Raw genomic sequence first — 57,671 nt, forward strand, 5'->3', positions numbered from 1 at the left:
ATCACGGAGCACGGCGATGGGTCGGGATTCGTCACGGCGTCGGTGGTCGACCCGTTCGGCAACGTCCTCGGGGTGATGCACAACCCGCACTACCTCGAGATCGTCGGGAAGCGCTCGTGACCACCCCGGACGTGGTCGAGCCTGCCACGTGCGAGCAGTGGCGGGAGTGGCTCGAAGCTCACGCGGAGTCGGCGGCGGAGGTCTGGCTCGTCATCCCGCACGCCGGCAGTGGCCGTCCGGGCATCAGTCACCGGGAGGCGATCGAGGAAGCGCTCTGCTTCGGCTGGATCGACAGCCTCGCCCGCCGCCACGACGACTCCTCGTGGCGGCAGCGGTTCAGCCCGCGGCGGCCGACCGCCGCCTGGAGCAAGATCAACCGAGAGCTGGTCGAACAGCTCGCCGCACAGGATCGGATGACGCCGGCCGGGCAGGCCGCGGTCGACCTGGCGAAGCGGACCGGCACCTGGTCCGTGCTCGCCGATGCCCAGAACGGCGTCGTGCCCGACGACCTGCGGGCCGCGCTCGACGCCGAACCCGCGGCGGCGGCCGGCTTCGCGGCGCTGTCGCCGTCGGCGCGCCGGGCGGCCCTGGAGTCGATCGCCAGGGCGGTGCGCCCGCCGACCCGGCACCGGCGGATCGCCGCCACCGTCGCCAGGGCGAAAGCCGTCTGACAACAAGGCTCTGGGTCGCGGCGCCGGAGCATATCGTCGGCATATCGAAAACCGCATACGTGCTGGCAACGCCACGCCGCCTTGACTGGAGGCATGACGTACAGCGAACCAGCACGAACTACGGGCCGCCGATGACGCGGATGGACACGGCGGAGAGCTGGCAGGGCGTCGCCGGCCGCCGGCCGATCCGCATCGGTTCCCGGCCGGGGCCCTGGAAGCGCGGCCTCGTGCTCGCGGCGCTGGCGCTGCTGCTGGGCCTGTTCATGCTGCTGCACGCGAAGATCCCGAACCGGATCGGGAACCTCGGCAGCCTGGTGGAGACCGTCCTGCCGTGGTTCGGCCTGTTCATCCCGGTGCTGCTGGCCGGGGCGCTGTTGCGCCGGTCCGCTTCCGCGGTGGCCGCGCTGCTGCTGCCGGTCATGGTGTGGCTCGGCCTCTTCGGCGGGCTGCTCAGCGACAAGTCCCACCCGGGCGCCGACTTCACCGTGGCCAGTCACAACGTCGGCGCCGACAACCCCGACCCGGCCGGCACCGCTCGCGACCTGGCCGCCGCCGGGGCGGACGTGCTGGCGCTGGTGGAGCTGACCCCGCAGGCCAGGGACACGTACGAGAAGGAGCTGGCGAGGACATACCGGTACCACGCGGTGCGGGGCACGGTCGGGCTGTGGAGCAAGCTGCCGCTGTCGGACACCCAGCCGGTCGACATCACGATGGACTCCACTCGGGCGCTGCGCGCCACGGTGGCCACGGACAAGGGGCCGCTGGCGGTGTACGTGGCCCACCTGGGGTCGGTACGGGTGTTCCCCAGGACGGGCTTCTGGACGAGCCAGCGGGACGGCGGCGCGCACGTGCTCGGCAACGCCATCGCCGCCGAGGGGAACGAGCGGGTGGTGCTGCTCGGCGACCTGAACGGCACCGTGAACGACCGCGCGTTCGACGACATCACCTCCCAGCTGCGCTCAGCGCAGGAGGTGGCCGGGGCCGGCTTCGGCTTCAGCTGGCCTGCGACGTTCCCTCTGGCGCGGATCGATCAGATCCTGGTCAGGGGCGTGGAGCCGGAGAGTTCGTGGGTGCTGCCCGCCACCGGCAGCGACCACCTGCCGGTGGCGGCCGGAATCAGCTGGTGATCGCAGCGGCGCATCTTTCCTCCACGGTCGAGTTCGTTCTGACGGGCCATGGCAGGCGGGATCCGTTGGGGTGATCGGTAGCCCGGAGTTCTGGCTGATCAGCCGAGTGGTGGAGCGGAGGGGATTCGATTCCGACGCGGATGCGGCACAGGTCGTTCCCTCCATCGACCTACCTGTCGTCGCCAACACGACATACCCGCACATGAGCGATCCCAAGGCACCGCTGATCTCGAACCGCGCCGGGCGGGCACGAGTACTGGTGCGCGTTTCCTGCTCAGGCACCTGGGTACGCCGCTGTGAGGCGGGAGGTCAGCTCATGCCAACGACGCTGCGGATCTCGGATCGGGACATCGCGCTGTCGAGGCTGGGCAAGGAGCTGTTCCCAGCCGACCACCTCACCAAGCACGATGTGATCGACTACTACCGGGACGTCGCCGACGTGATGGTCCCGCACCTCGCTGGTCGGCCGCTCGTGTTGCGCAGGTACCCGGATGGGATCGACGCGGATGGATTCGTCCAGCAGGCGGCGTCTCGACACTTCCCGGACTGGCTGACCATCGCCGAGGCACCCAGACGCGACGGGCCCGGTTCCGTCGACCACGTGGTCTGCGACGACGCGGCGACGCTGGTTTACCTGGCCAACCAGGCGGCGATCGAGTACCACACGTGGCTGTCCACCACGCGCGACCTGAGCCGCCCGGACCGGCTCGTCATCGACATCGACCCACATCGGGGTACCGGCGTGGCCGCGGTGCGCAGGGTGGCCCGCCGCCTGCGTGACCTGTTCGGTTCGGTGGGTCTGACGCCGTTCGTGCAGGCCACCGGCGGTCGCGGCTTCCACGTCGTCGCCCCGCTCGATGCTTCCCAGGACTTCGACTACGTCAGGGAACTCGCACAGCATCTGGCTGATCGCCTGGTCGCGGCGGATCCGGACCAGCTGACCACGGCGGCGCGCAAGGAGCGCCGAGGCGATCGCATCTATCTCGACGTCAACCGCAACGCCTACGGCCAGACCTTCATCGCGCCGTACTCGCTGCGTTCTCGGCCCGGGGCCCCGGTTGCCACCCCGCTGGACTGGTCCGAACTCGGCCGCGCCACCCCCGATCGCTACCGCCCGCCCGCGATCCGCCGCCGCCTCGGTCGGAAAGCCGACCCGTGGGCGACCATGGGCGAGCACACCGCTTCGCCCGCCGCCGCCCGACGCCGGCTCGACGGCGTGGGGTAGCGAGGAAGCGACACGGTCGGTGAGATGCCGGTCCCGGGGTTGACGCCGGCCACCGGGGTCGTGATCGTCGGAAGTGGTGGCAGAACGTCAGATCCGTCGCTCTGCCACCACTTCTGGTGATCACAACGCCAGCGGCGTACCCGTCACGACCGGTTCCGCCAGTTTCGCCGAGCCTTGATCATCTGCGTCGGACCGGAGGCCCCACCCAAGACCACCTCCGGAGGCCGGACCGCCACGCGAAAGGCACCAGCCACCTGGGGTGGGCCGGAGACGATGATGATCGCTCCGATCCCCGGCCGCCGCCTCAGTGGCACCGAGCCGTGAGCCCGGCCCGACGGGCGTGTGCGGAGCGTGGTGCTCCGGGTTGGGTCAGCCGGGGGTGAGCAGGTGCCCGAACAGGCGGACGCCGAGATCTTCGGCCTCGGCCTGGGTGAGGATCTGCCCGGGAACCTGCAGGTGCGCGGCGGTCCAGGCCTGCGCGGCCGCGGCGTCGGTGAAGAAGTTGAGGTAGTCACAGCAGCAATCGGCCGACGGCCCGCCCGCGGCATCGGCGGCGACGAACACCACCGCCTCCGCCGGATCCCACCGGGTGATGCCCCCGATCGCGCCGCCGGTCGTGCTGGTGGTCATGGTGACAGTCACCGGGCGACCGGTGGTCACGTCGACAGAGTCGATCCGGGTGTCCTCGCCTAGCATCGCGGACATGCCGAGCGCGTCGATCGCGCACATCGCGTAGACCTCCACGCGGTCACCGATCCGCACCCGGTGCCGGGTCGGGATGGCCGAGAACGGGTAGGCGACCGCAACGCCGCCATCGGGGCCGAGCCGGACCGCGTCCAGCTCGTGCAACGCGGCCAGCACGTCCGCGGCGGCGCGCCCCGATCCCGCCGTCACCGTGTCCATCGCGCTGACGATGGTTGGGCGGCCGGTCGCGGCGAACGCGCGCAGCACCGCCTGATGAACCGCCTTCTCCACCGGGTCCAGCGGCAGGGCCCGCGCCCGCCACGAGCTCAGCACGTCACCGGGCCGGAGCGGATCACAGCACGAGTCGTCAACCGATCCGGCGAGCGGCAGCCCCGGTGACGCGGCTGGTCCGGTGGCCACCACTGACGTTGCCGACGGGGCATACGCGGCGGCGAGGGCGGCGCGTAGCTGCACCACCGACGGTGCCGGCACCACCCGGCCGTGCTCGTCGCGGTAGATCCGGCACGCCACCCCGCAGTCGCAGTCCTGCAGGTTCGGGTTCGGGAACGGATCCCGGCCGTTGATCAGCAGCGTCGGTGAGCCGTTCATGCCCGCGGCCGTCGCCGCGACCTCGGTGCTGATCTCCCTCGTGGTGACCGGGCGATCGGTGGCCCCCAGCAGCCGTTCCAGCAGCGGGGCCAGGTTCGGGCAGTCGGCCACGTGCAGGACTTCCAGGGTGATGCTCATCGATGCCTCCGAGGGGCGCTGCGGGGCGGCTCGTCCTGCGCATGGCGCCATCGTGAACCCCGTACCGAACTACGGAGTCAAGCCCGGTTTCACCGTTCCTTCTTGCCCTCCTCGAGCAGACGGACCATCTCGGCGATCCGCACCGGGCGCTGCTCGGGGCGTCGTCTGGTGGCGTCGATCCACCGCAGGAAGGCTTTGCGGTAGAACTGGGCAAGCGAGTCGAAGAACACCCCCGCGGCCGGCGACGCGTCCAGCGCCGCCGCCACGTCCGGCGCCAAGTCGCCGCGCTGCGGGCCTTCCGGGGTGAGCACGACGTCGACCCTCGTGCCATCAGCAGGGTCGCACCCGCGGCTCCACGCCGGCCCGAGAATCAGGACCACGCCGCCGTCCCCCGCATCGAGCGCACCGCGCACACCGCGACCGCCGACCGTGCCCGTCACGTGATGGCGAGGCTTGGCGCCCCACACCGCGTCAGGTTCGAACGGGACCGGCACATGCGTGCGGCCCTGCCGATCGACGGCCACGGTCGCCGCGAACCGCTGCGACCGATCCGAGACCGGGCCCCGCTGATCACGTGTCATGGCAGTCCTCTCAGTCGCCCGCGCCTGCCGCCTGGCCGAGAGTCTCGCCCGCTTCCGGCCTTGCGGTACCCCTCTCCGACCTCGCGCTCGACGCGTTGAGGCGCCGTGCCCATGCTGGCGGCGATCATGAAGCGGGCGGCCGCGGATCTGGAGGCGTGATGATGCCGATCTCGACATCGACGACGACCCCGAAGTGATCGCTCGGCCAGACACCGTCCATGGGCTTGTCGAATGCGAGCTCGGCGGATCTGACTCGGCAGTGGGCTGTGGGGTGCGCGTGCCACGACCCGATGAGGACGTAGTCGATCCGGCGCCGGTGGTTTGGCTGGCGCACGATCTGATCGATGACCTCCCCCGCGGCAGGGTTGTCTACGGACCAGGTCCAGCCCGGGCCGTCGCCGGCCACGGCCCAAGCGTCGTGGTAGTAGGCGCTGCGTCCACCGAGTGCTTGACGTCCGGTGAGGTAGCGGATGCTCGACGCGTCGGGCTCCGCATTCAGGTCGCCGCCGACGATCGTCGGCAGGGTCCGACGGTGGCGGGCGTCGAGATCGGTCAATGCGAGAGCCTGGCGCTCCCGGGCGGCCTCGGCTTCGAGCCGCCACGAGCTCGAGGCGACGATGAACAGCAGCTCCCCCTCGTCCGGTACTGGTACGACTGCGGCGAGTGTGCACCATGGCACGTCGGTCGCGTCGGAGCCGCGCAGGTCGAGGCACTCGACCACCTGGTGCGGCCGGCGCGTCGCGACTGCACCGCCGCCGTAGCGTTCCACCCACGGCGGTGCATACGACATGGCGGCCGACTGGTGGGTGCCGTGGAGACCGGTGCCGTCAAGCAACTCGTCGAGCTGATGCCGCTGCGGGTTGTCCAGGACCTCCTGGAGTGCGACGAGGTCCGGTTCGAGCCGGCGCAGCTCGCGGTTGATCAGCTCGGTGCGGCGCGGGTCGCCCTCGGTGTTCTGGACGTTGATCGTTACGACACGCAGCATTCCCATCGGTCACCTCTCATGCTCGGTCCTCGGGCGTGCCATCGGCCGGGCCACTGACCTCGAAGGCGATCTCCAGGTCCGGGGTGAGAACCGTCTGGGTCATACGTGCGGCGTTCCCGGCGGCGCCACCCCGACACATCCGCCGAGTCAACGGCAACCGAAGCGTGGCGCCGACGTTGTTGCGCTGCTCGCGTCCCATGACGCCCGATCGATCACCGGAGACGTCGTCGACGCGTCCTGCGGCCTCTACCTCCGGCCGGCCGGTCAGCGTCGCAGCAGCCGGGCGACCTCCGTCCTGAGCCGGACGAACTCGGGTGCCGCGCGGGTGCCGATCTGGTCGCGGTCGGGGGGCAGGCCCACCTCCAGCACCGCGGCCACCGTCGCCGGTGCGGGGGAGAGCACGACGACGCGCTCGGCCAGGTAGACGGCCTCGTCGATGTCGTGGGTGACGAGTAGCGCCGTCATCCCGTGCTCGGCCCGGACGCGCAGCAGCAGGTCCTCCAGATCGGCCCGGGTCTGCGCGTCGACGGAGGCGAACGGCTCGTCGAGCAGCATCAGGGCGGGCCGGTGGGCCAGTGCCCGCGCGATCGCCACCCGCTGTTGCATGCCGCCGGACAGCTGACGGGGGTAGCGCCCGCCCTGCCCGTCGAGCCCGACCTGCTTCAGCGCCTCCTCCGCCCGCTCCCTCCGCTCGGACCGGTCGATCCGCCCGCGCAGCGGAAGCTCGACGTTGCCGCGCACCGACAGCCATGGGTAGAGCGAGCGGCTGTAGTCCTGGAACACCATCGCGAGCCCTGCGACGACGCCGCGCACCGGCTCGCCGTCGAGGCGCACCTCGCCGGACGTGGGGGTGAGCAGGCCGGCCACGGCACGCAGCAGCGTCGACTTCCCGCAACCCGACGGCCCGACGATGCACACCAGCTCGCCGGGCCGGGCGTCCATCGAGACGTCGAGCAGCGCGGCACCCGGCCCGTAGCGGTGGCCGAGGCCGGACACCTGCAGCGTGACGGCCACCCTCACACCCCTGCCTTCTGCCAGCGCAGCACCCGCGACTCCACGGCCACGAGTCCCGCGTTGAACGCGTAGCCGAGTACGCCCAGCAGCACCACGACGGTCCACATCGTCAGGAAGTCGAACCGCCGCTGGGCGAGCGCCAGCTGGAAGCCAAGCCCGTTGGTCGCCCCGACCAGCTCGGAGATCACCATGAGGATCAGCGCGAGCGACAGGCTCACCCGCAGTCCGGCCATCACCTTGGGTGCCGCCGCCGGCAGCACGACCCGCAGCCACCACTCGGTGCGGCGCAGCCGGAGCACGCGTGCGGTCTCCACCTGGACGGGGTGCACCGACGCGGCGCCGTCGATGCTGCTGAGCAGCACCGGCCAGACCACGCCGACGACGATCGTGGCGAGCTGCATGGGGGTGCCGAGGTCGAACAGCACGAGGAAGAGCGGCACGAGCAACGGCGGTGGCACCGCTCGCACGAACGCGAAGAGCGGGCTCAGGTACTGCAGGACCACCCCGGAGCGCCCCAGTGCGAGGCCGGCGACCACGCCGCACACCGCGGCGATCCCCCAGCCCGCGAGCATCCGCCCGACGCCGGGGATGAGGTGGGCGACGGCGAGGTCGGAGAACCACAGCCGGTCCCACAGCGCCACGGCGATCGCGGACGGAGGCGGGAAGAACGGGCTGTCACCGAGCCGAGCCGCCGGCTCCCACAGGGCGACCGCCGCCACGAGGACCGCCCAGCGGTGGACGACGGCGTTCACCCGCCGGGCTCCCCGGCGTCCCAGCCGAAGAAGCGTCGGTGCGCCGTTTCGAGGCCCGCGTTGACGACGCAGCCGATCAGTCCGACGGTGAGCGTGCCGGCCAGCACGAGGTCCATCCGGCCGCCGCCGCTGCCGGCCGCGAAGACGAACTGCCCGATCCCCGCGGTTCCGGCGCCGAGCAGCTCGCTGCTGACGACGAGGATGAGCGCGATGGCCGCCGAGACCCGCAGCGCGGTCATGACGAACGGCGCGGCGTGCGGCAGCGCCACCGTGAACAGCCGCCGGGTGGTCGAGAGCCCGAAGGCGCGGGCGGTGTCGGTCTGCACCGGGTCGATCTCGCCCATTGCGTAGCTCGTGGTGAGCAGCAGCGGCCACACCGCCGCGTACACGGCGAGGGCGATGGTGGTGTCGGGGCCGCGGCCGAGCACGACGACCACGAGCGGGATGAGCGCCACCGACGGGACCGGCCGGAGGAACTCGACCAGCGAGCGGGTGGCCGTGCGAACCGGCGCGACGCTCCCGAGCACGAGCCCGGACGGCACCGCGAGCAGCACGGCCAGTGCCACCGCCGCCGCCCACGAGCCGAGCGTGACCAGCACATCGGTGAGGAAGGCGGGGTCGACGAGCAGGCCCGCGAGCGTCGTGAGCACGGTCGACGCCGGTGGGAGCAGCTCGGGACGCACGGCGCCGGAGCGTCCGAACGCCTCCCACACCAGAAGGAACCCGAGCACGCCGACGAGGCCGCGCACCGCGATCGGTCTCACGCCGCGCGGACCAGCTCGTTCACGTCCATCGGCCGGGTGAGCGCGCCGAACTGGAGCATCAGGTCGGCCACGCGCTGGATCTGCGCCGCCTCGGTGGTGGTCGGGTAGGCGCTGGCGCTGATCCGTGCGGCCGTCTCCGGGCTGATCCCGGCCGACGACACGAGCAGCGGTTCGAGCACGGTCCGGTCGGCGCAACGGCGCTGGGCCTCCACCAGCGCGTCCCGGAACGCCCGAACGGTGTCGGGGTTCTCCTCGGCGAACCTGCTCGTGACCACGTAGCCGTCGATGGGCAGGTCGGCGGTCGGACCCGAGCACGGGTCCATGACCGTCCGCACGGCTAGTGTGCGCCGCGCCTCCGACAGGAAGGGCTCGGGGAGGAAGGCGGCTTCCACGCGGCCGTTGGCGAGGGCGTTCGCCATGTCGGGGAACGGGATCTCGACGAAGGTCAGCTGGTCGGGTGGGATGCCTTCGGCGCCTGCCACCGCGCTGACGGTCAATCCGCCGATGTTGTTGAGCGCGTTGATGCCGATCGTCCGACCGGCCAGGTCGGTGGGCCGCTGTATGGCCGAGCCGGGCAGCGTGACCACCGAGAAGTTGTCCGGCCGCGCCCGGCTGGCCTCGGCGATGATCACGACGTCGAGGTTCTGCGATCGGGCGGCGATCGTCGAGACGTGGTTGCCGAACAGCAGGTCGAGGTCACCGGCCACCAGGGCGGGGAGCGCGACCGCGCCGCTCTGGACCCGTTCCGGCCTGACCGCCAGCCCGCCGGCCGCGAACAGGCCCTCCTGTGCGGCAAGCGTCAGCGGCGCCGCCCCGACGATCGGGAGCACCCCGACCCGGACCTCGATCGGCCCGGCCGCGCCGCCCCCGCCGTCATCGGCGCCGCAGGCCGCGAGGACGGGCACCGAGGAGAGCACCCCCATCGCCGTGAGGAACCGTCTTCTGCCGAGTGTCGTGGTGCCATCCATGCCGTCCCCCGGATCTTGCGTGCGTGCCGAGGTGAACCTCGGCCAGCGACCGGTCGTCGGCAAGGCCATGGACCGGCCACCCACCGGTCACCCGCCGGGGCGGGCGGCGAGGTAGACGGCCCGCACCGCGAGCGTGCGTTCGATCTCGTCGATGATCGGGGCGAAGAACTGCTGGCGGTGGTCGGCGTCGCTCATGGACGTCACGGCGAAGTACATGCTGCCGAACGCGGCGAAGAGCGTGGCGTTGCGCAGCATCGCGACCGGCATCGCGGGCACCAGCGCCGAGTAGACCGGTGGGCCACCGATCCATTGCTCGGCCGTCTCCGGTTCCACGACGAGCAGGCCGAGGACGATGAAGAAGGCGAACAGCGCGAGGCCCACCACCCCCGCCTGCACGAGCTGCCGGGTGGCGAGCACGAGCAGCAGGTTGCGTTCCTCCCGCCCGGTGAGCGGCGTGGCCCGGAGCGGGCCGTCGGGCGTGAGCTGGTCGAACGGCAGCCGGGCGAGCGGCGTGCCCTTGCTGGCCGCCGCGAGCCGGGGCGGGCTGAGGTCCTGCTCGACCCTGCCGACCTCGTCGCGCAGCCGTGCGGCCGCGGCGAGCACGGTGACCAGGCCGAACAGGGCGACGACGAGCGCGACCCGCTCCCAGCCGAGCCGGTTCATGGCCTGCCACAGCTCCCCGGTGAAGAACAGGAAGAGCGTCACGAACAGCATCCCGGGCAGCGCCCTGCCGAGCAGCCGGACGCTGTTGCGCAGGTCGTCGATCGCGTGCCGGAGCGCCCTGCGCAGCAGCGTGCCGACACCGTAGGTGGTGGCGAGCAGCGTGATGCCGAAGGCGGCGGCGAAGAACAGCACGAACCCCAGCAGGCCTACGCCACTGCCTCCCGGTGGGGTGACGGTGCCGTCGATGCCGAGCTGCAGCAACGGCACCGCGACCGGCATCGCCACGTACGCGGCGAGGATCGCGATGGTGGTCGCGCGCGAGAAGCGGGGCCGCCGCCTGAGGTAGGCCGATATCGAGACCCACACGATCAGCGCGACGACGATCACCCCGGCGAGCACGACCCAGCGCCACGAGCCCGCGCTGCGCAGCGGCACGAGCCACGCGAGGCTCGCGGCCGCCACGAGGGCGAGCACGGGCAGCATCCGGGGGAGTACGTGCCCGGTGAAGTCGTACCCGGCGATCATGGTGGGCGTTCCCTGCCGGACGAACCAGCGCTCGGCCTGGTGCAGCTGCGCAGGCGATGCGGTGAACGGCACGGGGCGATCATTCCTCACGCGGCCGGGCGCGCCGCTCCGATCCCCTCGGCGGCGCGCAGCGCCACCTCGCCCAGCTCGGCGAACCGCTCGGGCGGGACCCGGTCCCGCGGACCCCAGATCGAGAGCACGGCGAGTGGGCGGCGGTTGCGGTCGAGCACCGGAGCCGAGACGCCGTACAGCGACGACTCCAGCTCGCCCGCGCAGACGCCGTACCCGCGCTGCCGGGTGGCCGTGAGCTCGGCGGCCAGCGCGTCGGGATCGGTGATCGTGGTGTCGGTGAACCGGGTCAGCGCGCCGGACAGCACGCGGCGCACCTGCGGGGCGGGCAGGAAGGCGAGCAGCGCCTTGCCGGTGGAGGTGGCGTGCAGCGGCACCGAGCGGCCGAGCCAGCTCGCGGTGAGCACGGCCGTCGGTGTCACCTCGTCGAGGTAGGTCAGCCCGCCCATACCGGGCACGGCGAGCGACGCGGTCTCCCCGGTCCGCTCGCACATCCGCTCGAGGACGGGGTGCGCGGCGGCGATCAGCGCGTCCGGCCCGGCCGCGTTGCCGAGCTCCATCGTGGTGAGCCCGATCGAGTACCGGCCGGTCGACTCGTCGACGGACACCAGGCCTCGGATCTGCAAAGTCTTGAGCAGGCGCCATGCGGTGGCCCGGTTGAGCCCGCACGCACGCGCGAGCGCCGGAGCGGTGGTTGCTTCGGGCTGCGCGGAGGCCACCGCCAGTAGAAGATCGACCGCACGGTCGACCGACTGGATCCGGACGGACGCCGCAGGCTCACGTGTTGCCACGACGAAACATCCTCATCACCTGCATTGACGGTTCCACCCGGGCGTGACTACGTTCACATTACTCCGAGGGGGTTCGCATCATGCGACAACCACCACACTCCCGCCGGGATGTGTTGAAGTACGGCCTGCTCACCGGCGCAGCGCTGGCCGGTCTGTCCGGTTGTAGCGCTGTGCCCCGAAGACCGGATCCGGGCACACCGCCCGTCCGCGGAGGGGTGTACAGCCACGGCGCCACCGGCGGCGGGCTGAAGGACACGCTCGAGCCGTACTTCCCGGTCACCAACCCGGACATCAGCCGGGTCATGCAGCTCTACGAGCCGCTCCTGCGGTGGGACGCGACCTACGAGATCGAGCCGTCGGTCGCCGAGTCGGTCACCCCGAACACCGACAACACGCAGTGGACGGTTCGCATCCGCGAAGGCGTGGAGTTCCACCACGGCAAGACCGTCACGGCCGAGGACATCATGTTCAGCCTGGCGACGGTCACGGACCCGAACAACACCGGCTCGGGAGGCACGGAGCTCGCCACCGTCCTCGAGCTGAACAACTCCAAGATCGTCGATCCCCGGACGATCGTGCTGCAGCTCAACTCCCCGTACGCGGTGCTCGACCAGCTCCTCGCGGAGTACACCGTCGGGATCATCCCCACCGACTTCGACATCTCCCACCCGGTCGGCACCGGCCCGTTCGCCTACCGGCACTTCGTCCCGGGCCAGCTCTCCCAGTTCGTCCGGCACGAGAACTACTGGGACGGCCCCGCGTGGGTCGACGAGCTGTTCATCTACGACTTCGCCGACGACGCGGCCAAGGTCAACGCCCTGCTCGCGGGCCAGGTCCAGAGCATCGACAACCTGCCCAACTACCTCGCGGGCACGATCGAGCAGCAGGGCGCGTCGCCGCTGGTCTCCGAGACCGGCGCGTGGGTGCCGTTCACGATGCGCGTCGACGTCGCGCCGTTCTCCGACGTGCGGGTGCGGCAGGCGTTGCGGCTCATCGTCGACCGGCAGCAGATGATCGACCAGGCGCTCAACGGCTTCGGCGTCCTCGGCAACGACCTGTACGCGCCGTTCGACCCGGCGTACGCGAGCGACCTGCCGCAGCGCATGCAGGACATCGACCAGGCCAGGTCGCTGCTGCGCCAGGCAGGGCAGGAGAACCTCGACGTCGAGCTGGTCACCTCCAGCGCGGTCGGCGCGGGTGCCGTCGAGTCGGCCAACCTGTTCGTCGAGCAGGCCCGCAAGGCGGGCGTCACGGTGCGGCTGAACAAGGCCGACGCCAACGTCTTCTACGGCGACCGCTACCTGTCCTGGAACTTCGCCCAGGACTTCTGGAACACCCGCAACTACATCCCGCAGGTGGCCACGTCCTCGGTGAAGGGCGCCACCTACAACGAGACCCACTTCGAGGACCCGACCTTCACCGCGCTGATCGACCAGGCCAAGCGGGAGCCGGACCCGGCACGGCGCAACCAGTTGCTGCACGACGCGCAGGTGATCGAGTACGAGACCGGAGGCTTCATCATCTGGGGCTTCAAGCGCCAGCTCGACGCCTACTCCAACCTGGTGCAGGGCCTCGAACCGCACCGGTACCTGCCGTGCTCGAACTTCCGCTTCTCCCGAGCGTCCTTCGTGAGGCAGCCGTGACCGATCTCGTGACGCCGAGCGCCGCAACCGACACCACGGCGAGCGCGCCGGCTCCCCCGGCCAAGGCCGGTTGGCCCTGGCTGAAGTGGTTCGCCCGCCGCATCGGCCTGGCCGCGCTGACGCTGTGGTTGTGCTCGGTGCTGGTCTTCTTCGCCACCGCCGCGCTGGGCGACCCGGTGCGCGCGATCCTCGGCAAGGACTACGGCAGCAGCCCGGAGCGGGCGGCGGCGCTCGCCGCCGAGCTCCACCTCGACCGGCCGGTGATCGCCCGGTACTTCGAGTGGCTCGGCGGGCTGCTCACCGGCGACCTCGGCAACTCGGTCGCCAACGGCCTGCCGGTCGGCGAGCTGGTCGGCGACCGGATCGTCAACTCCGCCGTGCTGGTGATCGTGGCGGCGATCGTGATGATCCCGGTCGCGTTCGGCATCGCGATGGTCTCCGCGAACAACCGCGGGAAGCGCGCCGACGGCGTGATCCAGATCGTCATGATCACCCTGGCCGGGCTGCCCGAGTTCGTGGTCGGCATCCTGCTGGTGGCGCTCTTCTCCACCACGGTGCTGCACGTGCTGCCCGCCGTCACCATCGCGGGCGGCGGTGCCCCGCCCTGGTTCGTCCCGGCCTCGATGGTCCTGCCGGTGCTCACGCTGGTGATCGCGGTGGCGCCGTACGTGGCCCGGATCGTGCGCTCGAGCCTGCTCGAGGTGCTCGACTCCGACTACGTGGAGCTCGCCCGGCTCAAGGGAGTGCCCGAACGCATCGTGATGCGCAAGCACGCCCTGCTCAACGCGATCGTCCCGGGCATCCAGGTGATCGCACTGCAGCTGGCGTGGCTCGCGGGCGGCATCGTGATCGTCGAGTACCTGTTCTCCTACCCGGGGATCGGGGCGAGCCTCGTCGACTCGGTGCGCAACTCCGACTTCCCGATGGTGCAGGTGCTGGCCATGGTGATCGCCGCGGTGTACGTGGGGGTCAACCTGCTCGCCGACGTCCTGTCCATCCTGTTCACCCCGCGAGCGAGGACGGCGATCTCATCATGATCCTCACGACCGGAGCTCGTCGGATCGGGCGGCAGCGCAGGCTGGTCACCGGCCTGGTGATCACCCTCGTGATCGCGTTGATCGCGATCGTCGGCCCGTGGCTCGCCCCGTACAGCGAGAACGAGATCGTCGGCAAGCCCTTCACGATGGAGGGCTCCTGGCTGGGCACCGACTACCTCGGCCAGGACGTGTGGAGCCGCGTGCTCGCCGGTGGCGGCTCGATCCTGATGATCTCGGTGCTGGCCACCGCGCTCGGCATGGTGCTCGGGATCGTCATCGGGGTCGTCGCCGCCTACGCGGGCGGCTGGCTCGACGAGACGATCATGCGGCTGAACGACGTCGCGCTCGCCTTCCCGCAGATCCTGCTCGCGCTGCTCGTGCTCACGGCCGTCGACCAGCCGGCCTGGTGGATGATCGTGCTGCTGGTCGGCTTCTCGCACGCCCCCCGTGTGGCACGGGTGGCCCGCGGGGTGGCGCTGGGAATCGTCTCCCGCGACTTCGTCCACTCCGCGGAGGCGCTCGGGGAGTCCCGCCTGCGGGTGATCGTGGCCGAGGTGCTGCCGAACATGAACGCCCCGCTGCTCGCCGAGGCCGGGCTGCGGCTGACGTACTCGATCGGCATGGTCGCGGGCATCGGCTTCCTGGGCTTCGCCGCCAACCCCGGCGCGGCCGACTGGGGCCAGATGATCAACGAGAACCGCCTGGCGCTGCTCGTGCAGCCGTGGGGCGTGCTGGCGCCGGTGATCGTGATCGGCATCTTCACCGTCGGCACCAACCTGATGGCCGACGGGATCGCGCAGCTGGCGGGACGGGGTGAGTAGATGACGGTTCTCGATTCCAGCGCTGTCGATCCGGCTGAGGGCTGCGTCCTCTCCGACCTGCGGGTCGCGCTCACCGGGCGCCCAGGTGACGACACTGTCGACGTCGTCGACGAGATCAACCTCGAGCTGCGGCCCGGCGAGGTCGTCGGGCTGGTCGGCGAGTCCGGGTCCGGCAAGACCACGGCCGGCACGGCGATCCTCGGCTACGCGCGGCACGGCGCGACGATCGAGCGGGGAAGCCTCCTGTTCGAGGGCCAGGACATCCTGGCGTTGCCGTGGGACCAGGTCCGCCCGATCCGCGGTATGAAGATCGCCTACGTACCGCAGGACCCCGGCGCGGCGCTCAACCCGGCGATCCGGATCGGCCGCCAGATCGTCGAGCTGCTCGAGCTGCACGGCATCGGCACCGCCGAGGAGCGCATCGAACGGGCACGGGCAGGCCTCCGCGAGGTGGGCCTGCCCGACGACGACGAGTTCCTGGCCCGCTACCCGCACCAGCTCTCCGGGGGCCAGGTCCAACGGGTCGCGCTGGCGATGGCCTTCCTGCCCCGGCCCAAGGTGTTGGTCCTCGACGAGCCGACCACCGGCCTGGACGTCACCACCCAGGGCATGGTGCTGCGCACGATGGCCGAGCTGTGCCGCAGCTACCGCGTCGCGGCGCTGTACGTCACCCACGACCTGGCCGTCGTGGCCAACATCGCCGACCGGGTCGCGGTCATGTACGCCGGGCGGATCGTCGAGCTCGGTCCGCGCGAGGTGATGTTCTCCCAGCCTGCGCACCCGTACACGCGCGCGCTGCTGGACGCCATCCCGCACCTGGCCCAGGCCCGCGCGCTCACCGGCATCCCGGGCAGCACACCCGGGCCGGGGCGCCGCCCGTCCGGCTGCCCGTTCCACGACCGCTGCGAGTACGTCGAGGACCGCTGCACGGAGATCGAACCGCCGGACGTCCAGGTCGGCCCGGACCACAGCGCGAAGTGCCTGCGCGTCGGCGAGATCGGTTCGTGGGACATCAACCGGGGCAACACGCACGACACCGACCCGAACAAGAAGCGGGACATCATCCTCACGGTCGATGACCTGCGTGTGTTCTACGGCCGCAAGGAGGTCGTGCACGGCGTCGGCTTCGACCTGGCCAAGGCCGAGGTCGTGGCGCTGGTGGGGGAGTCGGGCAGCGGCAAGACCACGATCTCGCGGTGCATCGGCGGCCTGCACAGGGAATGGACCGGCGAGGTGACGTTCGAGGGGCGCCCGCTCGGCAAGGGCTCGCGGGCGCGCAGCATCGAGGACCGCAAGCGGATCCAGTACATCTTCCAGAACCCGTACCTGTCGCTGAACCCGCGCCTGACGATCGCCCAGATCGTGGCCCGGCCGATGGAGCTGTTCGGCATCGCCAAGGGCAAGGCGGCCCGGGATCGGGTGGTGGAGCTGCTGGATGCGGTCGCGCTCGGCTCCACCGTGCTCGACCTGCGCACCGACCGGCTCTCCGGCGGTGAACGGCAACGGGTGGCGATCGCCAGGGCCCTCGCGGCCGAACCCGACCTGCTGGTCTGCGACGAGATCACCTCGGCGCTGGACGTGTCGGTGCAGGGCTCGATCGTGGCGCTGCTCGACGACCTCCGGAAGACCCGGGGGATCAGCATGCTGTTCGTCACGCACAACCTGGCCCTCGTCCGTTCGATCGCGGCGCGGGTGCAGGTGCTCAACTCCGGCGAGCTGGTCGAGTCGGGGTTCGTGGTCGAGGTCCTCGACACGCCGAAACAGGAGTACACGAAGCGGCTGCTGAGCAACTCGCCCGCGGTCGGCTGAAGGGGGTCGGGGGTTTGAATCGCAAGGTCATCATCACGTGCGCGCTCACCGGTGCGGGGGACACCGTCGGAAGGTCCGAGCACGTGCCGGTCACGCCCGAGCAGATCGCCGTGTCGGGCATCGCGGCCGCCCGGGCCGGGGCGGCGATCGTGCACGTCCACGTGCGCGACCCGGACACCGGCGCCGGATCGCGGGACGTGGCGCTGTACCGGGAGGTGGTGCGGCGGCTGCGGGAGAGCGACGTGGACGTCGTGATCAACACGACCGCGGGTATGGGCGGCGACCTCTTCCTCGACCCCGAGGACCCGTCCGGGTTCGCCGATGGCACCGATCTGGTCAACGGGATCGAGCGGCTGGCGCACGTCGAGGAGCTGTTGCCCGACGTCTGCACGCTCGACTGCGGCAGCCTGAACTTCGGCGAGGGCAGCCTGGTCTACGTCAGCACGCCGGACATGCTGCGGGCCGGGGCCAAGCGGATCCAGGAGCTCGGGGTGCGCCCTGAGCTGGAGATCTTCGACACCGGACACCTCTGGTTCGCCAACAAGCTCGTGGACGAGGGCCTGATCGACCCGCCCGGGATGTACCAGCTATGCATGGGCATCCCGTACGGTGCCCCACCCGAGCCTGCCCTGCTCGCGGCCATGGTGGCGCAGATCCCGCCCGGCGTCGTGTGGGCCTCCTTCGCCCTCGGCCGGATGCAGATGCCGTGGGTGGCGCAGTCCGTGCTCCTCGGCGGGCACGTGCGGGTGGGGCTGGAGGACAACCTCTACCTCGGCCGCGGCAACAAGGTCAGCAACGCGGCGCTGGTCGCCAACGCGGTCACGATCATCGAGGCGATGGGCGCCGAGGTGGCCACGCCGGACGAGGCGCGGGAGATCCTCTCCCTGCGGTCTCGCGCATGACCGAGCGCGTCGGTCCTGAACAGGTGCGCACGATCGCTTGTGTCGGAGCAGGGGTGATCGGCGGCGGCTGGGTGGCCTACTTCCTGGCCCACGGGTTCCGGGTGCGTGCATGGGATCCCGCGTCCGACGCCGAGGCTCGGTTGCGCACGCTCGTCGAGGCCGCATGGCCCGCGTTGACGGAGCTGGGCCTCTCGCCCGGCGCGAGCGTGGACCACCTGACCGTCACCGGCGAGCTGGCCGAGGCCGTCGCCGGCGCCGACTACGTCCAGGAGAGCGCCCCGGAGCAGCTCGACCTCAAGCGCAGGCTCCTCGCCGATATCGACGCGGCCACGCCCGACCACGTCGTCATCGGGTCGTCCACCTCCGGCTACGGCATGACCGAGATGGCGGTCGACGCCGTGGGCGGGCACCGACTCGTCGTCGCACACCCGTTCAACCCGCCGTACCTGATCCCGCTGGTCGAGGTGGTCGGCGGCAAGCGCACCGCGGCCGACGTCGTCATGTGGACCGCCGAGTTCCTCCGGCACGTCGGCAAGTCGGTGATCGTCATGGACCAGGAGGTCCCGGGCTTCATCGCGAACCGGCTGCAGGAGGCGCTGTGGCGGGAGGCGCTGCACATGGTGGCCAACGGCGAGGCCACCCCCGCCCAGATCGACGCGTCGATCACCGACGGGCCGGGCCTGCGCTGGGCCTTCCACGGCCCGATGCTCACGTTCCACCTCGCCGGTGGGCCGGGCGGGATGGCGCACATGCTCGACCACTTCGGGCCGTCGCTGCTCTCGCCGTGGACCCGCCTCGACGCGCCGGAGCTCACCACGGAGCTGCGCGACAGCGTGGTGGCAGGCACCGAGCAGGAGGCCGCCGGGCGGACGATCGCCGACCTGGTGCGCGAGCGCGACCGCAGGCTCGTCGACGTGTTGCGGGTGCTCGGGCGGGTGCCCGGTGGTACCTGAGCCGGCGATCTGGACGGAGGACGTCCGGCCGGACTGGATCGACTACAACGGCCACCTCTCCGAGGCCTACTACGTGCTGGTGTTCGGCCACGCCACCGACGCCGTGATCTTCGGGCTCGGCATCGAGCCGTCCGTCACCGACACCTCGCTGTACACGGTCGAGGCGCATGTCCGCTACCTCGACCAGGTGCCGCCGGGGGCGCGGCTGGAGGTGCGGACCTCGGTGATCGGCGTGACCGCCAAGCTGCTGTGGCTCTGGCACGAGATGTGGTCCGACAGCCGCCTGCGCGCCACGGAGGAGGTACTCGCCGTGCACGTCGACGCGCACGCCGGACGGTCCAGCCCGTTCCCCGACGAGCTGCGACGGCGCATCGAGGCACGACGCGTGCCACCACCCGAGCACGCCTCCCGGCGGATCGCGGTGGGGTGAGGGCCGGTGCACCTGGAGTGGTCCGACGAGCAGCGGGCCGTGATGGAGACGACCAGGGCGTTCGTGCACCGCGAGCTGGTGCCGCACGAGGACGAGGTGGAGCGCACCGGGCGGCTCGACCCCGGCCTCGTGAAGGAGCTGCGGCGCCGGGCGATCAAGGCCGGCCTGTACGCGGCGAACATGCCCGACGACGTCGGCGGCGCCGGCCTCGACACGCTGACCTGGATGCTCATGGAGCGCGAGCTCGGGCACACCGGCTACGCGCTGCAGATGCTCGCCGTGGCCCGGCCGTCCCGGATCCTGCTGGCTTGCGAGGGATCCCAGCGGGCGGACTACCTGCTGCCGACGGTGGCGGGCGAGCGCGTCGAGTGCCTCGCGATGACGGAGCCGGAGGCCGGCTCCGACCTGCGCGGCATGCGCACCCGGGCCGTCCGCGACGGTACCGACTGGGTGATCACCGGCACCAAGCACTTCATCAGCCACGCCGAGGAGGCCGACTACGTCATCCTGTTCGCCGCCACCGGCGAGGAACGAACCGGGCGGGCGGAGATCACCGCCTTCCTCGTCGACACCGACGCCGCCGGGCTGACCGTGCGGCCCGGCTACCGCAGCGTCTCGCACCGCGGCTACCCCAACTCGGTGCTCGCCTTCGATGGCTGCCGCGTGCCGGGATCGGCCGTGCTCGGCGAGGTGGGACGAGGGTTCGACGTGGCCAACACATGGCTCGGCACGACACGGCTGCAGGTGGCGGCGACCTGCCTCGGCCGGTCGCGGCGGGCCCTCGATCTGGCGGTGCGGTACGCGGCAGGCCGCCGCCAGTTCGGCCGGACGATCGGGCGCAACCAGGGCGTGTCGTTCAAGCTCGCCGACATGACCGTCGCGCTGGAGTCGGCGTCATGGCTGACGTGGCGCGCGGCGTGGCTCGCGGACCGGAGGGAGGCCGACGCCGAGATCGCGATGGCCAAGCTGCACGCCAGCGAGGCGCTCGCGATGATCGCGGACGAGGCCATCCAGATCCACGGCGGCATGGGCCTGATGGACGAGCTCGTGCTGGAACGGATCTGGCGCGACGCCCGCGTCGAACGGATCTGGGACGGCACCTCGGAGATCCAGCGGCACATCGTCTCGCGCGCCTTGCTGCGAGCACACGGTGGATAAACTGCTGCGGCCCCGCAGCATCGCCGTGATCGGCGACTCCCGGGCCTCCGCGCGCGTGATCGAGCAGAACCGCAGAATCGGGTTCGGCGGGCCGATCCGCCCGGTGCACGAGAGCAGGCTCGTGGTCGGCGGCGAGCGCGCGGTCGCCCGGGTCTCGGACCTCGACGAGGCTCCGGACGCGGCGTTCGTGGCGGTCCCGGCCCCGGCCTGTGCGGGGGTGGTGGCCGAGCTGGCCACCACCGGCTGCGGTGCCGCGGTCGTGTACAGCTCCGGCTTCGCCGAGACCGGCCCCGACGGCACCGCCCGCCAGCGGGAGCTGGTCGACGCCGCCGGCCCGATGACGCTGCTCGGCCCCAACTGCTACGGCATGATCAATTACGTCGACGGCGCGCTGATCTGGCCCGACCAGCACGGCGGCGTCCCGCTCCGGCCGGGTGACCGCGGGGTCGCGGTCATTTCCCAGTCGTCGTCGATCGCGATCAGCGTGACCATGACCGACATCGGGCTCCCGCTCGGCTACGTGGTCACCGTCGGCAACGGGGCCCAGACCTCGGTCGCCCGCGCGGCCGCGGCCGTGCTGGCCGATTCGCGGGTGTCGGCCGTCGGCCTGATCGTGGAGACGCTCGCCGACGTCAGAGGCCTCGAACGGCTCGCGGCGACGGCTCGGGACCGCGGCATCGGGGTGGTCGCGCTGGTGCTGGGCAGGGGCGAGCAGGCCCGCCGGGCGGTGCAGACGCACACCGCGTCGCTGGCCGCGGACGCGGCGGTCGCGTCGGCGTTCCTGCGCCGCACCGGGATCGGCGAGGTCACCTCCGTCGACGCGCTGCTCGGCGCGCTCGGCCTGCTGCACTGCGGCGGGCCGCTGCCGGACGCCCGGCTGAGTTCGCTCAGCTCCTCCGGTGGTGAGGCCGCCTTGATCGCCGATGCCGCGGTAGGGCACGACGTGCGGTTCCCGGAGCTGACCGACCGGCAGCGGGCCGGGCTGCGCGCCGTGCTGGGGGAGCGGGTGACGCTCGCCAACCCGCTCGACTTCCACACCTACGTCTGGGGTGATCCGGACGCGATGACCGCGGCGTTCGACGCCATGGTGCGCGGTCCGGCCGACCTCACCCTGCTCTTCGCCGACCTGCCCCGTACCGACCGCTGCGCCGACGACGACTGGGTGCGTGCCGTCGAGGCGTTCGCGCGGGCATGCGCGGGTGCCGGGGCGCGGGGTGCCCTCGTGGCGGCGATGGCCGCCAACCTGCGCGGGGCGCGGGCGGCGAGCTGGGTGCGGCGAGGACTGCCGGTGCTCGCCCCGCCGTCGGTGGCGATGGAGGCGGTGCAGGCAGCGGCGACGATCGGCCGCGCATGGGCCGGTCCACTCCCGGAGCCGGTGGCGGGTCCGCAAAGCCACCTTCATGACCCGAGACGAGATGAAAGTGGCATTTCTGACATCGCGACCGGGCCTGTGCTCGATGAGGCCGAAGGCAAGGTGTTCCTGCGCCGGCGCGGAATCCCGGTGCCGGACGGCGATGTCTGCGCGAGCGCGACCGCCGCCATGCGGGCCGCATCCCGCATCGGGGCGCCGGTGGCGGTGAAGGCACTCGGCGTGGCCCACAAGACCGACGCGCGGGCCGTCCGGCTCGGTCTGCACGGTCCGCGGCAGGTCCGCGCCGCGGCCGCGGAACTGCTGGTCCGGTTCCCCGCGGTGCTGGTCGAGCGGATGGTGCCCGGCGGGATCGCGGAGCTGCTGGTCGGAGTCGAGCCGGACCCGGTGCTCGGTCCAGTGCTCACCGTCGGCGCGGGCGGTGTCCTGACCGAGCTGCTGCGCGACGTCGCCCACGTCGTGCTCCCGGCCGGCCCGGCGGAGATCCGTGCCGCGCTGCTGGGCCTGCGCTGCGCCCCGCTGCTGACCGGGCATCGCGGCAGGCCGGGTGTGGACCTCGACGCGCTCGTCGCCGCCGTCGCCCGGATCGCCGAAGTCGCGCTGGACACGGTGTCGTTGGAGATCAATCCGTTGATCGTCACGGCGGAGGGCGTGTGGGCTTGCGATGCGTTGATCAGGGGGGACGCGTGACCGATCCACTGCGGACCAGACGGCTCGGCGCCGTCCTCGAGGTCACCCTCGACCGTCCGCCCGCGAACGCGATCGACCTGGCCACCTCGCGCGCGATGGGCCGCGTTTTCGCCGGCTTCCGCGACGACCCCGACCTGCGGGTGGCGGTGTTGCGCACCGGCGGTGACCGGTTCTTCAGCGCGGGCTGGGACCTCAAGGCGGCCGCGGCAGGCGACCCGGTGGACGGCGACTACGGCGAGGGCGGCTTCGGCGGGATCCAGCTGCTGCCGGGGCTGAACAAGCCGGTACTCGCGGCCGTCGACGGGATGGCGGTGGGCGGCGGCTTCGAGCTGGCCCTGTCGGCCGACCTGATCTACGCAGCCGACACGGCGACGTTCGCCCTGCCCGAGATCGACGCCGGCACCCTCGCCGACGCCGCGACCCTGCGTCTGCCCGGCCGGATCCCGCACCACATCGCGATGGAGCTGCTGCTCACCGGGCGGTGGATGGACGCGGCCGAGGCGCACCGCTGGGGGCTGGTCAACGAGGTGCACCCGGCCGACCGGCTGGCCGACCGCGTCCTCGAGGTCGCCGCGCAGTTGGCGGAGGGGCCGCCGTTGGTCTTCGCGGCGATCAAGGAAGTGCAGCGGGAGAGCCAGCAGCTGACCTTCGCCGAAGCGATGCGCCGGATCGGGGCCCGCGAGTTCCCCACGGTCGCAACGCTCTACGGCTCGCAGGACCAGATCGAGGGGGCGAAGGCGTTCGCCGAGCGGCGCCCGCCCGTGTGGAAGGGATGCTGAGAATGGGCCACGGGCACGGGCACGGCTGCACCGCGGATCACCACCGCGGCGAGTACACCGACCGCCAGCGCGCGGATCTCGACCTGGTGCTGGCGTTCAACCACCGCCTCGCGCACGCGGTGGACGACTGCGTCGACATCACCGACACGATCGCCGCGCTCGACCCGGACCCGCTGCGCTACATGTGGGTGGACGAGGGCGCCGGCCGGATCCCGGCCCAGCTGGAGCGGGCCGCGGCCGTGCTGGACGTCGCGCCCCGGCTGACCGGCCATACCCGCGGGACGACCCGGACGCTCCCGCACAGCCGCAACGCCGCGCGCCCGACCGTCGCGACGGGCGGCGGCCGGACCCTGGTCGCCTGGCTGGAGTGGGTGCCCGACCGGGGCGACCGGCTCGTCGCGGAGCTGGACGGCGAGACCGCGGTGGTGGTCGACGGGCCGGAGGATCTGTTCCGCCCGACGGCGGCGGTCACCGCCGATGGCACCCCGTGGCTGCTGTTCGGCCGCTCGGTCGACGGCGAGGTCGCCGTCTGGGCCTGCCGTTTCGACGGCGCCGGGTGGACCGACCCGGAGCTGGTGAGCACCACCGATGGGCCGTCGTTCAACCAGGAGGTGCTGGCGCACCCCGACGGCAGCCTGCACGTGTGCTGGCAGGGCCGGGCAGGCGGTGGCTTCGGCATCTTCGCCCGCCGGTTCGCGGGTGGCGGCTGGGAGGAACCCCGCTGGGTGAGTGAGGGCGCCACGGGCAATGCGTGGGACCCGACGCTTGCGGCCGTGCCGGACGGGATGGCCTATGCATGGTCGGAGTACGACGGCGGGAGCTATGCGATCGTGCTGCGCGCGGGCGAGGTGGTGCGCCGGCTCACCGGCGGCACGGACTACGCCTTGCACCCGAGCCTGGCCGCCACCACCGACGGCAGGCTGTGGTGCGCCTTCGATGTGATCACGGTGCAGGGGCACGGCGGCAGCGGGCCGACGCGGTTGCGCCCCCGGGAGCGCCCGGACCGGTTCGGCGGCATGCGGGAGGCGGGCGACAGCGTGCCCCCGGAGCTCCTGCCGGAGGTGAGCGCCGCGATCCGGGTCGTGTGCGTGGAGGGCGATCAGCTCGTCACGCCACCCGGCGAGCTCGCGCCCGGGCTGAACGTCGTCCCGTCGGCGCTGCCCCGGCTGCAGGCCACCGCCGATGGCGGCCTCGTGGTCGGCTACCGCGTACATCGCCAGCTACCGCTCATGACCTACTACTGGGAGGCGGCCGCGCAGGTGCTCGGCCCGGACGGCTGGCTGCCGCCGACCACGATCACCGGCACCGACGCCACCCTGGAAGAGGTGTCGCTCGCGGAGGGGGTGCTCGTCACCCAGTCCGACGGGAGGCTGGACCGCGCCCTCGGCTGGACCGAGGGTTTCGGCGGGCGGGAGTGCCCGTATCTCGCCGACCACCACGGCGCGGTGATCTGGCACGGCGTGCACGGTGCCGGCCAGGTCGTGCTGGCGCGGATCGAGTCGGCGGGCCCGGCCGCGACGGGTGGCGAGCGGGCCGCCGTGATCAGCTCCGACGGGCGCACCGAGGACCGCCGCTGGGTCACCGGCGAGCAGGCGGATCGCTACGAGGTGCCTGGCTACACCCTGTACTGGGGCGACCTGCACCGGCACTCGCTGATCAGCCGCTGCACATCGGGGGACGAGCCCTCACTGGAGGACTTCTACCGCTACGCGTGGGACGTCAACTCCTACGACTTCTGGGCCGTCACCGACCACGCCGAGAACTCCACCGCCTACCAGTGGTGGAGCCTGCAGAAGATCGCGGACCTGCTGCACGTGCCCGGCCGGTTCGTGCCGCTGTACGGCTTCGAGTGGACATCGGCCGACACCGGCCACCAGAACGTGATCTACGGCGACGTCGCGCGTGGCGCCCCGATCTTCTCCGCGTTCGCCGCGGGCACCACCACTCCGGACGGGCTGTGGGAGGCGCTGGCCGAGCACCCCGAGCACCCGGCGATCACGATCCCGCACCACCCCGGCTCGGCGATGGTGCACAACGACTGGGACTACCACGACCCCCGCTACAGCCGCCTCGTCGAGGTGTTCCAGGCATGCCGCGGCAACTACGAGTCGGACAGCTGCTTCCGCCAGTACTCCGACGGCACCGCTGGCGGCACGTTCATGCTCGACGGGCTGCGCCGCGGGCACCGGTTCGGGCTGATCGCCTCCTCCGACCACGGTCACGGCGCGAGCTACGTCGGCGTGCTCGCCCGCTCGCTGTCGCGCGCCGACGTCTTCGACGGGCTGTGGTCACGGCGGACCTGTGCCGCCACCACCCGCGGGGTGATCGCCGACCTCCGGCTGGGCCCGCACCTGATGGGCTCGGAGGTCGGCTGGACGGGGCCGCGCCCGCTCACCGTGCACGCCCGCGGCTACACCGAGCTCGCCCGGGTCGACATCCTGCGCGACGGCGAGGTCGTGCACACCGTCAGGGGAGAACCGGACCTCCCGCTCGGCCACATGCGCGTCGACCTGCGCGTGGAGTGGGGCAAGGCCGACGTCACCACGTGCTGGGACGGCCGGCTGCGGGTGACGGCGGGTGGCCGCCTGCTGCTCCCTGGGTTCGTCGGTCCCGAGGTGGTGGCGATGGACGAGGAATCGATCGCATGGGAGCACGTGACGCGCAGCTTCGGCGAGCCGTACGGCGCGCAGCGCGGCGGGGTGGAGGTGAGCATCTGCGGGCCGCCCGACGCGGTCGTGCACGTCGAGTGCGCCGGTCGCGCCGTCTCCGTCGAGCTCGCGAAGCTCGCGGCGGGCGGCGTGGTGTTCGACGACGAGCTGCCGGGGGAGCTCGCGCTGCACCCGGCGGTCGGTGCGCTACTGGGCCTCGGCGTGCGGGAGCTCGACGTGCCCCTCGTGGACGACTCCACCGCGCCGGCGTTCTACTACGCGCGCGTGTTCCAGGTGGACGGCGAGATGGCATGGTCATCGCCGATCTGGGTCTCGTAGTGGCTTATGGCCCGCGAGGTGCGGGAATCCCGGTGGCATGTGCCGCTGGCTCGGCTACTTCGGAAGTCCGGTCCTGCCCAAGGAGCTCGTGTTCGACCCGGAGCGCTCACTGATCGAGCAGAGCAGGCGCGCCGGGCCGCACATGTCCGCCATGAACGGGGACGGGTTCGGCCTCGGCTGGTACGGCCCGCGTGACGGACCGGCCCTGTTCCGCAGCGCGACCCCCGCGTGGGGTGACGAGAACCTGCGCGAGCTGACCGCTGCGATCGAGTCGCCGCTGTTCCTCGCGCACGTCAGGGCCGCAACCGGCACGCCGGTGCAGCAGACCAACTGCCACCCGTTCCGCTACGGGCGCTGGATCTTCGTGCACAACGGGTACGTCGCCGACCACCAGCGGCTCCGCCGGGAACTCTTGTTCGCGGTCCGCCCCGACCTCTTCACCAACATCAGGGGCTCGACCGACTCGGAGCTGATGTTCCACCTGGCCCTGACCTTCGGTCTCGAGGACGATCCGATCGGTGGGCTGGAGCGGATGGCGGGCCACATCGAGGCACTCGCGGCGGCCCATGGAGTGGCGCAGCCGTTGCAGATGACGATCGGCCTGTCCGACGGCGAGCGCCTCTACGCCGTGCGTTACGCGAGCGGTCCCGTGGTCAACACCCTCCACGTGAGCGAGGACATCGAGGGAGTGCGCAGGCTCTACCCCGCGGACGAGCGGTTCTCCCACTTCGGCGACGAGGCGCGGGTGGTCGTCTCCGAGCCGCTGATCGTCCTGCCGGAGCTGTGGCACGAGGTGCCGCCGTCCACCGCCTTGATCATCCGGAAGGGCCCCGACGAGGAGCGTCCGTTCCGTCCCGCCGCGCCCTGACGGGAGACGATCACGAGCCCGCCCAGCAGGAGAACCGCCCCAGCGGCGACCGGCGCCGACGGGCGCTCGCCGAGCACCAGCAGGGCGAGCGCGGTGGCGACCAGCGGCTCGACGAGGGAGAGCGTCCCCGCGGTGGTGGCGCTGACCCGGCGCAACCCGGTGACGAAGAACCAGTAGGCCGCGGCCGCCGTGATGGGGCCGAGCCAGAGCACCAGGACCAGGATGTGCGGGGTGACGAGGGCGGGCAGGGCGGCAATGGTCCACGGCGCGAGGACCGCCCCGCCGATCAGCAGCGTCACGGCGACCGCCGCCGGCATGGCCGCCCCGTGCCCGATGAGGTGCTTGGCGGCCACGGTGTAGACGCCGAAGCACCCGCCGGCGACGACCCCGAACGCGGCGCCGAGCACGTCGACCTGCGCGCCTCCTGCCGGGATGACGAGCACGGCGCAGCCGAGGACGGCGCAGAGCGTGCCCGCTGTCCAGCGCCGGGACAGGCGGGTGCCGAACACGATCCGTTCGGCCAGCCCGGTGGTGACGGGCGTGATGCCGAAGGTCACCGCGGTGGCCACGGCCGCCCCCGTGGCCGCCACCGACATCAGGAACGCGGTCTGGAAGGTCGCCGTCGCGGCCGACGCGGCGAGCAGCGCGGGCCACCGGCGCGCGGTCAGGGCGCGCACGGACGCCGGGTCGGTGGCGAGGACGGCGGCGGCGAGCACCAGCCCGCCGAGGAGGATCCGGGCCCCGCCGAGTGCCGCCGGTTCCACGGCGGACCCCGCCAGCACCTGCGCAGGCCCGACGGTCCCCCAGAGAACCCCGGCCGACAGGACGAGCAGCACGCCGGATCGCTGTTCTCGTTGCTTCACGCACCACAGCGTGCGCGCAACGGCGGCAATCCCGACCGCTGACCGAATCTCGTTCGACTACAGAGGGCGACGCGGTCGCTCATTCGATGCTCCGGCCCTCCGGCGCCGATCAGCCGGACGGTGTTCGGCGATTCCGCCCACTCGGGTCCGGAAGTTCGGACTGCTCCCGCGGCTGGACGTAGTCGAAGACCACGGTCGTGCGGACGTCCACGAACTCCTTGCGCCGCGCCAGCCGGTCGAGGACGAAGTCCCTGAGGTACTGCGTGCTGGGCACCGCGACGTGCACGAGGACGTCCTCGTTGCCGGTTACGACGAACACGCCGAGTGTCTCGGGGAGCGCGGCCATGCTGTCGCGGGTGTTCTCGATGGCCTCCCGGGACTGCGGCCGGATCCGGATCGAGATCAGGGCCTGGACGTCGCGTCCCAGCGCCGCCGGGTCGACGGCGGCGTGGAAGCCCGTGATCACGCCGCGGGCCCGCAACGCCCGGGTGCGCTCCAGCGCGGTGGACGGGGCCACGCCCACCGCCGCCGCCAGTTCCCGGTTCGTCTGGCGCCCGTCGCGCTGCAAGCGCCGCAGGATCGCCTCGTCGAGCGCATCCATGGCACCGCCCATGACACTTCCTTCCCACATGCCGAACGTCGTTCGCCCGGCAGTCGGCCGACCGACTGGTTCGCCGACGTTCGTTCGGTGAGCATTCCGGCCGCCGACAGGGTGGCAGATCTGCCGGGCTCGTGCGCCATCGAGGTGAATTCGCCGCCGGAACGTCTCGCCGCCGCCACCGTCGCGCTCTTCGGTCCACGGCTGCACGGGAGGGGGTCCGATGAGGGGCTGGGTGGAGGAGGAGTGGCTCGAGCTGCTTGCGGATCTCATGGCATCGCCGGTCACGGAACTGCCGGTCGAGGCCCTCTCCCGGCAGTTGATCCGGACGTTCGACGGGGTCGCGTGCGCGTTCAGCGCGCCGTGCGAACGGGCCGACTCCGCCGCGGTCGAAGTGGTGGAGTGGATCGCGCTCGCTCCCGGAGATCTGTTGATCAAGCGGGTGCACACGGCCACGACGCCTGCGGGAACCGTCGTGGCGTGGAACTGCCCGCACCAGCTCGGGGTGCCGCTGTCACCGGAGGGATGCCGGTCGTTCGTGCTGGGGCGCCACGTCGAGTTCGGCGATCGCGAGATCGAGCTCGGGAAGCGGATCCGCCGGCTGATCGTCGGTCTCGATCAGCAGGCCCGCAGGTTCGCGGCCGACCGGGCCGCGGAAATGGCGAACGCGCGGATCACACCCCGTGAGCAGGCGGTGCTCGGCGAGCTCGCCAGGGGCGTGACCGCCGCGGTGATCTCGCGGAGACTGGGCATCAGCGAACGGACCGTGCACAAGCACCTCGAGCACATTTACGGCAAGCTCGACGTCACCGACCGGCTCTCGGCGGTGCTCAGGGCGCGGGAAGCGGGCCTGATCGCGGCGCGGTAGGCCCCGCTCAGCCGCCGAAGTCCTGCACCCAGTAATGGCCGTTCGGTGCGTAACCGACGCCGATGTGGGTGAACGCGCAGTCCTCGATGTTCCTGCGATGTCCCGACGAGCGCATCCACACAGCCATGACCTCGGCGGCACCCGCGTAACCGTGCGCGAGATTCTCGCCGGAGACGTTGTCGTAGCCCGCGGATCCGATCCGCTCGGCTGACGACGTCCCGGCCCGGTCCTCGTGCTCGAGATAGCCGTGGCGGGCCATGTCGGATGCATGTTGCTGTGCGGTTGAGCGCAGGCGCTCATCGGCTTTCACCGGAGCGCAGCCCGCGTCCTTGCGGATGGCGTTGGTGCGTGCGATCACGTCCGCGGCGAGATTCCGTGCGGGGCCGGCATGCGCGGCTGGTGCCGCGGCGACTCCGCAGAACAGCAGTGGGACGAGTGCGATGCCGATAATGCGTGCGGGATGGCGCCCGAGGCTGACCATGCCGCGAAGTTAGCAGCGGGTTCCGGACACGAAAGAGAACGCCGAGGTCGCCCGGCCGGTCATCGGACGTGACGATCGGCAACCGCCGTGAGCCGGCCCGCGAAGTCGGTGAGCGCGTCCCGGTCGGCGTTGCTGAGGCTGACCCGGAACGTGCCGCGGTCGTCCGGGAGGAAGGCGGTTCCCGGGATGACGAGCGTGTCGTAGTCGACGACGAGCTCGCGTACGACATCCTCGGTGGGACGCTCGGCGAACGGGTGGCGGACCCATGCGAACATGCCGCCCGCCGAGAGCAGCTCGAAGCCACCGGGCCGATCGGCCATCACGGTCCGGAACCAGTTCCGCCTGCCGGCGATCTCGCGGGCCCGCTCCCGCCGCCACCCCTGCGCCGCCGTGAGGCCGGCCCACGCGGCCTCCTGACCGATCCGCGGCGCACAGATCGCGACGCAGTCGAGCAACTTGGTGACCTCCCGGCCCAGCTCGGGGGAGGCGACCAGCGCGCCCACCCGGTAGCCGGGGATGGCGAAGTCCTTGGAGAAGCTGTGCAGGCTGACGACGGTGCGTGTCCACTCCGGATCGGCGAAGAGGGCGTGCGCCGGTTCCTTCGTGTCGCGGAACGACCGGTACGTCTCGTCGAGGATCAGCGCGACGTCGTGCCGCGCCGCCACCTCGGCGAGCGCGGCGATCCGCTCCGGCGAAGCGGTGGCGCCGCTCGGGTTGCCGGGCGTCACCAGCACGATCGCCCGGGTCCGCTGGGTGATCAGTGCCTCCGCCGCCTCCGGCGTGGGCACCAGGTCGGGCCCGGGTTCGAGGTAGACCGGCACGATCCCGGACATCCGCAGCCACATGTCGTGGTTGAAGTAGTACGGCAGGGTCAGCACCACCTCGTCGCCCGGCGCGGCGAGCGCCGACGCCACGAGGCAGAACGCCTGGTTGCAGCCCGCGGTGACGACCACGTGCTCGGCCTGCACACGCCCGCGGTACGCGGCGCAGAGGTCGGCGGCGAACGCCTCGCGCAGGTGGGGGAGCCCGGCGATCTCCACGTAGTCCGCCCCGCGCGGGTGCCGGGCGGTCGCGACGACGTGTTCGAGCACCTCCGACGCGGCGGGGTACTGGGGCGCGGCCTGGGCGAGGTCCAGCAGCTCCCGCTCCTTCACGCGGCGGTCGAGCAGGGCGTAGGCCATGCCGATCGGCGAGTCCGTCGTCTGCACGGTCCAGTGGTTCAATCGCACGCGGTCATTCCTACCGGCCCGGTGGATCCCCGTACGTGCAAGTGTGGGGTGGTCGACTCGTGGCGGGCGGTCGTCCGGCCCCCGATCCGTTCGATCAGCATGCCGACGGCGCGTTCGCCGAGCTCGTCGCCCGCGTGGTCGACGGTGGTGAGCGAGATCAGCGGGTGCGCGGCCAGCCGGATGTTGTCGTAGCCGACCACCGAGACGTCCGGCGTGGACAGGCCGAGCTCGCCGAGCGCGTGCATGGCGCCGAGCGCGTGGTCGTCGTTGATCGCGAAGATGGCCGTCGGAGGCTCGGGTTCCCGCAGCCGCGCGAGCGTCGCGTGGCGGCCGTCGACGTCTCCGCGGGCCGACCGGATGACGTCGATCCGGCCGGCGTGACCGGTCCGGTTCATCAGGTCGCGGTAGGCGGCGAGACGCACGGCGGGTGGCGTGCCGAGGCCGGGTGCCGTCGACTCCTCGTCGCGGGTGAGGTGCGCGATGCGCTCGTGCCCGAGCGAGAACAGGTGCTCCATCGCCAGTGCCGTCCCGGCGACGTCGTCGCCGGTCATCGTGTCGTAACCGACCGAGTCGTCGTGACGGGAGAGCATGACGATCGGGATCCGCGCGGAGAGCTCCTCGAGCCAGTCGGCCGAGACCGCGGAGGCCACCGCGACGATGCCGTCGACGTGCAGGTCGACCAGCGCCTCGATCGCCCGGTAGCCCTCGCGCTCACCCAGCGTGGCCGCCGGGGCCACGACGAGCTGGTACCCGGTGCCGTCGGTGGCACGCGCGGCGCCGTGCAGGATGCGGGCGAGCGCGGGGTTCTCGAGCTCGTGCAGCTGGAACCCGAGCGTGAAGCTCGATCCCCGGATCGCGCGCGCGGCCACGCTGGGGCGGTAGTCGAGGCGCGCGATCGCGGCCTCAACGCGTTCCCGCATCTCAGGGCTCACGCCGTAGGCGTTGCGGATGACCTTGGAGACGGCGGCCCTTGACACCCCGGCCTCGCGCGCGACGTCGAGCATGGTCGCCACTTTGCGTCCGGTCATCGTTTCCTTTTCACGCCGTCCTTCCTGGTGCCGAAGGGTAGTTGACGGCGGTGGCACCCTCATGTGACCCTGCGGTGTAGCACGATCTACACGTCGAATGTAGATCGATCTACATGACGACGCAAAGGAGCGTTCATTGGCAGCGACAGCGGTACGGCCCTTGCGAACGGCCCTCCTGGCCGGGATGGCCTCCTACCTCGACGCGGCCGCGCTGGTGAGTTCGGGTGTGGCGATCAGCGTGCTCTACGCGCCCGCGCTGCACCTCACCCCGGTGATGATCGGGCTGGTACTGGCCTGCCAGCAGTTGTCGTTCGCGGTCGGCGCCCTGTTCGGAGGGCGGCTCGGCGACCGTTTCGGCCGCCGCAGGGTCCTGACCCTCGCGCTCGTCGTGTACGCGGTGGGAACCGCGATCCTCGCGGGCACGACGTCGGTGTGGATGCTCTTCCCTGGCGTCGTCCTCTCCGGCCTCGGCATCGGAGCGGACCTCCCGGTGGCGCTCGCGATGGCGAACGAGGTGGCGCCGCGGGCGAAGAAGGGCCGGATGGTGGTGCTCTCGCAGCTCCAATGGACCCTCGGCATCGCGACGGTGCAGCTGGCGGTGAGCCAGGTCGGGCACCTCGGCGTCACCGGCGGGCGCATCCTGTTCTCCGGGCTGGCCGTGTTGGCGGTCGTCGTGCTCGCGCTGCGGTTCGCACTCCCCGAGTCCGAGGAGTGGCTTGCGGCCCGGCGAGAGGCGGACGAGGCGCGGCAGCGCGGTGAGAGCGCGGGGACCGTGCGGTTCGAGCACCTCACGCAGGTGTTCCGGCGCCCGGTGCTCTGGGCCGTGCTCGCGACGGCCGTCTACTACGCCACCTGGAACGTCGGCGCGAGCATCAACGGGAAGTACGGGAGCTACATCTGGACCCAGCTGGCCGGGGGAGACGTCGAGGCCTATGCGCGGCTCGCGCTCGTCGCGCTGCCGCTGACGTTCCTTGCGAGCCTGCTGTTCATGGGCGTGGTCGACACCCGCTGGCGGTGGCCCTTCACGGCCATCGGATCCGTCCTGATCATCCTCGGCTGGGCGCCACTCGCGCTATGGGGCCCTTCGCAACAGGCGATGGTGGCGCTCGTGTTCCTGTTCGGCATCGGGAGCTGCTTCGCAGGTGAGCCGCTCTACAAGGTCTGGTCGCAGGAACTGATCCCGACCTTGCTTCGCGGCACCAGTCAGGGGGTCACGATGGCCGTCACGCGCGTGATCGCCGCGGTGCTGGCCTTCGTCGTGCCGCCGCTGCTCGCCACGGACCCCGCCGTCGTGTTCGTCGGCATCTTCGCCTTCGCGCTGGTGTCGTCGGCCGTCTGGCTGTTCTGGGTCCCGCGGCTGCCGAAGGCGGTCGACATCGAGCGGCCGGCGGTGGTGGCGTGAACGGGCGCAAGCCGAACGTCCTGATCGTCCTCACCGACGAGTGGCGAGCCCAGGCGACGGGCTACGCGGGCGACGCGAACGCGCGCACCCCCCGCCTGGACGCGCTCGCCGCGGAGTCTATCGACTTCGAGAACGCGGTTGCCGGGGCGCCGGTGTGCTGCCCGGCGCGCGCGAGCCTGCTCACCGGGCAGTACCCGTTGCAGCACGGCGTCTACATCAACGACGTCGAGCTGCGGCCCACCGGACCCACGCTGGGCGAGATCCTCCGCGACACCGGCTACCGCACCGGCTACATCGGCAAGTGGCACCTGTACGGCAGCCCCGACGGGCATTACGGGCGTCGGGGTCGACCGGTGCCGCCCGACCGGCACTTCGGCTTCGAGTACTGGAAGGCCGCGGAGTGCTGCCACGACTACAACGAGTCCTTCTACTACGAGGGCGCCGACCCGCGGCGGAGGTACTGGGCGGGGTACGACGCCGACGACCAGACCGCCGACGCGTGCCGGTTCATCGCCGAGCAGGGAGACGATCCGTACGCGCTCGTGGTGGCCTACGGGCCGCCGCACTTCCCGCTCCACACCGCACCGCCGCGGTACCGGGCGCTCTACGAGGACGCTCCCATCGCGCTGCGCCCCAACGTGACCGACGATGTCGCCGATACGGCGGTGGCGGGCCTGCGCGGCTACTACGCCCACATCGCCGCTCTCGACGACTGCGTCGGCCGGCTGCTCGACGCCGTCGAGCGGAGCGGCTCCGCCGACGACACGATCGTGGTCTTCACCTCCGACCACGGCGACATGATGGGCTCGCAGGGCGTCGAGCCGAACGTCAAGGTGTTCCCCTGGGAGGAGTCGGTGCGGATACCGCTCCTGGTGCGCCACCCGGCGCGGTTCGGCAGGGCGGGCCGGAAGGAACGGGCCGTGTTCGACTGGCCGGACTTCCTGCCCACGCTGCTCGGCCTGTGCGACATCCCGGTGCCCGACTCCGTGACCGGCACCGACGCGCTGCACAGCCCGCGCTCGTCGGCGTTCCTGTCCATGCCGGTGCCCATCTTCCTGGCCCGGACCTACGGCATCGGCGAGTACCGGGGCGTGCGGACCGCGCGCTACACCTACGTCCGCAGCCTCGCAGGGCCGTGGCTGCTCTATGACAACCGCGACGACCCGTACCAGCTGCGCAACGAGATCGACAACCCCGCGTTCGCCGCGATCCGGCAGGAGCTCGACGCGGAACTCGACCGGTGGCTGGACCGGCTGGGGGACGAGTTCCTCCCCGCGCACGCTTACCTGCGTCGCGACGGACTGCTGCACTACTCAGAGGTGAACAACCCGGTCGGGCGCAGCAGTGGCCCGCGCGGCCAGTGGTCCTCGACGATGGACGTCGTCGAGAGCCGGTGACGGGAATGCGCCCGGAGCGGTCCTGGTTGCCTCCGACGTGTTTCGGGGACGTGTCGGGGTCGGTCTTGCGCTGGCGGTGTTGTCGGCTGTCACCTTCGGCCTCTCGGGGCCCTTCGCGAAGGCGCTGACCGACGCGGGCTGGTCGGCCAACGGGGCCGTGCTCGTCCGGATGGGCGGGGCCGCGGCGATCCTGCTGGTGGTACTGGCGCTCACCCGCCCCGGCGTGCTGGCGGCGATCCGCGCCGACGGCCCCGCGCTGGTGCTCTACGGCGTCCTCGCCGTGGCAGGCGTGCAGGTGGCGTTCTTCAACGCGCTGCTGTACGTGCCGGTGGCGGTGGCCCTCCTGCTGGAGTTCCTCGGCCCGATCCTCGTGCTCGCATGGGTGTGGCTGGTGCGCAGGCAGCCGCTCGGTCCCCGCACGCTGTTCGGCGCCATGATCGCGCTATTCGGACTGTCCCTGGTGGTGCAGATCTGGACCGGTGTGGAGCTGCGCTGGGAGGGCATCGCGTGGGGCCTGGCCGCCGCGGTGTGCCAGGCGTCGTACTTCCTGGTGGCCGACCGCGCCGGCAGCAGCACCCCACCGATCGTCCTCGCCGGCGTCGGGATGACGCTGGGCACGGTCGTCGTCGTGCTGCTCGGGGTCGTCGGCGTGCTGCCGATCGTGATCGACACCGCCGCCACGGGCGTGCTCCTCGCCGGTGTCGACGTGGGCTGGCCCATGGCGGCCACGCTGCTGGTGGTCGTCTCGTCGGTGATCGCCTACCTCGCGGGTGTTGCCGCGATCCGGCGCATCGGTGCACCGCGTGGGTCGCTGGTCGCGCTGCTCGAGGTCGTCGCCTCCGCGGTGGCCTCGTGGCTGCTGCTGGGCCAGGTACCGACTCCCGTGCAGGCGGTGGGCGGGGCGCTGATCCTCGGCGGCGTGGCCTTGACCATCACGTCCCGGCGCCCGGCCGCCGTCGAACCCGAGGTGCTGCCCGCGGCGTGAGCCGCCCAGCCGTCGCCGGCGTTGACGTTCCATGATCACCGCCTGCGGTCGTAGGACCGCAGTGGTGCGGTTCTGTGACCGCGTGCGCTGATCATGGTCGTGGTTTCTTCGAAACGGGCCCGGCGCGCCGCGGCGCACGGAATTCTGCTGGCGTGGCCTTGGAGCGTGTCCTGGTCCGGCAGGCCGGCGTCGTCACCCTCGCCCAGGCGCTTGACTGCGGGATCTCGGCCGACACGGTCCGGCGCAGGGTGCGCGGCGGGGCCTGGCGGGAGTTGCGTCGATCATGGCCGGCGTTCACAACGCACCTATGGCTCCATAACACCCAGGAGGTCCTCCAGGGGCGCTGATGCGTTGTCGGGGCGCCAGATCGCTGCCAGGTCCAGTTGTCGGGTCACATTCGTCAACCGGCGGAGGGTGACGCCCTGCCTGCCGAGTGCCGCGGCGGAGGAGGGGACCACCGCCAGCCCGATCCCCGCGGCCACCAGGCCCAGCACGGTCTGGATGAGCCACACCCCGCGCTGCGCGATGCGAGGCGTGATCCCGGCGCCGTCGAACAGTGCGGTGATGGCGGCGTGCAGGCCGGGAACGTCGTGGCGTTCGGGGAGGACGAAAGGTTCCCCTGCGACGTCGGTGAGGGCGACGGTGGGCGCCGTGGCGGCCGGGTGGGCCTCGGGGACGGCGAGCAGGAGGTCCTCGGACGCGAGGCGGCGATGCGCGAGGTCGGGTCCGCTGATCGGCAGGTAGAGCACGGCGACGTCGAGGCGGCGCTCGTGCACGGCGCGCAGCAGCGCGTCGGGGGCCAACTCCCGCAAGGTCAGCTCGACGGCCGGGTGCGTGGCACCGAACTCGCGCAACAGGTCGGGGAGGACGCCGTTGATGGCCGACGGGACGAACCCGACCGTGAGCCTGCCGACGGTGCCGTCTCCGACGCCGCGCACCATCCGGACGGTCTCGTCGAGGTCGGTGAGGAGCCGGCGCGCCTCCGGCAGGAGTGCCGCGCCCGCGGCGGTGAGCCGGATGGCGCGGCGGGAGCGGTCGAACAGCGGCGTGCCGATCTCCTTCTCGAGGAGGGCGATCTGCTGGCTGAGCGGGGGCTGGGCCATGTGCAGGCGCTGGGCGGCGCGGGTGAAGCTGAGCTCCTCCGCCACCGCCACGAAGTAGCCGAGCCGCCGGTACCGCACCAGAGGATCCTATATGCGGATCGTTCTGTTTCAGACAAAGTAGATGTTGGACGTATGGGTGACGCCCGTGGTCAGCTCGCCACATGTCCACACTCGTCGAGCGAGTCACCGTCGATGTCGTCGAGGCGGTCTCCCGGGTCCGGGACGGCGCCACCGTGATGGTCGGCGGGTTCGGCCTGGTCGGCGCGCCGCTCACGCTGATCGAGGGCCTGCTCGCGCACACGAGCGTCGGCAACCTGACGATCGTCAGCAACAACCTCGGCGAGCCGGGCCGCGGCCTCGGCCGGCTGCTCCTGGAGGGCAGGGTCCGCAAGGCGGTCGGGTCCTACTTCACCAGCAACCCCGACGTCGTCGCGGCGTACCAGGCCGGGCGCCTCGAGATCGACCTGATGCCGCAGGGCACGCTCGCCGAGGCGATCCGCGCGGGCGGTGCGGGGATCGGCGGCTTCTACACGCGCACCGGGTGGGGTACGGCGCTCGGCGAGGGCCGCGAGGAGCGGACGATCCGCGGCGAGCCGCACGTCTACCAGGAGAGCCTGCGGGCCGACGTGGCGCTCGTGCGGGCACGGGCTGCCGACGAGCTGGGCAACCTCGTCTACTCCAAGACCGCCCGCAACTTCAACCCGGACATGGCCACCGCGGCCGACCTGGTCATCGCCGAGGTCGACGAGGTGGTGCCGGTCGGCGCACTCGACCCGGAGGCCATCGTGACCCCGCACCTGTTCGTCGACGCGGTGGTGCTGAGCCGATGAGCGACATCCAGCGCCGGATCGCCGCCCGTGTGGTCCCGCACATCCCGCACGGCGCCGTCGTCAACCTGGGCATCGGCATCCCCACGCTCGTGGCCGATCACCTCCCGGATGGCCACGTCGCGCACCTGCAGACCGAGAACGGCCTGCTCGGGGTGGGCCCGACCCCGGCGCCGGACGAGGTCGACCCTGATCTCGTGCACGCCGGCAAGCAACCGGTCACGGCGCGGCCTGGTGCCTCCTACTTCGCCAGCTCGGCGTCGTTCGGGATGATCCGCGGCGGCCACGTCGAGGTCGCGGTGCTCGGCGCACTGCAGATCGACGCGGCCGGCCGGATCGCGAACTGGGCGATCCCCGGCAAGCCGGTGCTCGGCGTCGGCGGCGCGATGGACCTGCTCGTCGGCGCCCGCACCGTCGTGGTGGCCACCACGCACACCGCGAAGGACGGCTCGCCCAAGATCGTGCCGGAGTGCACGTTCCCGCTGACCGCCCAGCGCCCGGTGGACGTCGTCGTCACCGAGGCGGCGACGTTCCGCACCGATCCGGCCGGTCTGGTGCTGGTCGAACTGGCGGCCGGGACCACCGTCGACTGGGTTCGCGACCACACCGCAGCACCGTTCCTGGTCGAGCTGACGGACATCCCGCTGCCGCAGGCAGGCGCCTAACTCGGTCGCATTTCGTCATCGGCTTCGCCAACATGAAACCCCTCGGGTGAGGGGGAAATCGAATGGCTGCGCCGCGGCGCAAAACGGCGGTGCTGCTTGCGCTGCGCTACTACGGGCGGGAGCTCGCCCGGAACCGCCTGATCACTGTTCCCGCGCTGCTGCTGCCGGCGTTGGGAAACACCTGCCAGGCCTACGTCGGCCCGCTGATCATCGCGGCGCTCGCCGGCCGCATCGCAGGGGGAGAGGAAGTCGGCCCGGGTACCGTCCTGCTCTACGTGCTCGGGTTCGCCGCCGTGCTGCTGCTGGCCGAGGCGCTGTGGCGCGTCGGCGTGCACTGCCTGAACCGGACCGACGGCCACGGGATCGAGAACCTGTACGTGATCGGCATGAACGAGCTGCTCGCGAAGGACGCTGCGTTCTTCCACGACAACTTCGCCGGGTCGTTGACGAAACGGGTGCTCAGCTTCGCCGCGCGGTTCGAGGAGTTCGTCGACACACTCGCCTTTTCCGTCATCGCCAACTTCGTGCCGCTGGTGTTCGCGTCGGTGGTCCTCTGGCAGTACGACCCGATGCTGGTCGTCGTCCTGGTGAGCCTCATCGTGGTGACCGGGCTGGCCATCGCCCCGCTCGTGCGGCGTCGCCAGGCGCTCGTCGACCAGCGGGAGGCCGCCATCGCTCGGGTGTCCGGCCACGTCGCCGACAGCTTGATGAACATGGAGACGGTGCGTGCCTTCGCCGCCGAGGAGCGCGAGGCCGCCGAGCACAAGACGCGCGTCGCCGAGCAGCGCAGGCTTTCCATCCGGTCGTGGGACTACGCCAACCTCCGCATCGACACGGTCGTCGCGCCGATGTACGTGCTCACCAACGCGCTCGGTCTGTTCGTCGCCGTCGGCCTCGGCGGCGGGCAACTGGGCGTGGAGGCCATCGTCGTGACGTTCACCTACTACTGGAGCGCCACCCGGGTGATGTTCGAGTTCAACCAGATCTACCGGCGGCTGGAGAGCTCGATGACCGAGGCCGCCCAGTTCACCGAGCTGCTGCTCACCCCGCCGACGGTGCGTGACCCGGTCTCGCCGGAACCGCTGCGCGCCGCCGGTGCGGACGTGCGGTTCGAGCACGTGACGTTCGCCCACGACGGCGCGCCGCCGCTCTTCACCGGCCTCGACCTGACCGTCGGGAACGGGGAGAAGATCGGGCTGGTCGGGCGTTCGGGCGGCGGGAAGAGCACCCTCACCAAGCTGCTGCTGCGGCTGATGGACGTCCACGACGGTCGGATCCTGATCGGCGGCCAGGACATCTCCCGGATCAGCCAGGCCGACCTGCGAAGCCTGATCGCCTACGTGCCGCAGGATCCGGCAATGTTCCACCGGACCCTGCGCGACAACATCGCGTTCGGCCGGCCCGGCGCGACCGATGCGGAGATCCGTCGCGCTTCCGACGCCGCGCACGTCACCGAGTTCGTCGACGCCCTGCCGGCGGGGTTCGACACGATCGTCGGGGAGCGTGGGATCAAGCTGTCGGGCGGCCAGCGTCAGCGGGTCGCCCTCGCCCGCGCCATCCTGCGGGACGCGCCGATCCTGCTGCTCGACGAGGCCACCAGCGCTCTCGACTCGGAGAGCGAGATCCTCGTCCAGCACGCACTGTGGCAGCTCATGGAGGGCCGCACCGCGCTCGTCGTGGCCCACCGGCTGAGCACCGTTGCCCGGATGGACCGGCTCGTGGTGCTCGACGGCGGCCGGATCGTCGAGCAGGGCAGCCACGCGGAGCTGCTCGTGTCACAGGGCACCTACGCGGCATTGTGGGAGCACCAGTCCGGCGGCTTCCTCGACGACGTCGACGACCTCGACGCGGTCGGGGCCGACCAGTGAACGGCATCGCAGCGATGCGCCCGGGCCGTCAGGAGGCCGACCATGCCGATCGACCACGCCGTCCTCGAGGAGGAGACGATCGAGCTGGTGCGGGATCTGATCCGCATCGAGAGCGTCAACACCGGCGACCCCGCCACGATCGGCGACGGCGAGGCCATAGCCGCGCGCTACGTCGCCGAGCGGCTTGCCGAGGCCGGGATCGAGAGCGAGTACGTGGAGCCGGCGCCGGGCCGCGGCAACCTCGTCGCCCGGATCGCCGGCAGTGACGCGTCGGCCGGTGCGCTGGTCGTGCACGCGCACCTGGACGTGGTGCCGGTGGACGCCGCCGACTGGTCCGTTCCACCGTTCGCCGCCGAGGTCCTCGACGACGGCCGGCACGGCGAGGTCCTGTACGGCCGCGGCGCCGTCGACATGAAGGGGTTCGCCGGCACCGTCGTCGCGGTGGCGCGGGCACTGCGCCGCGCTCGGGTGGTGCCGCGCCGCGACCTGATCCTCGCGTTCTTCGCCGACGAGGAGGCGGGCGGCGCGTGGGGCGCGGACTGGCTGGTGGAGAACCGGCCGGACCTGTTCGAGGGCGCGACGGAGGCGATCGGCGAGGTCGGCGGCTTCTCGGTCCCGGTACCCCGCACCACAGGACCGCGGCGCGCTTACCTGCTCGCCACCGCCGAGAAGGGTGTCGGCTGGGGCATCCTGCGGGCGCGCGGTTCGGCCGGGCACGCCTCCCGCCCGACGCGCGACAACGCGGTGGCGCGGATCGCGCGGGCGGTCGCGGCGTTGCACGATCACGAGTTCCCGGTGGTTCGCACCGATGCCTCGGCCGGGTTCCTCGCCGCGTTCGGCGACCTGACCGGGCGCGACCTCACCGGTGACGGCGCCGACCTGGAGCACGAGCTCGACCGGCTCGGGTTCGTCGGCGACATCGTCAGGGCCGGCTTGCGGGACAGTGCCACACCGACGATTCTCTCGGCCGGTTACAAGGTCAACGTGATCCCCGGCGAGGCCGTCGCCGAGATCGACACGCGGATCCTGCCCGGCCGCGAGGGCGCCCTCGAACGCGAGGTGGAGCGGCTCGTCGGGGACGGCGTCTCGGTCGAGTGGCGGTCGATGCCGCCCACCGCGGCGCCCGTCGATGCGCCGCTGGTCGATGTCCTGCGCGCCGCGGTGGCCGCCGAGGACCCCGACGGGGTCGTGGTGCCCTACCTGCTGCCCGCGTCCACCGACCACAAGAACCTGTCGCGGCTCGGTATCGCCGGGTACGGCTTCGCGCCGCTGCGTGTGCCCGACGACTTCGACGTCTTCGGCCTGTTCCACGCGGTCGACGAGCGGGTGCCGCTGTCGGCGCTGCGGTTCGGCGCCCGCGTGACCGCGCGGATCGTGAGGTCGGCATGATCCAGCACCGCAAGAACGGACCTCCCCGCCGGCCCAGGCGCCGGTAGCGTGCGGGGACATGGCGAGTCCCAGGATCTGGCTGATCACCGGTGCCTCTTCCGGCTTCGGGCACGCGTTGGCCACGGCCGCAGTCGAGGCCGGCGACACCGTGGTCGGTGCCGCTCGGCGGACGAGCGGGCTCCCGGACGGCGTCGAGGCGGTCGAGCTCGAGGTCACGGACACGAGCGCCGGTGAGGCGGTCGTCGAGGGTGTGATCGATCGGCATGGTCGGCTCGACGTGCTGGTCAACGCCGCGGGCCGGGCCCTGATCGGCGCCGCGGAGGAGACGACGGAAGCCGAGCTGCGCGACCTCATGGACCTGCACTTCTTCGGGCCCGTCGCGCTCACCCGCGCCGCGCTGCCGCACCTGCGGGCCCAGGGCAGCGGCGCGATCGTGCAGTTCAGCAGCCTCGGCGGGCGCCTGTCGTTCCCCGGCGTCGGCGGCTACAGCGCCACGAAGTTCGCCCTGGAAGGATGGTCGGAGGGGCTCGCGACCGAGGTCGGCCCGCTCGGCATCCGGGTGCTGATCGTCGAGCCGGGGGCGTTCCGCACCGGGCTGCACGGCGGCGGCATGCGCATGTCCGAGCCGATCCCCGCCTACGAGGACATCGTGGGCCCGGTGCGGAAGATGCAGCGGGACTTCGACGGCACGCAGCCCGGTGACCCCGCCAAGGCCGCCGCCGCGATCCTCGACGCGCTCGCCGCCGAGGAGCCCCCGCAGCGCCTCGTGCTCGGCAACGACGCCGCCGACGCGATCGCGGCCTCGATGGAGAAGAACGCCGCCGAGCTCCGTGCCTGGGAGCACGTCACCCGGGGCATGGATCTCACGTGACGATCATCGGCGAAGGGCCTTGCGCGCCAGCCAGTTCCCGACGAACTGGGCCAGCTGCACGATCAGCACGATGATGACGACGGTGACCAGCGTGACCGTCCAGTTGAACTGCTGGTAGCCGTAGCTGATGGCGAAGTCGCCGAGCCCGCCGCCGCCGACGTAGCCGGCCATCGCCGACATGTCCACCACACCGATGAAGATGAACGTGTAGCCCAGTACCAGCGGCCCGAGCGCCTCGGGGATGAGCACGCTCCAGATGATGCGGAAGCGGCTCGCGCCCATCGCGCGGGCGGCCTCGATCACGCCAGGGTCCACGGACACGAGGTTCTGCTCGACGATCCGGCCGATCACGAACGTCGCCATCGCCGACATCGGGAACAGCACCGACTGCGTGCCGATGGTCGTGCCCATCACGAGCAGTGTGAGCGGCCCGATCGCGGTGATGAAGATGATGAACGGGATCGGGCGCACGATGTTCACCAGCACGTTGAGCAGGCCGAAGAGCGGGCCGTTCTGCAGCAGGCCGCCGCGCCGTGTCGCGTACAGCGCCACGCCGAGCACCAGGCCGAGCGCTCCGGCGATGAGCATCGTCCAGAAGACCATGTAGACGGTCTGCTGGAACGACAGCCACAGCACGGGGGAGAGCGTCGTCCAGTCGGTCATGAGCGCACCTCCTGCGTGAGCTCCTCGACGTGGGTGTGCGCGCGCAGTTCGCTGATCAGCGCGTCGATCGCGGGGTCGTCGCCCGCGAGCTCGAGGGTGATGCTGCCGAACGGCTTCTCGGCGAGCTCCCGGATGCCGCCGTAGATGATCGTGCTGCGGACGTCGTGGCTCGCGATCACCTCGGACACGGCGGTCCGGACGGCCGGGTCGTCCCGGACCGAGACGGTGACGATCCGGCCGGGGAAGTGCTCGCGCAGCCGGGCGAGCGTCTCCTCGGACGGCCGGTCGTGCAGCACGCTGTGCACGAAGCGGCGGGTCGCGGGCTCGCGCGGGTCGCTGAACACGTCGTAGACCGGGCCGCGCTCGATCACCCTGCCCTGCTCCATCACCGCGACCGTGTCGCAGATCGAGCTCACGACGTCCATCTCGTGCGTGATGACGACGATCGTGGTGTCCAGCTCGCGGTTGATCCGCTTGAGCAGGGCGAGGACGTCCTTGGTCGTCTCCGGGTCGAGAGCGCTGGTGGCTTCGTCGGCGAGCAGGATCCGGGGCGAGGTGGCCAGCGCGCGGGCGATGCCCACGCGCTGCTTCTGGCCACCGGAGAGCTGGTTCGGGAACTGGCGCGCCTTCTCGGCGATCCCGACGAACTCCAGCAGCTCGGCCACCCGCTCCCGGCGCCGCTCGCGCGGCCAGCCCGCGATCCGCAGCGGGTAGCCGACGTTGCCCGCAACGGTGCGCGAGGAGAACAGGTTGAACTGCTGGAAGATCATCCCGACCTCCCCGCGCAGCTCGCGCAGCCCGCGCTCGCCGAGCTCGCCGGTCGCCCGGCTGCCGACGGTCACCGTGCCCTCCGTCGGCAGCTCGAGCGCGTTGATCATGCGGACGAGGGTGCTCTTCCCGGCCCCGGAGTGACCGATGACGCCGGTGATCTCCCCGTCCTCGACGTCGAGGTCGACGCCGTCGACGGCCCGCACGTCATCGCCGCGCCCGGAGGGGAAGACCTTGCTCACGCGGGAGAAGGAGATCAGCGGTGCCACGGCTCAGGAACCCGCCGCGCGGATGTTGTTCTCGATCTCGGCGGTCGTGGCCTGCAGGTCGGCGATGTCGTTCGTCTTGAAGACGCCGGTGTCACCGAGGTCGCGGCGGATGGCCGCTTCCACGTCCGGGTCGTGGTACAGCGCCGCCAGCCGCAGGTAGACCGGGTTGTCCTGGTCGGCGGCGCGGGCGACGAATCCGTTGATGTACGGCTTCGACGAGTCGCTGTTCGGGTCGTCGGCGAAGATCCGCTGCTGCGCCGTCAGGTTCGCGGCCGTGGCGTAGTTGTTGTTGACGATCGCGGCCTCGACGCTGGGCAGGTTCGCCGCCGTCTGGGCGGCGTCGACGGGCACGACGGTCACCCTCCCCGACTCGATCTCGCTCGGCGTCGACAGCGAGTTGCCGCCGCCCCGGAGCGTGATCAGCCCCGCGGCCTGCAGGACCAGCAGGGCGCGCGCCTGGTTCGTCGGGTCGTTCGGGATGACGATCTGGCCGCCCTGGGGGATCTGGTCGACCGATGTGTGCTTCGTCGAGTACAGCGGCAGCGGGTACACCGCCGTCGCGCCGATCGGGACGAGGTTGTCGTTGTTCTTGACGTTGTAGTTGGCCAGGTACTGCAGGTGCTGGAACTGGTTGAGCTGCAGCTGGCCCTGCGAGAGTGCCGGGTTGGGCTGGTTGTAGTCGGTGAAGTTGACGAGGTTGACCGTGATGCCCTCGGCGGCGGCCTTCTCCTTGTAGACGTTCCAGTAGCCCTCGCTGGCGTCGGTCACGCCGATGGAGACGACCTGGCCGCCGGAGTCACCGCTCGACGGGGCGGAGCCCGGTGCCGCGCAGGAGGCCGCGAGCACGGCGAGCGGAAGCGCCAGCAGGACGGCGCGGGTCAGGCGCGAGAAGCGCGACATGGGGTGGTGGTCCTTTCGGGGGCACGTTCATCGGCGCTGGGGTCGTGGGCGGGCTCACGCCCCGAGGCCGGCGTCGTGATCAGGCGCGCAGGCTCAGCGGAGGCGAAAGCCCCATATACAGCACGGACGACAGCAGCCATCGACGGGCGGGCGGGGCAGGCCACCAGGACACCTGATCGGGTACGGGGAACGGGGGAAACCGGATCCCACTCCGTTCCCGACGGGCGGGGCCGTCGGACCGCCCTTGCCCGTCACGATCAGCCACGATACACCACCCGTTCGGGCTAGCCGTCCCTCCGGGCGGGGAGGAACGCGGCGATCGCGAGGGCGAGCAGCGCCGCGCCGGCGCCGATGGCGAGGACCACGCGGAACCCGCCGGGCAATGGGAGCTGCGCCAGTAGGACACCCGCAACCGCGCTGGAGACCGAGGTGCCGATGGCCCGCATGAGGGTGTTGAGGCTGTTGGCGGCCGCGGTCTCGGAGACCGGCACCGCGGCCATGACGAGGGCGGGCATGGCGCCGTACGCGAGCCCGATCCCGGCCCCGACGATGCAGGACACCAGCACGAGCTGCCAGATGGCGGACAGCATCAGGGTGGACAGGGCGTAGCCCGCCGCGACGACGAGTGCGCCGAGCATCAGAGTCGTCTTCGGGCCCCGCGCCGCCGAGATGCGGGCCGACAGCGGGGACACCGCCATCATCACGAGGCCCTGGGGCGCCATGACCAGGCCGACGACGAGCAGTGATTGGCCGAGGCCGTGGCCGGTGGACGTCGGCAGCTGCAGCAGCTGAGGCAGCACCAGCGACATCCCGAACATCGCGAACCCGAACATGATGGACGCGAGGTTGGTGGTGAGCACCTGCCGGCGCGCGGAGGTGCGCAGGTCGACGAGCGGTTGCCGGGAGCGCAGCTCCCACCAACCCCACACCAGCAGCACGGCGACCGCGGTGCCGAGCAGGGCGAGGGTGAGCCCGCTGCCCCAGCCCCATTCGGCGCCCTTGGAGATCGCCAGCAGCAGGCACACGAGCGCGACCGACAGCCCCGCCGCGCCCACCATGTCGAACCGGCCACCGGTGCGCACCGGTGACTCGGGGACGAGGACCAGCACCAGCCCGGCCACGACCGCACCCAGTACCGCGGAGATCCAGAAGAGCAGGTGCCAGCCGGCGTGGTCGGCGATGAGCGCCGCGGTCGGGAGCCCGAGCGCACCGCCGACGCCGAGTGAGGAGCTCATGGTCGCGGTGGCCGCGCCGAGCCGCTCCGCCGGGAGCGCGTCGCGCATGATGCTGATGCCCAGCGGGATCACGCCGCCCGCCAGGCCCTGCAGTACCCGGCCCACGACGAACGGCGCCAGTGCGCTGGACAGCGCCGCGACGACCGAGCCGGTGACCATCAGGGCGAGGCTGACCAGCAGGAGACGGCGCTTGCCGTACATGTCGCCGAGCCTGCCCATCACCGGTGTGGCCACGGCGGCGGCGAGCAGGGTGGCCGTGACGGCCCACGTGGTGTCCGCCGCGGACGCGTTCAGCAGCGTGGGGAGCCGGGGGACCAGCGGGATCACCGTGGTCTGCATCAGCGAGACGACGATGCCGGAGAAGGCCAGCACCACGACGAGGCCGCTCGAGCGGGTCGTCGCGGTGGCCTGGAGGTCGGCGCGGCCGGCGAGGGTGGAGGGCACGCGCCAAATTAAATCACTCGCTTGACTTACGAGTCGACGCGATGGTCGTCACGTTCGGCGGGCGAACAGCTCGTTGAGCTCGGTCTGCGGGATCTGCCGGTCGGCGAAGGTGATCGTGCCGCTGTCCCTCAGCTCGCGCGCGCTCTCGCGGACGAAGCCGAGGGCGGCGCGGGCGATGCTGCCGCCGAGGCTGATGCGCGCGACGCCGACCGACCGCAGCGCGGCCACCGTCAGGCTCGTAGCGCCCAACCCCATCACGACGTTGAGCGGGCCGTCGATCTCCCGCACCAACGTGGCGACGGTGTCGAGGTCGTTCACGCCGGGGACGTACAGGCAGTCCGCTCCGGCCTCGCGGTAGCGGTTGGCGCGGCGGATCGAGTCGGCCAGCGTGCCCGGCGGGTGGAGGAGCAGCCCGTCGGTGCGGGCGGTGAGGACGAAGTCGTGCCTGCCGACGGCCTCTCGCGCCGCGGCGATGCGCTCCACGGCGAGGCCCTCGTCGTACAGCGCGCCGTCGGTGAAGTCCTCGATGTTGCCGCCGGCGAGCCCGGCGTCCAGCGCGAGCCGGATGGTGTCGGCGACGGCCTCGGGAGCGTCGCCGTAGCCGGCCTCGAGATCGCCGTTGACCGGGACGTCGACCGCCGCGGTGATCTGCCGGATCCGGTCGAACATCTCGGCTCGGGAGACGGCCGTCGCGTGTTGCGGGATCCCGTGGTCCGGCTTGCCGAGCGAGAAGGCGATGCCGGCGCTGGTCGTCGCGATCGCGGCGAACCCGGCCTCGGCCAGCACGATCGCGCTCCCGGCGTCCCACGCGTTCGGCATCAGGAGGCCGTCGCGGTGAAGGTGGCGAAACATGTCGCCGACCGTAGGTCGCGCAAATGCATCTGCCCAATGCATACTTCTGGGATCTGCCATCAGCAGGACGCATGACGTGGACATCGAGGCGCTGCGCACCTTCATCGCGATCCACCGGTCCGGGACCGTCACGGGGGCGGCGGCCGCCGTGTTCCGCTCCCAGCCGGCCGTGAGCAGGCGGCTCGCGCTGCTCGAGAAGGAGCTGGACGTTCCACTGTTCGAGCGCGTGCCCGGCGGGGTCGTGCTGAGCGAGGCCGGACGCGCGCTGCTGCCGTTCGCCGAGGCCGTCCTGGCGAGCGTGCGGGACGCGGAGGCGGCCGTGCGTGCCGTGCGGTCGCAGGACAGCGGCCCCGTGACGGTCGCGTTGGTCGGGACGCTCGCCAGCACGAACCTCACCTCGGTGCTGCGACGGTTCGCACAGCGGTACCCGGCCGTCGAGCTGACCCTGCGCACGGCCACGAGCAAGGAGGTGAGCGACCTCGTGCGCCGCGCCGACGTCACGGTCGGTCTCCGGTACTCCGCGGATCCGGCTCCCGAACTGGAGTGCGAGACGCTGTACTCCGAGCGGCTGGTGATCGCCGCTCCTCCCGAGCGCGCGGGCACGCGGATCGCCACGTTGAGCGCGCTCGCGGGGGAGCGGTGGCTCGCCTTCCCGGAACGTCCCGGTGACGCATCCAGCGGCTCCGTGCGCCGGGTCATGGACGCGGCAGGCGTGCCGGAGAGCCAGATCCTGCGCATCGACAGCCTGACCGCCCAGAAACGGCTCGTCGAAGCGGGGTTCGGGATCGCGCTCGTGCCCGACAGCAGCATCCAGGAGGAGCTCGCCGCGGGATCGCTCGTCGCGCTCGAGGTCGGTGATCTCGACGTCGGCTTGCCGGTCACGCTCGTGACGAGGCGCGGCGGCTACCTCTCGGCGGCAACCCGGACCTTGCTCGCGGAACTGCGGAGGGCGTGACCCGCACTCGCCGACTGGCCGTAGCGCTGGGCGTGGCCGCGGCGTAGGACTGACAGGTCCACCACGCAGCCGGACTCGACGAGGAGCTGGACATGCCTGACACGCCGCAAGACGTCCTCGCGTTGGCGCAGGAGAATGGTGCGCGGATCGTGGATCTCCGCTTCTGCGACCTCCCGGGGCTGATGCAGCACTTCTCCATCCCCGTGGAGGAACTCACCGAGGATGGCTTCGAGACCGGCTACGGCTTCGACGGCTCCTCGATCCGCGGGTTCCAGGAGATCCACGAGTCGGACATGCTGCTCATGCCGGACCCGGCGACGGCCGTGATGGACCCGTTCCGGGACGTGCCGACGCTGCAGATCCACTGCTTCGTCGCCGACCCCGTGACGCAGGAGAGCTACTCGCGCGACCCGCGCTACATCGCCAAGAAGGCGGAGGACCACCTGCGCGAGACCGGGCTCGCCGACGTCTCCTACTGGGGTCCCGAGCTGGAGTTCTACATCTTCGACGGGGCGCGGTTCGACCAGAACCAGCACGAGGGCTATTACCACATCGAGTCGGTCGAGGGCGTCTGGGCGTCCGGGCAGCCGGGGAGCCGCGGCTACCGCCCCCGCTACAAGGAGGGCTACTTCCCCGTGCCCCCGATGGACCAGCACCAGGACCTGCGCAGCCTGATGGTCCTGACGCTCATGGACCTGGGCATTCCCATCGAGGTCCAGCACCACGAGGTCGGCACCGCCGGCCAGGCCGAGATGGACATGCGCTTCTCGTCCCTGCTGGCCATGGCCGACAACGTCATGAACTACAAGTACGTGGTCAAGAACACCGCCTGGAAGGCGGGCAAGACGGCCACCTTCATGCCGAAACCGGTCTTCGACGACAACGGCTCGGGAATGCACGTCCACCAGTCGCTGTGGAAGAACGGCCAGAACCTCTTCTACGACGAGTCGGGCTACGCCGGGTTCAGCGACATGGGCCGCCACTACATCGGTGGGATCCTCGCGCACTCTCCCGCGCTGCTGGCGTTCTGCGCGCCGACCACGAACTCCTACCGCCGCCTCGTGCCGGGCTTCGAGGCGCCGATCAACCTCGTCTACTCGCAGCGCAACCGCTCTGCGTGCGTCCGCATCCCGATGTACACCCAGAGCGCCAAGGCCAAGCGCCTCGAGTACCGCTGCCCCGACCCCACCGCGAACCCCTACCTCGCGTTCACCGCGATGCTCCAGGCCGGCCTCGACGGGATCCGGAACAAGATCGAGCCGCCGGACCCGGTCGACCGGGACCTCTACGAGCTCACGCCCGAGGAGGCCACCGACCTCAAGCAGGTGCCGGGTTCGCTCGAAGCGGTCCTGGACGCGCTGGAGGCCGACCACGAGTTCCTGCTCGAAGGTGGCGTCTTCACCGAGGATCTGATCGCGACCTGGCTGGACTACAAGAGGACCAAGGAGCTCGACCAGATCCGCCTGCGCCCGCACCCGTGGGAGTTCATGCTCTACTACGACCTCTGACCGCGACGGGCGGTACTAGCGGAGATTCTGCCCGTCGGGCACCGGAGGCCCCGATGGGTCACGCCGTTCGGCGAAGCAGAACCCGGGTGCCGCGGATGTCGTAGTGGATCAGGACTGTCTGCATCAGCTCGTTCATGATCGTGAATCCGCGGCCGCGACCGCTCACGGTGGCGTCGGGAGGTTGCCAATGCCCATGATCCACGATCTCGACACAGACGGTCTTCTCCTCCGTCCAGAAGATGATCTCGACGATGTCCCCGGCTGACGTACGCGCGTAGGCGTGCTCCATGGCGTTGCTCGCCGCCTCGTTCACGGCGAGGACCACGTCTTGCTCGACGTCGTCGGAGAGGTCGGGGTGTGCCAACCAGCGGCGGGTTTCCGCACGAATCGGTGCCAGCTGGCGCGGATGCGCCGGCCATGACTGATGGACGAACTCGACGCGGTCCGTGGCGGTGTGGCTCATCTGCGGTCTCCAGGCCGTTGGTCATCGGGCCTCGATCGGTTGGCTCCGGTCGAGGCCCGATGCCTGTCGGCGAGCGGGGTCCCACCCCCTCTGGAGACAGCGCCACCAGCAGGTTCCAAGGTTCCAGCGGTTCGACCGTGACACGACTCCCGCCGACTCCGGCCCATCGAGGCCAGGTGGACGGCGGACTTCGCGGCGTCGGTACCTCCCGCCCGGAACGGCACAACGCTTGAACAGCGGGTACCGGGGTCTGGGGGACGCTGCGGTTCCGGAGCGTAGGCGGCGGGCTCTCAGCCGTCCAGCGCTGGGTGACGGCCACTGATCATTCGCCACCGCCGCTGGACAGCGGCCTGCTCGGATGCGCGATCGGCAACTTCGTAGCCCTGTTCGGCGAACCGGTCGCGCTCCGCCGGTCTCTCGAGGGGAGTAGCGTATGCGTGCTGGCTCGGTGTCCGATCTGGTCCCTGTCGTGCTCGCGGCTTGCTCACCTGTACGACGGGATGTCATGTCATGGTCGGTCTGCAGCGCAGGACGCCGGTGTGGTGGGCGTCTGATGCCTGAGCTCGGCGTTGTGACCCGGATGCTGCTGGGCGTGGCCCGGGACGGCTCGGACGACCGCGCTCTGGCCGGGACCATCTGCCGGGCGTGCGTCGACGGGCTCGATGTCGACGGCGCGTCGATCTCGGTGCTCACCGCAACCGATGCCCGCGAGATGCTGTCGGCCACGGACGAGACGGCGCTACTGCTGGAGGAACTGCAGTTCACGTTGAACGAGGGGCCGTGCGTGGAGGCCGCGACGAGCGGTCACCCCGTCCTGCTTCCGGACGTGCAGCACACGACGGACACGGCACGGTGGCCGGTGTTCGCCGCGGCGGTCAACGAGCGAACGGGCGTCCGCGCTCTGTTCGCGCTGCCGCTGCAGTGGGGCGCGATCAATCTCGGCGTGCTGGATTTGTACCGCCGCCTACCGGGCAATCTGAACGACGAGCAGCGTCGCGACGCGTTCAGCGCAGCCGACGTCGCCACGTTGATGATGCTCGGGCACCGCACCGACCCCGGCGGCAACGGAGGCTGGCTCGACAGCACCGCCGCGAGCAGGGCGGAGGTCCATCAGGCCACCGGCATGGTGCTGGTCCAGCTCGGGGTGACCGCACCGGAGGCATTGGCCCGGTTGCGGGGATACGCCTTCACCCAGGGACGACTGCTGATCGACGTTGCTCGCGACGTGGTGGCTCGGCGGGTCAGCTTCATCGAGGATGTGGAATAGCAATGGGTTCATGTGAGGGGCGTGTGTCATGAGTCGGCCGCCTGTCGAGCGCGAGCGATCGGTCAGCCACGCGTTCGTCGTGCTGGCGGACACGATGGTGGCCGAATACGACGCGATCGATCTTCTCGATCGCCTGATCGGCTTCTGCGTCGAGCTCCTACCCGCCGATGCCGCCGGGATCGTGCTCGGCGACGCTCGGCGGGAGCTGCGTGTCGTCGCGGCGTCCAGCGAGGCCGCGGAGCTGATGGAACTGCTGCAGTTGCAGAGCGATGAAGGGCCGTGCCTGGACTGTTTCCAGACCGTGGCCCCGGTGAGCATCGCGGACCTGGCCGGCGCGGCGGACCGATGGCCGAGGTTCGCGGCCGCGGTCGCCGAACGCGGACAGTTCCGCGCGGTACACGCCCTGCCATTGCGTCTGCGCGGGCAGGCCATCGGCGCGTTGAACCTCTTCGACCGTGAACCGGGCTCGCTCCCCGACTCCGACCTCGCCCTCGGCCAGGCGCTTGCCGACGTCGCCACCATCGGAATCTTGCAGGAACGGGCGATCCGTCGCGCCGAGGTCGTCAACGAGCAATTACAGACGGCCCTGACCAGCAGGGTGACCATCGAGCAGGCGAAAGGCGTGCTGAGCCAGCACTTCGGCGACGACGTCGAGGTCGCCTTCGACCGGCTCCGCCACTACGCGCGGAGCCGGAACGCGAAGCTCGCGCACATCGCCGCGCAGGTGGTCCGCCGCGAGCTCGACCCCACCGCATTCAACCTGCTCCCTGGTTCGCCTGGTCGGCGGTAACTCGCCTGCCGCTCCAACCCTCGCGGGTATGACCGCCGTCGCCGACGTGGTGACCGAGGCGGTGCGGAATGGCAGCATCGGCGAGATGGGGGACGACTCGTGACGCTGCACAGTTCGCATTGGGGAGCATTCGAAGCCGTCGAGACGGCCGGCGGGCTCGAGATCCGGCCCGATCCGACCGACCCGAACCCGGCACACGCGCTGCTGCGGAACGTCCCGGCGATGCTGGACGAGCGGGTCAGGGTGCTGGTGCCGCACGTGCGGCGCGGCTTCCTCGAGCGCGGCGCGGGCCCGGACGAGGCGCGAGGGCTCGACGACTACGTCCCGGTCGGCTGGGAGCAGGCAATGGCGCTGGCCGCGGGTGAGCTCGAGCGGGTCCGCACGACGTTCGGCAACGCGTCGATCTTCGGCGGCTCGTACGGCTGGGGGAGCGCGGGGCGGTTCCACCACGCGCAGAGCCAGGTGCACCGGTTCCTCAACGTGCTGGGCGGCTACACGCGCTCGGTCGAGACCTACAGCCTGGGCGCCGCGCGCCCGCTGTTGCGCCGCGTCGTCGGCAACGACGACCCGATCATGCGGCCCACCACGCTGTCGGTGCTGGCCGAGCACACCGAGCTGTTCGTCTGCTTCGGCGGCGTCCCTGCCAAGAACGCGCAGGTCAACGCCGGTGGCGTCACCAAGCACGCCACGGTCGGGCAGCTGCGGCGGGCCCGGGACCGCGGAGCCCGGTTCGTGCTGATCTCCCCGCTGCGCGACGACCTGGTCGCCGATCTCGACGCGGAGTGGGTCACCCCCGTTCCCGGCACCGACACGGCGCTGATGCTCGGGCTGGCCCACACGCTGGTGCGGCTGGGGCTGCACGACGCGGAGTTCCTGCGCACCCACTGCGCGGGGTTCGACGAGTGGTGGGCGTACCTGTCCGGGCAGGCCGACGGCGTGGTGCGCGACGCGGCGTGGGCGTCGCGGATCTGCGGGATCGCCGAGGACCGGATCGTCGCGCTGGCGCGGGAGATGGCCGCGCACCGCACGATGATCACGCTGAGCTGGTCGTTGCAGCGGGCGCGGTACGGGGAGCAGCCGTTGTGGGCGGGCGTCGCGCTGGCCTGCGTGCTCGGTCAGATCGGCCTCCCCGGCGGGGGAGTCGGGCACGGCTACGGCGCGATGGCCGGGATCGGCGGGCCGCGGGCGGATGGCCCGCTGCCGACCTTGCCGCAGGGACGCAACGCCGTCCCGGACTTCATCCCGGTGGCGCGGATCGCGGATCTGCTGCTGCACCCGGGGGAGGAGTTCGACTTCGACGGCGCTCGGCTGCGCTACCCCGACATCCGGCTCGTCTACTGGGCAGGCGGCAACCCGTTCCACCACCACCAGGACCTCGCCCGGCTCCGACGGGCGTTCGCTCGTCCGGAGACCGTGATCGTCCACGAGCAGTTCTGGACGGCGACGGCCCGCCACGCCGACATCGTGTTCCCGGCGACCACCACCCTGGAGCGCGACGACCTCGGCTGCGCCCGGGAGAGCGACGGGCTGATCGCCATGCCACGGGTCACCGAGCCGCGGGGCGAGGCCCGGTCCGACTTCGCGATCTTCCGCGATCTCGCCGACCGGCTCGGCGCGGGGAAGGAGTTCGACGAGGGCCGCGACGAACGGGAGTGGATCGAGCACCTGTACGAGAGCTGGCGCGCCGCGCTTCCCGACGGCGACGACCCGGTGCTCGACTTCGCGGCGTTCTGGGCGAAGGGGCGGATCGACCTGCCCCGGGTCACGCGCGATCGCGTCCTCTACGCCGACTTCCGCGCCGATCCGGCCACGCACCCGCTGACCACGCCGAGCGGCCGCATCGAGATCGCCTCGGCCACCATCGCGTCCTTCGGCTACGACGACTGTCCCGGCCACCCCACGTGGCTGGAGCCCGAGTTCCTCGCCGACCCGCCGGGCACGGGCCCGTTCCCGCTGTTCCTGGTGGCGAACAACCCGGCCACCCGGCTGCACAGCCAGCTCGACCACGGCGCGGGCAGCGCGGCCGCGAAGGTCGCGGGCCGGGAGCCGGTGCGGATGCACCCCGCCGACGCCGCCGCGCGCGGTCTGACGGCAGGCGACGTCGTGCTGGTGGAGAGCAGGGTCGGCAGCGTGCTCGCCGGCCTGGTGCCGTCCGCCGACGTGGCGCCCGGGGTGGTGCAGCTCTCGACCGGCGCGTGGTTCGACCCGAGCGCCCCCGACGTCGCCACCTGCGTGCACGGCAACCCGAATGCCGTCACCACCGACATCGGCACCTCCCGGCTCGCGCAGGGGTGCACGGGCCAGCTGTCGCGGGTGGAGGTGCGCAAGGCGCCCGATTCACTTCCGCCGGTCCGGGCATTTGTTCCGCCGGTCCACATCGCGAGAGAATTCGCCGAATAGTTCGGACCATTTCTGCTTTTCGCGGCATGAATCACACGAGGCGGTCCTATCCGGGCTGATACGTTCGCGAAATGCGGTATGAGCATTTGACGCGGTCCCGCCTTTTCCGGGTCGGCACCGCGGTGGTCGCGGCAGGCCTGTTGGCGCTCGCTGCGGCGGGCTGTGGCCTCGCCGGCGGGTCCGGCGACGACCGGACGATCACCGTCATCGCCACCGACACCCCGCCCTACCACGGCCCACTCGACCTGGCGGCGAAGAAACTGGAGGCGGAGGGCTGGAAGCTGGACGTCACCTACGTCATCGACATCGTGCAACCCAACCACGTCGTCAGCGCCGGCGAGATCGACTTCAACTTCTTCCAACACGGCGCCTACCTGCAGACGTTCAACCGGGACAACGGCACGAACGTCGTCCCGCTCTTCTACGTCGTCGGCTCGCCCGCGGGCGTGTACTCGACCCGCCACGAATCCCTCGACCAGCTCCCCGACGGTGCGCGGATCGCGCTTCCGGTCGACCCGGCCAACAACGGCCGCGCGCTGCACCTGCTGGCGGAGGCCGGCCAGCTGCAGCTGCGCCCCGGCGTGCAGGTCGTGAGTACCTCCCAGCAGGACATCACGGCCAACCCACGGAACTTCCAGTTCGTCGAGGTCGACCAGCAGACGCTCACGCAGACGCTGCCGGACGTCGACGCGGGCTTCCTATTCTCCCGCCAGGCCATCGAGATGAAGCTGGACCCGGTGGGCGACGCGCTGCTGCGCGAGCAGGACACCGACGCGATCCCCTACCGCATCGTCGTGGCCGGGCGGCCCGACGAGGTGGGCTCGGAGAAGGCACGTGCCCTGCAAGCGGCGCTGCAGAGCCCCGAGGTCGCCGACTTCTTCACGAACTTCTACGGCGACTGGGCGCCGCTGCCATGGGGAGAAGACCCGCAGCAGCAGGTCGGCCAGTGGTGGCAGGCCTCGTGATCACGCTCTCCGGGGTCACGAAGACGTTCGGCCCGCTGCGGGCAGTGGACGACGTGGACCTGCACGTCCCGGCCGGATCGGTGCAGGGGATCATCGGCTTCTCCGGAGCGGGGAAGTCCACGCTCGTCCGGATGATCAACCTGCTGGAACGGCCCGACTCGGGATCGGTCACGGTCGACGGCGTCGAGCTGACCGGGCTCTCCGACGACGAGCTGCGCCGGCAGCGCACCCGGATCGGGATGATCTTCCAGCACTTCCACCTGCTCAACAACCTGACCGCGGCCCAGAACGTGGAGCTCGCGCTGCGGGTGGCCGGGGTGCCGCGGGACGAACGGGCGCGCCGGGTCGCCGAGTCACTGGCCGTCGTCGACCTGACCGGGAAGGCCGACGCCTACCCGGCGAAGCTCTCCGGCGGGCAGAAGCAACGGGTCGCGATCGCGCGTGCGCTCGCCAACTCCCCGACGGTGCTCCTGTGCGACGAACCCACCAGCGCCGTCGACCCGCGCACGACGATCACCGTGCTGCGCTACCTGCGCGAGGTCAACCAGCGCCTCGGCATCACGATCGTGCTGGTCACGCACGAGATGAACGTGGTGAGGGCGATCGCGGACGACGTCGCGGTGATGGAGGAGGGGAAGATCGTCGAGCACCTGCGGCTGGACGGCACACCGCTGCGGCCGCGCACCGAGATCGCGCGCTTCCTGCTCGACGACCGGCTCCGCCTCGACGAGGACGAACCGGAGGAACGCCGTGCCGGGTAGCGGTGGCTGGGACACGTTCGTCACCGAGGGGCTGCAGATCCCATCGCACGACCCGTCCGTGATGATCTCCGCGCTGGGCGCCGTGACCGAGCACCTCGGCCTGGCGTGGACCAGCTCCGTGATCCAGGAGCACCCGTTCACGTTCGCGCGCCGCGCCGGCACGCTCGACCACCTCACGGGCGGTCGCGTCGGCTGGAACATCGTCACCTCGGCGCTGGAGAACGCCCACCGCAACTTCGGGCTGCCCGGCCTCACCCCGCACGACGACCGGTACGCGTGGGCCGACGAGTACGTCGACGTCGTGTACCGGCTCTGGGAGGGCAGCTGGGACGACGGCGCGCTGCTCAAGGACAAGGCCGCGAGCCGGCACGCCGACCCGTCCCGGATCCACAAGATTCACTACGAGGGGAAGCGGTACTCGGTGGAGGGGCCGCACCTCGTGGCCCCGTCACCGCAGCGCACGCCCGTGCTGTTCCAGGCCGGGACATCGCCCGCCGGGATGGCGTTCGCGGCGCGCAACGCCGAGGCCGTGTTCATGTTCGCCGGCTCGCTCGGCAACGCGGAGAAGGTCACGACCACGGTGCGCAGACTCGCCGTCGAGCACGGCCGCAGGCCCGAGGACATCCGGTGCTTCGCCGGGCTGTCGTTCGTCGTCGGGAGCACGGAGGCCGAGGCCCGCCGCCGCAAGGCAGAGGCCGACGAGTACATGTCCGCCGAGGGGCTGGCTGCCCACATGCTCGGCGGCATGGGCGTGGACCTCGGCGACGCGCCCCTCGACACGCCGCTGGCCGACCTGCACGTCGAGGGTGGGCGCGGCGTGCTGCAGGCGATCATCGACTCGGTTC

At 71.4% G+C, this 57,671-nt stretch carries 53 protein-coding genes and 1 pseudogene (2 of these 54 only partly in view); 33 read left to right on the plus strand and 21 right to left on the minus strand.

Annotation, left to right across the window (positions count from 1 at the left end; translation table 11 throughout):
- From K1T35_RS20305 to ligD, 4 genes are all read left to right on the plus strand, one after another.
- Positions 1-120: the end of a VOC family protein gene (locus K1T35_RS20305; RefSeq protein ID WP_220261698.1), read on the plus strand. 300 nt of this gene lie to the left of the window's left edge; only the last 120 of its 420 coding nucleotides appear in the window; the start codon falls outside the window, past its left edge; the stop codon is at positions 118-120.
- Entirely contained in the window at positions 117-671 is a 555-nt protein-coding gene (locus K1T35_RS20310; RefSeq protein ID WP_255622334.1) for a YdeI family protein, read from the plus strand. The genes K1T35_RS20305 and K1T35_RS20310 overlap by 4 nt, the downstream gene beginning before the upstream one ends.
- A 140-nt stretch (positions 672-811) precedes the next feature.
- On the plus strand, positions 812-1,798 hold the full coding sequence (locus K1T35_RS20315; protein WP_220262720.1) for an endonuclease/exonuclease/phosphatase family protein: 987 nt from the start codon (positions 812-814) through the stop codon (positions 1,796-1,798).
- A gap of 316 nt (positions 1,799-2,114) precedes the next feature.
- Positions 2,115-3,023: a non-homologous end-joining DNA ligase gene (ligD, locus tag K1T35_RS20320; RefSeq protein WP_220261699.1), complete on the plus strand. Its 909-nt coding sequence runs from the start codon at positions 2,115-2,117 to the stop codon at positions 3,021-3,023.
- Positions 3,024-3,392: 369 nt separating this feature from the next.
- On the opposite strand, the gene K1T35_RS20325 is transcribed toward ligD, so the two are convergent.
- The 9 genes from K1T35_RS20325 to K1T35_RS20365 all read right to left on the minus strand — a co-directional run bounded on the left by K1T35_RS20325 (position 3,393) and on the right by K1T35_RS20365 (position 11,566).
- On the minus strand, positions 3,393-4,454 hold the full coding sequence (locus K1T35_RS20325) for an alkylmercury lyase family protein (protein ID WP_220261700.1): 1,062 nt from the start codon (positions 4,452-4,454) through the stop codon (positions 3,393-3,395).
- 89 nt (positions 4,455-4,543) lie between these two features.
- Entirely contained in the window at positions 4,544-5,035 is a 492-nt protein-coding gene (locus tag K1T35_RS20330) for a YdeI/OmpD-associated family protein (protein ID WP_220261701.1), read from the minus strand.
- A gap of 124 nt (positions 5,036-5,159) precedes the next feature.
- Entirely contained in the window at positions 5,160-6,026 is an 867-nt protein-coding gene (locus K1T35_RS20335) for an endonuclease/exonuclease/phosphatase family protein (protein WP_220261702.1), read from the minus strand.
- 258 nt (positions 6,027-6,284) lie between these two features.
- Positions 6,285-7,034 carry an ABC transporter ATP-binding protein gene (locus K1T35_RS20340; protein WP_220261703.1) on the minus strand — a complete coding sequence of 250 codons (750 nt, stop codon included), beginning with the start codon at positions 7,032-7,034 and terminating at the stop codon, positions 6,285-6,287.
- A 2-nt stretch (positions 7,035-7,036) separates the two neighbouring features.
- The gene (locus tag K1T35_RS20345) at positions 7,037-7,786 is read right to left on the minus strand and encodes an ABC transporter permease (protein ID WP_220261704.1); all 750 of its coding nucleotides are present in this window, start codon (positions 7,784-7,786) and stop codon (positions 7,037-7,039) included.
- Positions 7,783-8,550, minus strand: coding sequence for an ABC transporter permease (locus tag K1T35_RS20350; protein ID WP_220261705.1), 768 nt, complete (start codon positions 8,548-8,550; stop codon positions 7,783-7,785). The genes K1T35_RS20345 and K1T35_RS20350 overlap by 4 nt, the downstream gene beginning before the upstream one ends.
- Positions 8,547-9,518 (minus strand): ABC transporter substrate-binding protein, encoded by a 972-nt coding sequence (locus K1T35_RS20355; RefSeq protein WP_220261706.1) that lies wholly within the window; start codon positions 9,516-9,518, stop codon positions 8,547-8,549. Before K1T35_RS20355 ends, K1T35_RS20350 begins: the two co-directional genes overlap by 4 nt.
- Before the next feature lie 87 nt (positions 9,519-9,605).
- Positions 9,606-10,778: a hypothetical protein gene (locus K1T35_RS20360; protein ID WP_220261707.1), complete on the minus strand. Its 1,173-nt coding sequence runs from the start codon at positions 10,776-10,778 to the stop codon at positions 9,606-9,608.
- Positions 10,779-10,792: 14 nt separating this feature from the next.
- Complete coding sequence (locus K1T35_RS20365; protein WP_220261708.1) at positions 10,793-11,566, minus strand: IclR family transcriptional regulator; 774 nt, start codon at positions 11,564-11,566, stop codon at positions 10,793-10,795.
- 80 nt (positions 11,567-11,646) lie between these two features.
- On the opposite strand from K1T35_RS20365, the gene K1T35_RS20370 reads away from it, so the two are divergent.
- The 12 genes and pseudogenes from K1T35_RS20370 to K1T35_RS20425 all read left to right on the plus strand — a co-directional run.
- Complete coding sequence (locus tag K1T35_RS20370) at positions 11,647-13,209, plus strand: ABC transporter substrate-binding protein (protein ID WP_220261709.1); 1,563 nt, start codon at positions 11,647-11,649, stop codon at positions 13,207-13,209.
- Positions 13,206-14,246 (plus strand): ABC transporter permease, encoded by a 1,041-nt coding sequence (locus tag K1T35_RS20375; protein ID WP_255622341.1) that lies wholly within the window; start codon positions 13,206-13,208, stop codon positions 14,244-14,246. The genes K1T35_RS20370 and K1T35_RS20375 overlap by 4 nt, the downstream gene beginning before the upstream one ends.
- On the plus strand, positions 14,243-15,067 hold the full coding sequence (locus K1T35_RS20380; protein ID WP_220261710.1) for an ABC transporter permease: 825 nt from the start codon (positions 14,243-14,245) through the stop codon (positions 15,065-15,067). The genes K1T35_RS20375 and K1T35_RS20380 overlap by 4 nt, the downstream gene beginning before the upstream one ends.
- The gene (locus K1T35_RS20385) at positions 15,068-16,876 is read left to right on the plus strand and encodes an ABC transporter ATP-binding protein (RefSeq protein WP_220261711.1); all 1,809 of its coding nucleotides are present in this window, start codon (positions 15,068-15,070) and stop codon (positions 16,874-16,876) included. It abuts the gene before it with no gap.
- A 14-nt stretch (positions 16,877-16,890) separates the two neighbouring features.
- Positions 16,891-17,778, plus strand: a complete 888-nt coding sequence (locus K1T35_RS20390) for a 3-keto-5-aminohexanoate cleavage protein (RefSeq protein ID WP_220261712.1) — start codon at positions 16,891-16,893, stop codon at positions 17,776-17,778.
- Positions 17,775-18,731, plus strand: a complete 957-nt coding sequence (locus tag K1T35_RS20395; RefSeq protein ID WP_220261713.1) for a 3-hydroxyacyl-CoA dehydrogenase NAD-binding domain-containing protein — start codon at positions 17,775-17,777, stop codon at positions 18,729-18,731. Before K1T35_RS20390 ends, K1T35_RS20395 begins: the two co-directional genes overlap by 4 nt.
- Positions 18,721-19,161: a thioesterase family protein gene (locus K1T35_RS20400; protein WP_255622344.1), complete on the plus strand. Its 441-nt coding sequence runs from the start codon at positions 18,721-18,723 to the stop codon at positions 19,159-19,161. Before K1T35_RS20395 ends, K1T35_RS20400 begins: the two co-directional genes overlap by 11 nt.
- A gap of 6 nt (positions 19,162-19,167) precedes the next feature.
- Positions 19,168-20,319, plus strand: coding sequence for an acyl-CoA dehydrogenase family protein (locus K1T35_RS20405; RefSeq protein WP_220261714.1), 1,152 nt, complete (start codon positions 19,168-19,170; stop codon positions 20,317-20,319).
- Entirely contained in the window at positions 20,312-22,378 is a 2,067-nt protein-coding gene (locus K1T35_RS20410) for an acetate--CoA ligase family protein (RefSeq protein ID WP_220261715.1), read from the plus strand. Before K1T35_RS20405 ends, K1T35_RS20410 begins: the two co-directional genes overlap by 8 nt.
- Entirely contained in the window at positions 22,375-23,157 is a 783-nt protein-coding gene (locus K1T35_RS20415; RefSeq protein WP_220261716.1) for an enoyl-CoA hydratase-related protein, read from the plus strand. The genes K1T35_RS20410 and K1T35_RS20415 overlap by 4 nt, the downstream gene beginning before the upstream one ends.
- 2 nt (positions 23,158-23,159) lie before the next feature.
- Entirely contained in the window at positions 23,160-26,144 is a 2,985-nt protein-coding gene (locus tag K1T35_RS20420) for a DUF3604 domain-containing protein (RefSeq protein WP_220261717.1), read from the plus strand.
- Between the two features lie 151 nt (positions 26,145-26,295).
- Positions 26,296-26,913, plus strand: a pseudogene (locus tag K1T35_RS20425) (class II glutamine amidotransferase); the annotation flags it as partial.
- Here the strand turns inward: K1T35_RS20425 and K1T35_RS20430 are convergent.
- Complete coding sequence (locus K1T35_RS20430) at positions 26,844-27,875, minus strand: DMT family transporter (protein WP_255622347.1); 1,032 nt, start codon at positions 27,873-27,875, stop codon at positions 26,844-26,846. The pseudogene K1T35_RS20425 and the gene K1T35_RS20430 overlap by 70 nt on opposite strands.
- 109 nt (positions 27,876-27,984) lie before the next feature.
- A complete protein-coding gene (locus tag K1T35_RS20435; protein ID WP_255622349.1) occupies positions 27,985-28,488 on the minus strand; it encodes an Lrp/AsnC family transcriptional regulator in 504 nt (167 codons plus the stop codon).
- Between the two features lie 208 nt (positions 28,489-28,696).
- On the opposite strand from K1T35_RS20435, the gene K1T35_RS20440 reads away from it, so the two are divergent.
- Entirely contained in the window at positions 28,697-29,341 is a 645-nt protein-coding gene (locus K1T35_RS20440; RefSeq protein WP_220261719.1) for a LuxR C-terminal-related transcriptional regulator, read from the plus strand.
- A gap of 7 nt (positions 29,342-29,348) precedes the next feature.
- Here the strand turns inward: K1T35_RS20440 and K1T35_RS20445 are convergent, their stop codons facing one another.
- Genes K1T35_RS20445 through K1T35_RS20455 form a run of 3 tightly spaced genes read right to left on the minus strand, consistent with a single transcriptional unit; the run spans position 29,349 to position 32,079 of the window.
- Positions 29,349-29,822, minus strand: a complete 474-nt coding sequence (locus tag K1T35_RS20445; RefSeq protein ID WP_220261720.1) for a CAP domain-containing protein — start codon at positions 29,820-29,822, stop codon at positions 29,349-29,351.
- A 59-nt stretch (positions 29,823-29,881) separates the two neighbouring features.
- Positions 29,882-31,051, minus strand: coding sequence for an aminotransferase (locus K1T35_RS20450; protein WP_255622352.1), 1,170 nt, complete (start codon positions 31,049-31,051; stop codon positions 29,882-29,884).
- Complete coding sequence (locus tag K1T35_RS20455) at positions 31,042-32,079, minus strand: LacI family DNA-binding transcriptional regulator (protein WP_220261721.1); 1,038 nt, start codon at positions 32,077-32,079, stop codon at positions 31,042-31,044. The genes K1T35_RS20450 and K1T35_RS20455 overlap by 10 nt, the downstream gene beginning before the upstream one ends.
- 160 nt (positions 32,080-32,239) lie before the next feature.
- Here K1T35_RS20455 and K1T35_RS20460 point away from each other — a divergent pair, with 160 nt between their 5' ends.
- From K1T35_RS20460 to K1T35_RS20470, 3 genes are read left to right on the plus strand one after another with little or no spacing between them, the layout of a single operon-like run.
- Positions 32,240-33,481, plus strand: a complete 1,242-nt coding sequence (locus tag K1T35_RS20460; protein WP_220261722.1) for an MFS transporter — start codon at positions 32,240-32,242, stop codon at positions 33,479-33,481.
- Positions 33,478-34,878 carry a sulfatase gene (locus tag K1T35_RS20465; RefSeq protein WP_220261723.1) on the plus strand — a complete coding sequence of 467 codons (1,401 nt, stop codon included), beginning with the start codon at positions 33,478-33,480 and terminating at the stop codon, positions 34,876-34,878. Before K1T35_RS20460 ends, K1T35_RS20465 begins: the two co-directional genes overlap by 4 nt.
- 37 nt (positions 34,879-34,915) lie before the next feature.
- On the plus strand, positions 34,916-35,863 hold the full coding sequence (locus K1T35_RS20470) for a DMT family transporter (protein WP_220261724.1): 948 nt from the start codon (positions 34,916-34,918) through the stop codon (positions 35,861-35,863).
- A gap of 305 nt (positions 35,864-36,168) precedes the next feature.
- Here the strand turns inward: K1T35_RS20470 and K1T35_RS20475 are convergent, their stop codons facing one another.
- A complete protein-coding gene (locus K1T35_RS20475; RefSeq protein WP_220261725.1) occupies positions 36,169-37,044 on the minus strand; it encodes a LysR family transcriptional regulator in 876 nt (291 codons plus the stop codon).
- Positions 37,045-37,127: 83 nt separating this feature from the next.
- Here K1T35_RS20475 and K1T35_RS20480 point away from each other — a divergent pair, with 83 nt between their 5' ends.
- From K1T35_RS20480 to K1T35_RS20500, 5 genes are all read left to right on the plus strand, one after another.
- The gene (locus tag K1T35_RS20480; RefSeq protein ID WP_220261726.1) at positions 37,128-37,796 is read left to right on the plus strand and encodes a CoA transferase subunit A; all 669 of its coding nucleotides are present in this window, start codon (positions 37,128-37,130) and stop codon (positions 37,794-37,796) included.
- Positions 37,793-38,458 carry a 3-oxoacid CoA-transferase subunit B gene (locus tag K1T35_RS20485; RefSeq protein WP_220261727.1) on the plus strand — a complete coding sequence of 222 codons (666 nt, stop codon included), beginning with the start codon at positions 37,793-37,795 and terminating at the stop codon, positions 38,456-38,458. Before K1T35_RS20480 ends, K1T35_RS20485 begins: the two co-directional genes overlap by 4 nt.
- 62 nt (positions 38,459-38,520) lie before the next feature.
- Positions 38,521-40,326 carry an ABC transporter ATP-binding protein gene (locus tag K1T35_RS20490; protein ID WP_220261728.1) on the plus strand — a complete coding sequence of 602 codons (1,806 nt, stop codon included), beginning with the start codon at positions 38,521-38,523 and terminating at the stop codon, positions 40,324-40,326.
- A 42-nt stretch (positions 40,327-40,368) separates the two neighbouring features.
- Positions 40,369-41,715, plus strand: a complete 1,347-nt coding sequence (locus K1T35_RS20495; protein ID WP_220261729.1) for a M20/M25/M40 family metallo-hydrolase — start codon at positions 40,369-40,371, stop codon at positions 41,713-41,715.
- Between the two features lie 58 nt (positions 41,716-41,773).
- The gene (locus K1T35_RS20500) at positions 41,774-42,586 is read left to right on the plus strand and encodes an SDR family NAD(P)-dependent oxidoreductase (RefSeq protein WP_220261730.1); all 813 of its coding nucleotides are present in this window, start codon (positions 41,774-41,776) and stop codon (positions 42,584-42,586) included.
- A 3-nt stretch (positions 42,587-42,589) separates the two neighbouring features.
- Here the strand turns inward: K1T35_RS20500 and K1T35_RS20505 are convergent, their stop codons facing one another.
- From K1T35_RS20505 to K1T35_RS20525, 5 genes are all read right to left on the minus strand, one after another.
- The gene (locus K1T35_RS20505) at positions 42,590-43,249 is read right to left on the minus strand and encodes a methionine ABC transporter permease (protein ID WP_220261731.1); all 660 of its coding nucleotides are present in this window, start codon (positions 43,247-43,249) and stop codon (positions 42,590-42,592) included.
- Entirely contained in the window at positions 43,246-44,286 is a 1,041-nt protein-coding gene (locus K1T35_RS20510; RefSeq protein WP_220261732.1) for a methionine ABC transporter ATP-binding protein, read from the minus strand. The genes K1T35_RS20505 and K1T35_RS20510 overlap by 4 nt, the downstream gene beginning before the upstream one ends.
- Positions 44,287-44,289: 3 nt before the next feature.
- On the minus strand, positions 44,290-45,186 hold the full coding sequence (locus tag K1T35_RS20515) for a MetQ/NlpA family ABC transporter substrate-binding protein (protein ID WP_220261733.1): 897 nt from the start codon (positions 45,184-45,186) through the stop codon (positions 44,290-44,292).
- A gap of 284 nt (positions 45,187-45,470) precedes the next feature.
- On the minus strand, positions 45,471-46,865 hold the full coding sequence (locus K1T35_RS20520) for an MFS transporter (protein WP_255622358.1): 1,395 nt from the start codon (positions 46,863-46,865) through the stop codon (positions 45,471-45,473).
- 48 nt (positions 46,866-46,913) lie between these two features.
- Positions 46,914-47,717: an isocitrate lyase/phosphoenolpyruvate mutase family protein gene (locus K1T35_RS20525; protein ID WP_220261734.1), complete on the minus strand. Its 804-nt coding sequence runs from the start codon at positions 47,715-47,717 to the stop codon at positions 46,914-46,916.
- Positions 47,718-47,793: 76 nt separating this feature from the next.
- On the opposite strand from K1T35_RS20525, the gene K1T35_RS20530 reads away from it, so the two are divergent.
- Together K1T35_RS20530 and glnA are read left to right on the plus strand one after the other, a co-directional pair.
- Positions 47,794-48,672 (plus strand): LysR family transcriptional regulator, encoded by an 879-nt coding sequence (locus tag K1T35_RS20530; protein WP_220261735.1) that lies wholly within the window; start codon positions 47,794-47,796, stop codon positions 48,670-48,672.
- Positions 48,673-48,764: 92 nt separating this feature from the next.
- The gene (glnA, locus tag K1T35_RS20535) at positions 48,765-50,180 is read left to right on the plus strand and encodes a type I glutamate--ammonia ligase (RefSeq protein WP_220261736.1); all 1,416 of its coding nucleotides are present in this window, start codon (positions 48,765-48,767) and stop codon (positions 50,178-50,180) included.
- A 58-nt stretch (positions 50,181-50,238) separates the two neighbouring features.
- On the opposite strand, the gene K1T35_RS20540 is transcribed toward glnA, so the two are convergent.
- Positions 50,239-50,643 (minus strand): ATP-binding protein, encoded by a 405-nt coding sequence (locus K1T35_RS20540; protein ID WP_220261737.1) that lies wholly within the window; start codon positions 50,641-50,643, stop codon positions 50,239-50,241.
- A 553-nt stretch (positions 50,644-51,196) separates the two neighbouring features.
- Between K1T35_RS20540 and K1T35_RS20545 the strand changes: the two genes are divergently transcribed.
- The 6 genes from K1T35_RS20545 to K1T35_RS20570 form a co-directional block, all read left to right on the plus strand.
- A complete protein-coding gene (locus K1T35_RS20545) occupies positions 51,197-51,910 on the plus strand; it encodes a GAF and ANTAR domain-containing protein (RefSeq protein ID WP_220261738.1) in 714 nt (237 codons plus the stop codon).
- A 28-nt stretch (positions 51,911-51,938) separates the two neighbouring features.
- The gene (locus tag K1T35_RS20550) at positions 51,939-52,700 is read left to right on the plus strand and encodes a GAF and ANTAR domain-containing protein (protein ID WP_220261739.1); all 762 of its coding nucleotides are present in this window, start codon (positions 51,939-51,941) and stop codon (positions 52,698-52,700) included.
- A gap of 99 nt (positions 52,701-52,799) precedes the next feature.
- On the plus strand, positions 52,800-55,100 hold the full coding sequence (locus tag K1T35_RS20555) for a molybdopterin-dependent oxidoreductase (RefSeq protein ID WP_220261740.1): 2,301 nt from the start codon (positions 52,800-52,802) through the stop codon (positions 55,098-55,100).
- Between the two features lie 71 nt (positions 55,101-55,171).
- Complete coding sequence (locus K1T35_RS20560) at positions 55,172-56,065, plus strand: MetQ/NlpA family ABC transporter substrate-binding protein (RefSeq protein WP_220261741.1); 894 nt, start codon at positions 55,172-55,174, stop codon at positions 56,063-56,065.
- Complete coding sequence (locus K1T35_RS20565; protein ID WP_220261742.1) at positions 56,050-56,826, plus strand: methionine ABC transporter ATP-binding protein; 777 nt, start codon at positions 56,050-56,052, stop codon at positions 56,824-56,826. The genes K1T35_RS20560 and K1T35_RS20565 overlap by 16 nt, the downstream gene beginning before the upstream one ends.
- Positions 56,816-57,671: the 5' portion of an NtaA/DmoA family FMN-dependent monooxygenase gene (locus K1T35_RS20570; RefSeq protein WP_220261743.1), read on the plus strand. Its footprint extends 356 nt past the window's final position; 856 of the gene's 1,212 nt are visible here — the first part of the coding sequence; its start codon is at positions 56,816-56,818; its stop codon lies off the right edge, out of view. Before K1T35_RS20565 ends, K1T35_RS20570 begins: the two co-directional genes overlap by 11 nt.

Source organism: Pseudonocardia sp. DSM 110487 (assembly GCF_019468565.1).
Taxonomy (GTDB): Bacteria; Actinomycetota; Actinomycetes; order Mycobacteriales; family Pseudonocardiaceae; genus Pseudonocardia.

Bases quoted from the DNA above. Each gene is read 5' to 3' on its own strand.
- K1T35_RS20315 (WP_220262720.1), top strand. From the start codon at position 812: ATGGACACGGCGGAGAGCTGGCAGGGCGTCGCCGGCCGCCGGCCGATC.
- ligD (WP_220261699.1), top strand. From the start codon at position 2,115: ATGCCAACGACGCTGCGGATCTCGGATCGGGACATCGCGCTGTCGAGG.
- K1T35_RS20325 (WP_220261700.1), bottom strand. From the start codon at position 4,454: ATGAGCATCACCCTGGAAGTCCTGCACGTGGCCGACTGCCCGAACCTG.
- K1T35_RS20330 (WP_220261701.1), bottom strand. From the start codon at position 5,035: ATGACACGTGATCAGCGGGGCCCGGTCTCGGATCGGTCGCAGCGGTTC.
- K1T35_RS20335 (WP_220261702.1), bottom strand. From the start codon at position 6,026: ATGGGAATGCTGCGTGTCGTAACGATCAACGTCCAGAACACCGAGGGC.
- K1T35_RS20355 (WP_220261706.1), bottom strand. From the start codon at position 9,518: ATGGATGGCACCACGACACTCGGCAGAAGACGGTTCCTCACGGCGATG.
- K1T35_RS20370 (WP_220261709.1), top strand. From the start codon at position 11,647: ATGCGACAACCACCACACTCCCGCCGGGATGTGTTGAAGTACGGCCTG.
- K1T35_RS20380 (WP_220261710.1), top strand. From the start codon at position 14,243: ATGATCCTCACGACCGGAGCTCGTCGGATCGGGCGGCAGCGCAGGCTG.
- K1T35_RS20385 (WP_220261711.1), top strand. From the start codon at position 15,068: ATGACGGTTCTCGATTCCAGCGCTGTCGATCCGGCTGAGGGCTGCGTC.
- K1T35_RS20395 (WP_220261713.1), top strand. From the start codon at position 17,775: ATGACCGAGCGCGTCGGTCCTGAACAGGTGCGCACGATCGCTTGTGTC.
- K1T35_RS20420 (WP_220261717.1), top strand. From the start codon at position 23,160: ATGGGCCACGGGCACGGGCACGGCTGCACCGCGGATCACCACCGCGGC.
- K1T35_RS20435 (WP_255622349.1), bottom strand. From the start codon at position 28,488: ATGGGCGGTGCCATGGATGCGCTCGACGAGGCGATCCTGCGGCGCTTG.
- K1T35_RS20440 (WP_220261719.1), top strand. From the start codon at position 28,697: ATGAGGGGCTGGGTGGAGGAGGAGTGGCTCGAGCTGCTTGCGGATCTC.
- K1T35_RS20445 (WP_220261720.1), bottom strand. From the start codon at position 29,822: ATGGTCAGCCTCGGGCGCCATCCCGCACGCATTATCGGCATCGCACTC.
- K1T35_RS20455 (WP_220261721.1), bottom strand. From the start codon at position 32,079: ATGACCGGACGCAAAGTGGCGACCATGCTCGACGTCGCGCGCGAGGCC.
- K1T35_RS20480 (WP_220261726.1), top strand. From the start codon at position 37,128: ATGTCCACACTCGTCGAGCGAGTCACCGTCGATGTCGTCGAGGCGGTC.
- K1T35_RS20485 (WP_220261727.1), top strand. From the start codon at position 37,793: ATGAGCGACATCCAGCGCCGGATCGCCGCCCGTGTGGTCCCGCACATC.
- K1T35_RS20490 (WP_220261728.1), top strand. From the start codon at position 38,521: ATGGCTGCGCCGCGGCGCAAAACGGCGGTGCTGCTTGCGCTGCGCTAC.
- K1T35_RS20495 (WP_220261729.1), top strand. From the start codon at position 40,369: ATGCCGATCGACCACGCCGTCCTCGAGGAGGAGACGATCGAGCTGGTG.
- K1T35_RS20500 (WP_220261730.1), top strand. From the start codon at position 41,774: ATGGCGAGTCCCAGGATCTGGCTGATCACCGGTGCCTCTTCCGGCTTC.
- K1T35_RS20505 (WP_220261731.1), bottom strand. From the start codon at position 43,249: ATGACCGACTGGACGACGCTCTCCCCCGTGCTGTGGCTGTCGTTCCAG.
- K1T35_RS20515 (WP_220261733.1), bottom strand. From the start codon at position 45,186: ATGTCGCGCTTCTCGCGCCTGACCCGCGCCGTCCTGCTGGCGCTTCCG.
- K1T35_RS20525 (WP_220261734.1), bottom strand. From the start codon at position 47,717: ATGTTTCGCCACCTTCACCGCGACGGCCTCCTGATGCCGAACGCGTGG.
- glnA (WP_220261736.1), top strand. From the start codon at position 48,765: ATGCCTGACACGCCGCAAGACGTCCTCGCGTTGGCGCAGGAGAATGGT.
- K1T35_RS20540 (WP_220261737.1), bottom strand. From the start codon at position 50,643: ATGAGCCACACCGCCACGGACCGCGTCGAGTTCGTCCATCAGTCATGG.
- K1T35_RS20545 (WP_220261738.1), top strand. From the start codon at position 51,197: ATGCCTGAGCTCGGCGTTGTGACCCGGATGCTGCTGGGCGTGGCCCGG.
- K1T35_RS20550 (WP_220261739.1), top strand. From the start codon at position 51,939: ATGAGTCGGCCGCCTGTCGAGCGCGAGCGATCGGTCAGCCACGCGTTC.
- K1T35_RS20560 (WP_220261741.1), top strand. From the start codon at position 55,172: ATGCGGTATGAGCATTTGACGCGGTCCCGCCTTTTCCGGGTCGGCACC.